Annotated in this window: 57 protein-coding genes (1 of these 57 cut by a window edge); 24 read left to right on the plus strand and 33 right to left on the minus strand. The window is 71.3% G+C overall.

The genetic code is table 11. The annotated features are described in order from the left end of the window. Positions 1-421 precede the first annotated feature (421 nt). Complete coding sequence (locus ACIRR8_RS27365) at positions 422-1066, minus strand: DNA-3-methyladenine glycosylase (RefSeq protein ID WP_404069756.1); 645 nt, start codon at positions 1064-1066, stop codon at positions 422-424. Between the two features lie 87 nt (positions 1067-1153). Between ACIRR8_RS27365 and ACIRR8_RS27370 the strand changes: the two genes are divergently transcribed. The 3 genes from ACIRR8_RS27370 (at position 1154) to ACIRR8_RS27380 (ending at position 3209) form a co-directional block, all read left to right on the plus strand. Then, entirely contained in the window at positions 1154-1936 is a 783-nt protein-coding gene (locus ACIRR8_RS27370; RefSeq protein ID WP_018512274.1) for a sporulation protein, read from the plus strand. Positions 1937-2021: 85 nt separating this feature from the next. Continuing rightward, positions 2022-2558, plus strand: coding sequence for a YbhB/YbcL family Raf kinase inhibitor-like protein (locus ACIRR8_RS27375; RefSeq protein ID WP_404069758.1), 537 nt, complete (start codon positions 2022-2024; stop codon positions 2556-2558). Positions 2559-2696: 138 nt separating this feature from the next. Beyond that, complete coding sequence (locus ACIRR8_RS27380; protein WP_404069760.1) at positions 2697-3209, plus strand: HNH endonuclease; 513 nt, start codon at positions 2697-2699, stop codon at positions 3207-3209. Positions 3210-3284: 75 nt separating this feature from the next. On the opposite strand, the gene ACIRR8_RS27385 is transcribed toward ACIRR8_RS27380, so the two are convergent. The 4 genes from ACIRR8_RS27385 to ACIRR8_RS27400 all read right to left on the minus strand — a co-directional run bounded on the left by ACIRR8_RS27385 (position 3285) and on the right by ACIRR8_RS27400 (position 6592). Continuing rightward, complete coding sequence (locus tag ACIRR8_RS27385) at positions 3285-4058, minus strand: sulfite exporter TauE/SafE family protein (protein ID WP_404069762.1); 774 nt, start codon at positions 4056-4058, stop codon at positions 3285-3287. Positions 4059-4136: 78 nt separating this feature from the next. Next, positions 4137-5156, minus strand: coding sequence for an SPFH domain-containing protein (locus ACIRR8_RS27390; RefSeq protein WP_404069764.1), 1020 nt, complete (start codon positions 5154-5156; stop codon positions 4137-4139). A 99-nt stretch (positions 5157-5255) separates the two neighbouring features. After that, a complete protein-coding gene (locus ACIRR8_RS27395) occupies positions 5256-5684 on the minus strand; it encodes an NfeD family protein (protein WP_404069766.1) in 429 nt (142 codons plus the stop codon). A 110-nt stretch (positions 5685-5794) separates the two neighbouring features. Next, the gene (locus ACIRR8_RS27400) at positions 5795-6592 is read right to left on the minus strand and encodes an ABC transporter ATP-binding protein (protein WP_404069768.1); all 798 of its coding nucleotides are present in this window, start codon (positions 6590-6592) and stop codon (positions 5795-5797) included. Positions 6593-6749: 157 nt separating this feature from the next. Here ACIRR8_RS27400 and ACIRR8_RS27405 point away from each other — a divergent pair, with 157 nt between their 5' ends. Then, on the plus strand, positions 6750-7541 hold the full coding sequence (locus ACIRR8_RS27405) for a hypothetical protein (RefSeq protein WP_404069770.1): 792 nt from the start codon (positions 6750-6752) through the stop codon (positions 7539-7541). Between the two features lie 155 nt (positions 7542-7696). On the opposite strand, the gene ACIRR8_RS27410 is transcribed toward ACIRR8_RS27405, so the two are convergent. From ACIRR8_RS27410 to ACIRR8_RS27420, 3 genes are all read right to left on the minus strand, one after another. Continuing rightward, complete coding sequence (locus ACIRR8_RS27410; RefSeq protein ID WP_404069772.1) at positions 7697-7948, minus strand: chaplin; 252 nt, start codon at positions 7946-7948, stop codon at positions 7697-7699. Between the two features lie 122 nt (positions 7949-8070). Then, positions 8071-8715, minus strand: a complete 645-nt coding sequence (locus ACIRR8_RS27415; protein ID WP_404069774.1) for a response regulator — start codon at positions 8713-8715, stop codon at positions 8071-8073. Beyond that, positions 8708-9853: a GAF domain-containing sensor histidine kinase gene (locus ACIRR8_RS27420; RefSeq protein WP_404069776.1), complete on the minus strand. Its 1146-nt coding sequence runs from the start codon at positions 9851-9853 to the stop codon at positions 8708-8710. Before ACIRR8_RS27420 ends, ACIRR8_RS27415 begins: the two co-directional genes overlap by 8 nt. 245 nt (positions 9854-10098) lie before the next feature. Here ACIRR8_RS27420 and ACIRR8_RS27425 point away from each other — a divergent pair, with 245 nt between their 5' ends. From ACIRR8_RS27425 to ACIRR8_RS27435, 3 genes are all read left to right on the plus strand, one after another. Further along, entirely contained in the window at positions 10099-10824 is a 726-nt protein-coding gene (locus tag ACIRR8_RS27425) for an SDR family NAD(P)-dependent oxidoreductase (protein WP_404069778.1), read from the plus strand. Positions 10825-10868: 44 nt separating this feature from the next. After that, positions 10869-12014, plus strand: a complete 1146-nt coding sequence (locus ACIRR8_RS27430; RefSeq protein ID WP_404070108.1) for an S-adenosylmethionine:tRNA ribosyltransferase-isomerase — start codon at positions 10869-10871, stop codon at positions 12012-12014. A 272-nt stretch (positions 12015-12286) separates the two neighbouring features. After that, positions 12287-13033, plus strand: coding sequence for a transglycosylase SLT domain-containing protein (locus ACIRR8_RS27435; RefSeq protein ID WP_404069780.1), 747 nt, complete (start codon positions 12287-12289; stop codon positions 13031-13033). A 103-nt stretch (positions 13034-13136) separates the two neighbouring features. Here ACIRR8_RS27435 and ACIRR8_RS27440 read toward each other — a convergent pair whose 3' ends face one another. Next, positions 13137-15746: an FHA domain-containing protein gene (locus tag ACIRR8_RS27440; RefSeq protein ID WP_404069782.1), complete on the minus strand. Its 2610-nt coding sequence runs from the start codon at positions 15744-15746 to the stop codon at positions 13137-13139. Positions 15747-16056: 310 nt separating this feature from the next. Between ACIRR8_RS27440 and serB the strand changes: the two genes are divergently transcribed. Beyond that, on the plus strand, positions 16057-17382 hold the full coding sequence (serB, locus tag ACIRR8_RS27445) for a phosphoserine phosphatase SerB (protein ID WP_404069784.1): 1326 nt from the start codon (positions 16057-16059) through the stop codon (positions 17380-17382). Positions 17383-17500: 118 nt separating this feature from the next. Here the strand turns inward: serB and ACIRR8_RS27450 are convergent, their stop codons facing one another. The 4 genes from ACIRR8_RS27450 to ACIRR8_RS27465 form a co-directional block, all read right to left on the minus strand. Continuing rightward, complete coding sequence (locus ACIRR8_RS27450) at positions 17501-18019, minus strand: SixA phosphatase family protein (RefSeq protein WP_404069786.1); 519 nt, start codon at positions 18017-18019, stop codon at positions 17501-17503. 104 nt (positions 18020-18123) lie between these two features. Next, complete coding sequence (locus ACIRR8_RS27455; protein ID WP_404070116.1) at positions 18124-18255, minus strand: hypothetical protein; 132 nt, start codon at positions 18253-18255, stop codon at positions 18124-18126. Positions 18256-18559: 304 nt separating this feature from the next. Next, positions 18560-18676, minus strand: coding sequence for an SGM_5486 family transporter-associated protein (locus tag ACIRR8_RS27460; protein ID WP_256859158.1), 117 nt, complete (start codon positions 18674-18676; stop codon positions 18560-18562). A 17-nt stretch (positions 18677-18693) separates the two neighbouring features. Further along, positions 18694-19992, minus strand: a complete 1299-nt coding sequence (locus ACIRR8_RS27465; protein ID WP_404069788.1) for a CynX/NimT family MFS transporter — start codon at positions 19990-19992, stop codon at positions 18694-18696. 122 nt (positions 19993-20114) lie between these two features. Between ACIRR8_RS27465 and ACIRR8_RS27470 the strand changes: the two genes are divergently transcribed. Continuing rightward, entirely contained in the window at positions 20115-20789 is a 675-nt protein-coding gene (locus tag ACIRR8_RS27470; protein ID WP_404069790.1) for a FadR/GntR family transcriptional regulator, read from the plus strand. A gap of 11 nt (positions 20790-20800) precedes the next feature. Here ACIRR8_RS27470 and ACIRR8_RS27475 read toward each other — a convergent pair whose 3' ends face one another. The 3 genes from ACIRR8_RS27475 to fabG all read right to left on the minus strand — a co-directional run bounded on the left by ACIRR8_RS27475 (position 20801) and on the right by fabG (position 22848). Continuing rightward, positions 20801-21172 (minus strand): hypothetical protein, encoded by a 372-nt coding sequence (locus tag ACIRR8_RS27475; protein ID WP_404069792.1) that lies wholly within the window; start codon positions 21170-21172, stop codon positions 20801-20803. Between the two features lie 183 nt (positions 21173-21355). Beyond that, positions 21356-22123: an enoyl-ACP reductase FabI gene (gene fabI, locus ACIRR8_RS27480; protein ID WP_404069794.1), complete on the minus strand. Its 768-nt coding sequence runs from the start codon at positions 22121-22123 to the stop codon at positions 21356-21358. Between the two features lie 5 nt (positions 22124-22128). Continuing rightward, positions 22129-22848, minus strand: coding sequence for a 3-oxoacyl-[acyl-carrier-protein] reductase (gene fabG / locus ACIRR8_RS27485; RefSeq protein WP_404069796.1), 720 nt, complete (start codon positions 22846-22848; stop codon positions 22129-22131). 237 nt (positions 22849-23085) lie between these two features. On the opposite strand from fabG, the gene ACIRR8_RS27490 reads away from it, so the two are divergent. The 3 genes from ACIRR8_RS27490 to tyrS all read left to right on the plus strand — a co-directional run bounded on the left by ACIRR8_RS27490 (position 23086) and on the right by tyrS (position 27408). Further along, positions 23086-24609 carry a TldD/PmbA family protein gene (locus tag ACIRR8_RS27490; protein ID WP_404069798.1) on the plus strand — a complete coding sequence of 508 codons (1524 nt, stop codon included), beginning with the start codon at positions 23086-23088 and terminating at the stop codon, positions 24607-24609. Between the two features lie 82 nt (positions 24610-24691). Beyond that, positions 24692-26086 (plus strand): metallopeptidase TldD-related protein, encoded by a 1395-nt coding sequence (locus ACIRR8_RS27495; RefSeq protein WP_404069800.1) that lies wholly within the window; start codon positions 24692-24694, stop codon positions 26084-26086. Positions 26087-26136: 50 nt separating this feature from the next. Further along, positions 26137-27408, plus strand: a complete 1272-nt coding sequence (gene tyrS, locus ACIRR8_RS27500) for a tyrosine--tRNA ligase (RefSeq protein ID WP_404069802.1) — start codon at positions 26137-26139, stop codon at positions 27406-27408. A gap of 161 nt (positions 27409-27569) precedes the next feature. Here the strand turns inward: tyrS and ACIRR8_RS27505 are convergent, their stop codons facing one another. After that, on the minus strand, positions 27570-27845 hold the full coding sequence (locus ACIRR8_RS27505) for a GlsB/YeaQ/YmgE family stress response membrane protein (protein WP_404069804.1): 276 nt from the start codon (positions 27843-27845) through the stop codon (positions 27570-27572). A 207-nt stretch (positions 27846-28052) separates the two neighbouring features. Here ACIRR8_RS27505 and ACIRR8_RS27510 point away from each other — a divergent pair, with 207 nt between their 5' ends. Together ACIRR8_RS27510 and ACIRR8_RS27515 are read left to right on the plus strand one after the other, a co-directional pair. Beyond that, the gene (locus ACIRR8_RS27510; protein ID WP_404069806.1) at positions 28053-28430 is read left to right on the plus strand and encodes a DUF3099 domain-containing protein; all 378 of its coding nucleotides are present in this window, start codon (positions 28053-28055) and stop codon (positions 28428-28430) included. Positions 28431-28651: 221 nt separating this feature from the next. Beyond that, complete coding sequence (locus ACIRR8_RS27515; protein WP_404069808.1) at positions 28652-28894, plus strand: hypothetical protein; 243 nt, start codon at positions 28652-28654, stop codon at positions 28892-28894. A gap of 6 nt (positions 28895-28900) precedes the next feature. Here ACIRR8_RS27515 and moaA read toward each other — a convergent pair whose 3' ends face one another. From moaA to ACIRR8_RS27540, 5 genes are all read right to left on the minus strand, one after another. After that, positions 28901-29890, minus strand: a complete 990-nt coding sequence (gene moaA / locus ACIRR8_RS27520; RefSeq protein ID WP_404069810.1) for a GTP 3',8-cyclase MoaA — start codon at positions 29888-29890, stop codon at positions 28901-28903. Positions 29891-30090: 200 nt separating this feature from the next. Further along, a complete protein-coding gene (locus tag ACIRR8_RS27525) occupies positions 30091-31731 on the minus strand; it encodes a cation acetate symporter (RefSeq protein WP_404069812.1) in 1641 nt (546 codons plus the stop codon). After that, positions 31728-32093 (minus strand): DUF485 domain-containing protein, encoded by a 366-nt coding sequence (locus ACIRR8_RS27530; protein WP_404069814.1) that lies wholly within the window; start codon positions 32091-32093, stop codon positions 31728-31730. The genes ACIRR8_RS27525 and ACIRR8_RS27530 overlap by 4 nt, the downstream gene beginning before the upstream one ends. A gap of 298 nt (positions 32094-32391) precedes the next feature. Then, positions 32392-33108 (minus strand): lysoplasmalogenase, encoded by a 717-nt coding sequence (locus tag ACIRR8_RS27535; protein ID WP_404069816.1) that lies wholly within the window; start codon positions 33106-33108, stop codon positions 32392-32394. After that, on the minus strand, positions 33105-34112 hold the full coding sequence (locus ACIRR8_RS27540; protein WP_404069818.1) for a sterol desaturase family protein: 1008 nt from the start codon (positions 34110-34112) through the stop codon (positions 33105-33107). Before ACIRR8_RS27540 ends, ACIRR8_RS27535 begins: the two co-directional genes overlap by 4 nt. A 149-nt stretch (positions 34113-34261) precedes the next feature. On the opposite strand from ACIRR8_RS27540, the gene ACIRR8_RS27545 reads away from it, so the two are divergent. The 6 genes from ACIRR8_RS27545 (at position 34262) to ACIRR8_RS27570 (ending at position 42243) form a co-directional block, all read left to right on the plus strand. After that, positions 34262-37354 (plus strand): NACHT domain-containing protein, encoded by a 3093-nt coding sequence (locus ACIRR8_RS27545; RefSeq protein ID WP_404069820.1) that lies wholly within the window; start codon positions 34262-34264, stop codon positions 37352-37354. A gap of 58 nt (positions 37355-37412) precedes the next feature. Next, positions 37413-38432 (plus strand): DEDDh family exonuclease, encoded by a 1020-nt coding sequence (locus ACIRR8_RS27550; RefSeq protein ID WP_404069822.1) that lies wholly within the window; start codon positions 37413-37415, stop codon positions 38430-38432. Between the two features lie 63 nt (positions 38433-38495). Continuing rightward, positions 38496-38729 carry a hypothetical protein gene (locus ACIRR8_RS27555; RefSeq protein WP_006123591.1) on the plus strand — a complete coding sequence of 78 codons (234 nt, stop codon included), beginning with the start codon at positions 38496-38498 and terminating at the stop codon, positions 38727-38729. A 79-nt stretch (positions 38730-38808) separates the two neighbouring features. Next, positions 38809-39615: an SURF1 family protein gene (locus tag ACIRR8_RS27560; RefSeq protein ID WP_404069824.1), complete on the plus strand. Its 807-nt coding sequence runs from the start codon at positions 38809-38811 to the stop codon at positions 39613-39615. Between the two features lie 74 nt (positions 39616-39689). Next, entirely contained in the window at positions 39690-41483 is a 1794-nt protein-coding gene (locus ACIRR8_RS27565) for a glycoside hydrolase family 15 protein (RefSeq protein WP_404069826.1), read from the plus strand. Positions 41484-41487: 4 nt separating this feature from the next. Next, a complete protein-coding gene (locus tag ACIRR8_RS27570) occupies positions 41488-42243 on the plus strand; it encodes an SDR family oxidoreductase (RefSeq protein WP_404069828.1) in 756 nt (251 codons plus the stop codon). A 34-nt stretch (positions 42244-42277) separates the two neighbouring features. Here the strand turns inward: ACIRR8_RS27570 and amaP are convergent, their stop codons facing one another. The 5 genes from amaP to ACIRR8_RS27595 all read right to left on the minus strand — a co-directional run bounded on the left by amaP (position 42278) and on the right by ACIRR8_RS27595 (position 44625). After that, complete coding sequence (gene amaP / locus ACIRR8_RS27575) at positions 42278-42856, minus strand: alkaline shock response membrane anchor protein AmaP (RefSeq protein ID WP_404070110.1); 579 nt, start codon at positions 42854-42856, stop codon at positions 42278-42280. A 5-nt stretch (positions 42857-42861) separates the two neighbouring features. Further along, complete coding sequence (locus ACIRR8_RS27580) at positions 42862-43530, minus strand: DUF6286 domain-containing protein (protein WP_404069830.1); 669 nt, start codon at positions 43528-43530, stop codon at positions 42862-42864. Continuing rightward, on the minus strand, positions 43527-43874 hold the full coding sequence (locus ACIRR8_RS27585; protein WP_404069832.1) for a hypothetical protein: 348 nt from the start codon (positions 43872-43874) through the stop codon (positions 43527-43529). The genes ACIRR8_RS27580 and ACIRR8_RS27585 overlap by 4 nt, the downstream gene beginning before the upstream one ends. Further along, positions 43871-44062 carry a hypothetical protein gene (locus ACIRR8_RS27590; protein WP_012381448.1) on the minus strand — a complete coding sequence of 64 codons (192 nt, stop codon included), beginning with the start codon at positions 44060-44062 and terminating at the stop codon, positions 43871-43873. Before ACIRR8_RS27590 ends, ACIRR8_RS27585 begins: the two co-directional genes overlap by 4 nt. Positions 44063-44151: 89 nt before the next feature. Then, positions 44152-44625, minus strand: coding sequence for an Asp23/Gls24 family envelope stress response protein (locus ACIRR8_RS27595; RefSeq protein WP_404069834.1), 474 nt, complete (start codon positions 44623-44625; stop codon positions 44152-44154). Positions 44626-44719: 94 nt separating this feature from the next. Between ACIRR8_RS27595 and ACIRR8_RS27600 the strand changes: the two genes are divergently transcribed. After that, positions 44720-45484: a hypothetical protein gene (locus tag ACIRR8_RS27600; RefSeq protein WP_404069836.1), complete on the plus strand. Its 765-nt coding sequence runs from the start codon at positions 44720-44722 to the stop codon at positions 45482-45484. Positions 45485-45570: 86 nt separating this feature from the next. Here the strand turns inward: ACIRR8_RS27600 and ACIRR8_RS27605 are convergent, their stop codons facing one another. From ACIRR8_RS27605 to ACIRR8_RS27615, 3 genes are all read right to left on the minus strand, one after another. Further along, the gene (locus tag ACIRR8_RS27605; RefSeq protein ID WP_404069838.1) at positions 45571-46362 is read right to left on the minus strand and encodes an enoyl-CoA hydratase/isomerase family protein; all 792 of its coding nucleotides are present in this window, start codon (positions 46360-46362) and stop codon (positions 45571-45573) included. Positions 46363-46491: 129 nt separating this feature from the next. After that, on the minus strand, positions 46492-46713 hold the full coding sequence (locus ACIRR8_RS27610) for a helix-turn-helix domain-containing protein (RefSeq protein ID WP_006123601.1): 222 nt from the start codon (positions 46711-46713) through the stop codon (positions 46492-46494). A gap of 354 nt (positions 46714-47067) precedes the next feature. After that, on the minus strand, positions 47068-48666 hold the full coding sequence (locus tag ACIRR8_RS27615; RefSeq protein ID WP_404069840.1) for an ABC-F family ATP-binding cassette domain-containing protein: 1599 nt from the start codon (positions 48664-48666) through the stop codon (positions 47068-47070). 203 nt (positions 48667-48869) lie between these two features. On the opposite strand from ACIRR8_RS27615, the gene ACIRR8_RS27620 reads away from it, so the two are divergent. Both ACIRR8_RS27620 and ACIRR8_RS27625 read left to right on the plus strand, forming a co-directional pair. Further along, on the plus strand, positions 48870-49760 hold the full coding sequence (locus tag ACIRR8_RS27620) for a neutral zinc metallopeptidase (protein ID WP_404069842.1): 891 nt from the start codon (positions 48870-48872) through the stop codon (positions 49758-49760). Positions 49761-49872: 112 nt separating this feature from the next. Then, entirely contained in the window at positions 49873-50286 is a 414-nt protein-coding gene (locus tag ACIRR8_RS27625) for a VOC family protein (RefSeq protein ID WP_404069844.1), read from the plus strand. A gap of 30 nt (positions 50287-50316) precedes the next feature. Here ACIRR8_RS27625 and ACIRR8_RS27630 read toward each other — a convergent pair whose 3' ends face one another. The 3 genes from ACIRR8_RS27630 to ACIRR8_RS27640 form a co-directional block, all read right to left on the minus strand. Then, a complete protein-coding gene (locus tag ACIRR8_RS27630; protein WP_404070112.1) occupies positions 50317-51651 on the minus strand; it encodes a hypothetical protein in 1335 nt (444 codons plus the stop codon). Between the two features lie 184 nt (positions 51652-51835). After that, positions 51836-52963: an alpha/beta hydrolase gene (locus tag ACIRR8_RS27635; RefSeq protein WP_404069846.1), complete on the minus strand. Its 1128-nt coding sequence runs from the start codon at positions 52961-52963 to the stop codon at positions 51836-51838. A gap of 71 nt (positions 52964-53034) precedes the next feature. After that, entirely contained in the window at positions 53035-53694 is a 660-nt protein-coding gene (locus tag ACIRR8_RS27640; protein WP_404069848.1) for a class II aldolase/adducin family protein, read from the minus strand. 277 nt (positions 53695-53971) lie between these two features. Between ACIRR8_RS27640 and ACIRR8_RS27645 the strand changes: the two genes are divergently transcribed. Continuing rightward, positions 53972-54667, plus strand: the 5' portion of a protein-coding gene (locus ACIRR8_RS27645; RefSeq protein ID WP_404069850.1) for an anion permease. 567 nt of this gene lie beyond the right edge of the window; only the first 696 of its 1263 coding nucleotides appear in the window; the start codon lies at positions 53972-53974; its stop codon lies beyond the right edge, outside the window.

Below are 54667 nucleotides of genomic sequence, written 5' to 3' on the forward strand. Positions count from 1 at the left end.
GCGTTTCCGACTCTATCAGACACTTTCCGGTGTCTGACTCCCGGTCGAAGCGGGCCGTGCGGTTTCGCTTTCCAGGTTCTTCGCTTTCGCGTTTTTCCCTTTCCGGCGGTTCCAACTTTACCAGACTCTTTTTCGTTCCGTTTCCGGTCCGAATTCAATTTCCGGTTGGCCTGTGGAGTGGCCTTGCCTTTCGGCGTGTCCGCTACGTTAGCCCATTCCCTTGGCAGCTCATAATCGAGCCTGTCCAGCGAATTACGGGCATGCCGAATTCGCACCCGCCAGGGTGAGTCGTAGGTAGTGGTTTGGCCTCTTTGGGTTGGCCGGTCCGGTCCGATGGGCCGTTCCGACAGCTGTACCCGTGTCAAGTGGCTCGGACTACATTAGGCGTCCGCCCAAGCGCCGTCAAGTCGCTCATGGCCCGTCACTTCGCCCGGCGGCGACGGGGAGCGTGGGCTCGGTAGGGGCTCACCGTGGGGTCGCTGCCGATCCAGAAGCGCCATGGCTGGTGTGCCCCGTCGCCGCCGACTCCGGTGCGAGGGCCGCTCCGTACCTGGTCAGGCGCGGGCGGAGTGCCGTGGAGGACGGAGAGTGCGGCGGTGGGGCCGGCGAACAGGTCGCTGCCGTTCAGCGTGCGGTCGACGTCGAGAGCGGTGGCGAGGCGGGCCGGGCCTTTGGCCAGTTCCTTGTCATTGCGGGCCGAGACCCTTCGTACGCGGGCGAGGCCTGCGCCCACGTTGATCTCGCCGGCCCGGAGCAGCACCCCGCTCGCGTGGCCCTCGGGGCCACAGACCAGGTTGAGGCAGTGCCACATCCCGTACGTGAAGTAGACGTACGTATGGCCGGGCGGGCCGAACATCACGCTGTTGCGGGCCGTGCGGCCCCGGAAGGCGTGCGAGCCGGGGTCGATCTCGCCGGCGTACGCCTCCACCTCGGTGAGGCGGACCTCGATCGTGCCCTCTTCGCTGCGGCGGACGAGGGTGCGGCCCAGCAGGTCGGGGGCGACGTCCAGGACGGAGCGATCGAAGAAGTCGCGGGTGAGCGGTGTGCGGTCGGGGCCCTTGGTCATGCCGTCCGAGGGTACTGGGAGAGCGGGAGCGGGAACCGGCTACGGTCATGGCGCGTATCTAGGGGTCAGGACCAAGAAGGAGTGAACATGGGCTTCAAGCGGCTGCTCGCGAGTCTGGGTGCCGGTGGTGCCTCGGTGGAGACCGAGCTCACCGAGGTGAACGTCGTCCCCGGTGGGGTCGTGCAGGGTGAGGTGCGGATCCAGGGCGGGTCGGTGGCCCAGCAGATCGAGGGGCTCTCCGTCGGTCTGCAAGCGCGGGTCGAGGTCGAGAGCGGTGACCAGGAGACGAAGCAGAACATCGAGTTCGCCAAGGTGCGGCTCGGCGGTGCCTTCGAGGTGCAGGCGGGCGCGGTGCACGTGGTGCCGTTCGGTCTGGAGATCCCGTGGGAGACCCCGGTCACGATGTTCGCCGGTCAGCATCTGCGCGGCATGGACATCGGGGTGACCACCGAGCTGGAGATCGCCCGCGCGCTGGACTCCGGTGACCTGGACCCGATCAACGTGCACCCGCTGCCGGCGCAGCAGGCCATTCTCGACGCCTTCGGACAGCTGGGCTTCCGCTTCCGCAGCGCGGACATGGAGCGCGGACACATCCGCGGGTCGCGTCAGCGGCTGCCCTTCTACCAGGAGATCGAGTTCGTCCCGCCGTCGCAGTACCGCGGGCTCCACCAGGTCGAGCTGACGTTCGTCGCGGACGACCGGGAGATGGACGTGATCCTGGAGATGGACAAGAAGCCGGGGCTGTTCAGCGAGGGCAGCGACTCGTACCGCGCGTTCAAGGTGGGTCTGCACGACTTCCAGCAGACCGACTGGGCCGCGTACCTCAATCAGTGGCTCGCCCAGGTCGGCGGACAGCGCAACTGGCTCTAGGTCTCTAAGGTCGGATGGGGGTAGATCCGTCAGGTGGGGAAACCCGCTGAAGACGAGCCGACGCCGATCAGGAGAGGTGCCAGACGTGACCGAGCCGAAGAGGGCCCCGCTGCCGCACGACTTCCATCCGGAGGTGCACGCGTTCACCGTGACGAGCAAGGATCTCGCTCCGGGTGCCGTGCTGGGGGACGCGCAGGTGCTTGCGTCCGGGAACACCTCGCCGCACCTGCGGTGGGAGGGGTTCCCGGCGGAGGCCAAGAGCTTCGCCGTGACGTGTTTCGACCCGGACGCCCCGACGGGGAGCGGGTTCTGGCACTGGGTGGTCTTCGACATTCCGGTGTCGGTGACCGAGCTGCCGGCCGGCGCGGGCAGCGGTGCGTTCGCGGGGCTGCCCGAGGCCGCGGTCCAGGCCCGTAACGACTACGGGGCGAAGGAGTTCGGCGGGGCCGCGCCGCCGGCCGGGGAGAACCACCGCTATGTGTTCACCGTGTACGCGGTGGACACCGAGAAGCTCGGTATCGACAGCGACTCCTCGCCCGCTGTGGTCGGCTTCAACCTCCGGTTCCACACGCTGGGGCGTGCTCAACTGGTCGGTGAGTACGAGGCTCCCGCCGCCGATTAGTTCGCCTGTTGTTTGCCCTGCTCTGGTCTTGGAGAGATCAGAGCAGGGCATTTTTTATTGCGTTGTCCATCGCGGCCTGCCCAGCCAGAGTTGATCCGGGCCTGCCAGGGGGCGGGCGGCACACGGGAGGTGGGCAGGATGCGTGACACGCTGGTTCTCAACGCGAGCTTCGAGCCGCTGTCGACAGTGACGCTCAACCGTGCGGTGGTCCTGATCCTGACGGACAAGGCCGTCGTCGAGCAGTCGCATCCCGAGCTCCGTATGCGTGGTGCCGCCGTGGACATCCCGGTGCCCCGGGTGATCAGGCTCTGCCGGTACGTGCGGGTGCCGTTCCGAAGACAGGCGCCGTGGTCCAGGAGGGGTGTGCTGGTCCGGGACCAGCACCGGTGCGCGTACTGCGGGAGGCGGGCGTCCACCGTGGACCATGTGGTGCCGCGGGCCCAGGGCGGTCAGGACACCTGGCTGAACACGGTGGCGTCCTGCGCGGAGGACAACCACCGCAAGGCGGCCCGGACGCCGGAGCAGGCGGGGATGCTGTTGCTGAAGCAGCCGTTCGTCCCCTCCCCCGCCGAGGCGATGCTGCTGGCGATGGGTGCCGGTGACCGGGCGGAGCTGCCCGCGTGGCTGGACCGGGCGGCGGCTGCCGCGTAGAGCCATGGCGTAGATGACGTACGGCTGACGCCGTATGCGTGGGCCCGTCCCTGTCCGGGGGCGGGCCCACGTGGGTCAGCGGAGCAGCAGCTGGACGATGGCCGCCGAGCCGACCATCACGATCAGGGCGCGCAGGAAGGTGGGGCTGAGGCGGCGGCCCACCTTGGCGCCTATCTGGCCGCCGATGGCCGAGCCGACCGCGATGAGCACGACCGCTGTCCAGTCGAAGTCGGCGACGAAGAGGAAGAACAGCGCGGCGATGCTGTTGACCACGGCGGCCAGGACGTTCTTGACGGCGTTGAGGCGCTGGAGGGTGTCGTCGACCAGCATGCCCATCAGGGAGAGGTAGATGATCCCCTGGGCCGCCGTGAAGTAGCCGCCGTAGACGCTGGCGAGCGTCAGGCCGGTGAAGAGGAGCGGGCCGCCGTCCGGGCGGGCCGGGGTGCCGGTGCGTTCGCGGCGGCGCTGGACGGCTTTGCTGATGCGTGGTTGCAGGATCACCAGGACGAGGGCCAGGGCGACCAGGACCGGGACGATCGTCTCGAACGCCGTGGAGGGCAGCGCGAGGAGGAGCGTGGCGCCGGTGAGGCCGCCGATGGCGGCTCCTACGGAGAGTTTCAGGATGCGACGGCGCTGGCCGGCCAGCTCCTTGCGGTAGCCGATGGCTCCGCTGATGGAGCCGGGAATCAGGCCGAGTGCGTTGGAGACGGTGGCGGTCACCGGCGGGAGGCCGGTGGCGAGCAGGACGGGGAAGGTGATCAGGGTGCCTGAGCCGACGATCGTGTTGATCGTGCCCGCGCCTACTCCCGCCGCGAAGACGGCGAGTATTTCCCAGATGGACAAGGCCATCTCCTTCGATGGTCAGTGATGCCTCCCCGCCATGAAGGTCGAGGGGCCTCACTGATCATGCACGAAGGGGGTGGGGTGTCAGTGGACCGGGGGTTCTTCGCGGCGTTCGACGGCGGTGCCGCGGGGGTTGATCACGCCGGCACCGCCTCCGTTGCCGCCGTTGCCCCCGTTTCCGCCGTTGCCTCCATTGCCCTCGTTGCCGCCGGTGTTGAAGCCCGGGGCGCCGCCGCCGATGTTGCCGAAGGCTCCGCTGAGGCCCTTGAGGGCGTCGCCGATCTCGCTGGGCACGATCCAGAGCTTGTTGGCGTCGCCCTCGGCGATCTTCGGGAGCATCTGGAGGTACTGGTACGACAGCAGCTTCTGGTCCGGGTCGCCGGCGTGGATGGCCTCGAAGACCGTACGTACCGCCTGGGCCTCGCCCTCGGCTCTGAGGGCCGCTGCCTTCGACTCGCCCTCGGCGCGCAGGATCGCGGACTGCTTCTCACCTTCGGCGGTGAGGATCTGGGACTGCCGGATGCCTTCCGCGGTGAGGATCGCGGCGCGCTTGTCGCGGTCGGCGCGCATCTGCTTCTCCATCGAGTCCTGGATGGAGGTGGGCGGTTCGATGGCCTTGAGCTCGACGCGGTTGACGCGGATGCCCCACTTGCCGGTGGCCTCGTCGAGGACGCCGCGCAGGGCCGCGTTGATCTCCTCGCGGGAGGTCAGGGTGCGCTCCAGGTCCATGCCGCCGATGATGTTGCGGAGGGTGGTGACGGTGAGCTGCTCGATCGCCTGGATGTAGCTGGCGACTTCGTAGGTCGCGGCGCGGGCGTCGGTCACCTGGTAGTAGATGACGGTGTCGATGTTGACGACCAGGTTGTCCTGGGTGATCACCGGCTGCGGCGGGAAGGGCACGACCTGTTCACGGAGGTCGATCCGGTTGCGGATCGAGTCGATGAACGGGACGACGATGTTCAGGCCCGCGTTGAGGGTGCGCGTGTAGCGGCCGAAACGCTCGACGATGGCGGCGCTGGCCTGCGGGATGACCTGGATCGTCTTGATCAGGGCGATGAAGACGAGCACCACCAGAATGATCAGGACGATGATGATCGGTTGCATCGTGTCTCTCGTGCCCTTCGGTTGCCGGCGGATCTCATGATGATCGACATGATCGACTTCGAGTCTCGCAGAACTGCGCCCGCCCCGTGCGTGGTTCGCTCACATGACCACGGCCGTCGCTCCCTCGATGTCCACGACATCGACCTGCCGGCCGGGCTCGTAGACCTGGTCCTCGTCGAGCGAGCGCGCCGACCAGACCTCGCCGGCGAGCTTGATGCGGCCGCCGGCGGCGCTGACCCGTTCCAGCACGACCGCCTGACGGCCTTTCAGCGCGTCGATGCCGCTGGCGTGTCCGGTCTGTCCGGCGCGGTGTCTGGCGGCGATCGGGCGGACGACGACGAGCAGCGCCACCGACACCCCCACGAAGACCAGCACTTGGGCGACGATGCCGCCGCCGAGCGCCGCGACGAGCGACGCTGCCAGCGCCCCGACCGCGAACATTCCCAACTCGGGCATCGCGGTCAGGACGAGGGGGATGCCCAGCCCCACCGCGATGATCAGCCACCACACCCACGCGTCGATGTCCACATGGTCATCGTAGGACTGTCGGTGCGTCACCGACAGGGCGCAGGGGTGGTCAACTGTCGTCAACTGCGGTACGCGCCGCCGGGCTTGTTCCGGGGATCGACGCGGGCCGGTCAGGAGAGGGGCAGGCCGTGGGCGGTGTAGCGGTCGCCGGTGTGCTCGACGATCAGCGGCAGGCCGAAGCAGAGCGAGAGGTTGCGGGAGCTGAGCTCGGTCTCCATGGGTCCGGCCGCGAGGACCTTGCCCTGGCGGATCATCAGGACGTGGGTGAAGCCGGGCGCGATCTCCTCGACATGGTGGGTGACCATGATCATGGAGGGGGCGTACGGGTCGCGGGCGAGGCGGCCGAGGCGGCGGACCAGGTCCTCTCGGCCGCCGAGGTCGAGTCCGGCGGCGGGCTCGTCGAGGAGCAGCAGTTCGGGGTCGGTCATCATCGCGCGGGCGATCAGCGTGCGCTTGCGCTCTCCTTCGGAGAGCGTGCCGAACTTGCGGTCCAGGTACTCGGTCATGCCGAGGCGGTCCAGGAAGGCGCGGGCGCGCTCCTCGTCGACGGCCTCGTAGTTCTCGTGCCAGGTGGCGGTCATGCCGTACGCGGCGGTGAGCACCGTCTGCAGGACCGTCTGCCGCTTGGGCAGCTTGTCGGCCATGGCCACGCCGGCCATGCCGATGCGGGGGCGGAGCTCGAAGACGTCGGTGCCGACGCCGCCCAGCCGCTCGCCGAGGACGGTGGCCGTTCCCTTGCTCGGGAAGAGGTAGCTGGACGCCAGGTTGAGGAGCGTCGTCTTGCCGGCGCCGTTGGGGCCCAGGATGACCCAGCGCTCCCCCTCCTTGACCGACCAGGAGACGTCGTCCACCAGAGCGCGTCCGTCGCGGACCACGGATACGTCCACCAGCTCCAGTACATCGCTCATGAGCGCGTTGTCTCCCCATGCAGTCTCGTCGAGATCGTCGCGTGCCTGTGGGCACAGTCCCAGGAGAAAACCTACGCCACCGCGCGAGCGCTCCGGCCGTGAGGTCCGCTCCCGGTGACGTTCCCGGCCGGTTCGGCAGGTTCCCTAGGCTGTCTCCATGCTTGAGGAACCACGTTCAGGGTTGTTGGCCGCCTGGGGGAACGCGCTTCTGGCGGGACTTGTCTCGCCGGACGACGCGGCTCTCGCGGTTGTCGGGGAGGACGCGGTGCACCGCGTCGAGGGGCTGCCGGGTGAGACGGGGCCGGTCGGGCTCACGCTGGCGCTCGGGCGGCTGCGGGCGCTGGGGGCGACCGGTTTCCGGGTCGCGCTGCCGGTGCCGGGGCATCCGCTGGGGCTGTCCGGTCCGCCGGACTTCAACGCGCGGGCGCTGGAGGCGGAGGAGGCGGTGATCGCGTACGGGGTGCCGTACGGGCTGGTGCCGGAGGTGAGCGAGGCCGGGCCGGCCGGGGATCTGCACGTCGAGGTGGTGTGGCGGGTGCTGCCGGTACGGGATGCGCCGCCGGCGGACGTGCCGTCGCTGGGCGAGGCGGAGCGGGAGCTGGCGGAGGCGTTGCGGGAGGCGACGGCGGCGCTGTCCCGGCTGGACGTCGCCGGTTCCGGGCCGGTGGCGGAGGCGGCGGTGGACGCGTACCGGGCGCGGGCGGAGGGGGGCCGGGGGCGGGATGTGCTGGCGCCCGGTTATCCGCCGCGGGCGGTGCGGGTGCTGGAGCTGGCGCGGCGGGTGGGGCTGCTGGTCTCGGTGGCGTACGGGTCGGGGCACGGGGGCGCGGTGAGCGCGTCGGAGATGGCGGCTCGGGGGGCGGCGTTGCGGCCGGTGGAGCGGGTGGCCCGGCGGGCGGCCGTTGCCGCGTACAACGCGTACGTGGAGGGCGGGGAGGTGGCGCGGTAGCGCGGGCCTTTGTCCTCGGGCGCCGGACGGGCCGGGTTCGCCGGGCTCGGCGGTCCGTTGCCTCGGGGCTCCTGCGCGGGAGGTCCGTCCTCGAACGCCGGACGGGCCGGGACGGGCGCCGGACGGGCCGGGGTGGCCCGTCCGGCTTGGGGGTCTCAGTGGTTCAGGCCGAGGTTGCCGAAGGCCGGGTTGAGCAGGCCGATCACGTTGACCGTGTTGCCCACCACGTTCACCGGGACGTGGACCGGGACCTGGGCCACGTTGCCGCTGGCGACGCCCGGGGAGCCGACGGCAACGCCGTGGGCGCCGGCGCCGCTGTGGCCGGTCGCGGAGGCCGCGCCGGCGCCGGCGGCGATGAGCCCGCCGGCGATCATGGTGACGGCGGCGGTCTTCTTCAGGTTCTTCACTTCAGGATCCTCCTAGAGAGGCTGCGGCAAGCCGCCGCAGCACGCTCTGGAGAACGCCGTACGGCCCGGAAGGATACGCCGTTCGGGTGACATACACCCGACAGTATGAATCTCGGCCCGGGTCAGCCCGCAGCCCCGTTCCGTACCGCCCACAGCGCCGCCTGCGTGCGGTCCGCCAGGTCGAGTTTCATCAGGATGTTCGACACATGGGTCTTGACCGTCTTCTCCGAGAGGACGAGCGCGCGGGCGATCTCCCGGTTGGAGCGGCCGTCGGCGATGAGACCGAGGACCTCGCGCTCGCGCTCGGTGAGGGTGCTCCCCCGGCCCGTACCGCTGCCCGCGTCCTCCTGGGCGAGGAGTGCTCCGGCGACCTCCGGCTGGAGCAGGACGTGTCCGGCGTGGACCGACCGGATGGCACCGGCCAGGGCATCCGGGTCGACGTCCTTGTAGACGTAACCGGAGGCTCCGGCGCGCAGGGCCGGGACCACCGTGCGCTGTTCGGTGAAGCTGGTGACGATGAGGACCTTGGCAGGGTTGTCGAGCCGGCGGAGCCTGCGCAGGGCCTCGATGCCGTCGGTGCCGGGCATCTTGATGTCCATGAGGACGACGTCGGGCCGCAGCTCCTCGGTGCGGGCCACGCCCTCCGCGCCGTCGGACGCCTCGCCGACGACCTCTATGTCCTCCTGGATCTCCAGGAACGTACGCAGTCCACGGCGGACCACCTGGTGGTCGTCGACCAGCAGCACCTTGATGATCTTGTCAGCCACCGGGGACCTCCATCTCGATCGTGGCGCCCTTTCCGGGCTCCGAAACAACGGTGAGGCGGCCGCCGACGCTCTTGGCCCGGTGGCGCATGGAGACCAGCCCGAGGTGCCGGCCCGCCCGCCGGACGGCCATGGGGTCGAAGCCGATGCCGTCGTCGGTGATGAGCAGGACGGTCGCGGCGGCGCGGCGGGTCAGGGTGACGTGCACGCGCTCGGCGCCGGAGTGGCGCAGCGCGTTGTGCAGGGCCTCCTGCGCGACCCGGAGCAGCGCCTCCTCCTGGGCGGCGGGCAGGGCGCGTACACCGCTGCTCCCGAAGGTGACCGCGGCCGCGTGGGCCCGGTCCAGGACCTGGATCTGGGTACGGAGGGTGGCGATCAGGCCGTCCTCGTCGAGCGCGGCCGGGCGCAGCTCCACGACGGCCGCCCGCAGCTCGTCGACCGCTTCGGCGGCGAGGACGGCGACCTGCTGGAGCTCCCCCTTGGCGCGGGCCGGGTCGCGGTCGACGAGTGCGGCGGCGGCCTGGGCGGTGAGCCTCAGCGAGAAGAGCTTCTGACTGACCGCGTCGTGCAGCTCGTGGGCGAGGCGGGAGCGTTCCTCGGCGATGGTCAGCTCGCGGCTGCGCTCGTAGAGGCGCGCGTTGGTGAGGGCGATCGCGGCGTGCTGGGCGAGGATCGAGAGCAGTTCCTCGTCCTCTGCGGTGAAGCCGCAGCCGCCGTCGGGCTTGGGGCACATCTTGTTGGCGAGGAAGAGCGCGCCGATGATCTCGTCGCCGTCCGTGATGGGCAGGCCGAGGAAGTCGGACATGTCGGGGTGCGCGTCGGGCCAGCCCTCGAAGCGGGGGTCCTTGCGGACGTCGGCGAGCCGCTCGGGCTTCGCCTGGTGGAGCATCGCGGCGAGGATGCCGTGCTGGCGGGGCAGCGGGCCGATGGCCTTCCACTGTTCGTCGCTCACGCCGTCGACGACGAACTGGGCGAAGCCGCCGTGGTCGTCCGGGACGCCCAGGGCCGCGTACTGGGCGTCGAGCAGCTCGCGGGCGGAGGCGACGATCGTCTTGAGGACGTCTCCTACTTCGAGGTGCCGGCTCATGGCGAGCAGCGCGGCACTCACCGCGGCGAGGGCCGACGGTGGGCGATGACTCATGGGATCACCGTACCGGCGGGGGTACGGGGCCGTATCGGGCCGAGGACGGCTGCGAGCGGGCCGTGGACCTAGGCCGGTCGCGGGCCCGTAGCCGGTCGCAGGTCCTAGGACCTCCCCGGTCCTAGGACGAAGTGCCGGGTGCGGGTGCGGCTCCTGGGCGAGGCGCTCCGTGATCAGGGCTTCCTAGGTTGGAGTCGCCGGGGTCGGCCCGGTAGACGCCGATGCGCTGTAAGGGGACGGTCACGATGCCGGTTGCGTTGATCACGGGTGGTTCGAAGGGGCTGGGGCGCGCGCTGGCCGCGGCGCTGGCCCGGCAGGGGTGGGATCTGGTGCTGGACGCGCGGACGTCCCGGGTGCTGGAGGCGGCGGCGAAGGAGGTGCGGGAGCGGTACGGGACGCGGGTGGTGGCCGTGCCGGGCGATGTCACGGACGCGGCGCACCGGGCGGAGCTGGTGGCGGCCGCCGGTGAGCTGGGCGGGCTCGATCTGCTGGTGAGCAACGCCAGTGTGCTGGGTGCCGCGCCGCTGGTCCGGCTGGAGGCGCAGCCGCTGGACGGTTTGCAGCAGGCGCTGGAGACCAATGTGGTGGCCGCGCTCGGCCTCGTGCAGGAGGCGCTGCCGTTGCTTCGGGCGTCGGCCTCGGGGGCGGTCGTGGTGGTCAGTTCGGACGCGGCGGCGGAGGCGTACGAGACGTGGGGCGGTTACGGGGCGTCGAAGGCGGCGCTGGACCAGCTGGCGGCGGTGCTGGGCGTGGAGGAGCCGGGGCTGCGGGTGTGGGCGGTCGATCCGGGGGACATGGACACGGACCTGTACGCGGCAGCGGTGCCGGACGACGGCGGGGAGACGCGCCCGTCGCCGGCGAGCGTGGTGCCCGCGTTCCTGCGGCTGGTGCGGGAGCGGCCGGCGAGCGGCCGGTTCGCCGCTCCGGCGCTGCTGGAGGAGGGGCCGGGAGCTTTCGGGAGTGCGCGGTGAGCTCGGTGGAGTCGGCGCGGCGGGACGGGAGCTCGGGTGCTCCGGTGGATGAGGGGTGCCGGGCGCCGTCGCTGGAGGCGCTGCGGGTGCCGGTGGAGCTGTCGGCCCGGGTGCCGGCCGAGCAGCGGGGGTCGGGGCGGGATGACGTACGGCTGCTGGTGACGCGGGGGCCGGCCGTCTCGCACCATGCGTTCCGGGAGTTGCCGGGGCAGCTGCGGGCCGGTGACGTGCTGGTGGTGAACACGTCGGCGACGTTGCCGGCCGCGGTGAACGGGCGGGTGGGCGGCGAGCTGGTCGTCGTGCACTTCTCGACGCGGGGTGAGGACGGGCGGTGGTCGGTGGAGCTGCGGGCGCCCGGTGCCTCGGGGGCGAGCGGGCCGCGTCCGGGCGGGCCGGCCGGTGCCGTCGTACGGCTGCCGGGCGGGCGGGAACTGGTGCTGGAGGAGCCGGTGGGAGGCGGTCTGCCGGGCGGGCGGGACCGGCGCAGCTCCCCGGGCCCCGCCGTGGGCGCGCGACTGTGGTGGGCGCGGGTTCCGCAGCGGGTGCCGGAGCTGTTGCGGCGGTACGGGCGGCCGATCCGGTACGCGTACACGGAGCGGGACCAGCCGCTCTCGGCGTACCAGACGGTTTTCGCGGTCCCGGCGGCCGACGGGAGCGGTTCGGCGGAGATGCCGAGCGCCGCCCGGCCCTTCACCGCCGCCCTGGTGGCGGAGCTGGTGAGCCGCGGGGTCCAGTTCGCGCCGCTGTCGCTGGATACGGGGGTGGCGTCGGCGGAGGCGCACGAACCGCCGTACCCGGAGCGGTTCGCGGTGCCGTCCACCACGGCGTGGCTGGTGAACGCGGCGCGGGCGGCGGGCGGCCGGGTGGTGGCGGTCGGGACGACGGCGGTGCGGGCGCTGGAGTCGGCGGCGGATGCGGAGGGGGTGGTGCGGCCGGCCGCGGGCTGGACGGATCTGGTGGTGACGCCGCGCCGGGGGGTGCGAGTGGTGGACGGGCTGCTGACCGGGCTGCACGAACCGCAGGCCTCGCACCTGCTGATGCTGGAGGCGGTGGCGGGGCGTGAGGCGCTGCGCCGCGGGTACGAGGCGGCGCTGGAGCGGCGCTACCTCTGGCACGAGTTCGGCGACGTCCACCTCATCCTGCCGGATGAGGAACGTAACGCTCTGAATTGCTCCAGCAACGAGTGGTGAGGTCGGCGCGTCGCCGATGTGAGCCCAGGCATAGGGCGCAGGTCACTTACGAACGCCCCTAGTGGACCTAAAAGGGCGTTTTGGGTGGGCATGAGCGGGGGTTATTTCGGACGAACAGGACCCTGTTCCACTATCCAGCTTCGTACGTCACACCTTTGCCACACGATTTTGCTGCCGCTAAGAATTGCTCTCGTCCCCGACGGAGGTGCGCATCGCCGCCTCCGGTCTCGTCCTCCGTGAGGACACCTGAGCATTCGAAGAGGTAGCCCTACATGTCTGCGACTCGCATCCCCAGCCGTGTCCGTCGTCTGAACAAGGTCCAGAAGATCTCCGTGGCCGGTGTGTCGGCCCTGGCCGTCGCCTCCCTGACCTTCTCGCTCGTCCCGTCGAACGCCGAGGCCGAGGTCGCCCCGCAGGCAGCAGGCGCTGCCGCCCCCGTCGCCTTCACCGGTGGCTCCGCACAGGCCAAGACCGTGCAGAACAGCATCATCGAGCAGCACTCCACCGCCGAGCAGCTCGTGAAGGCCGCCGACGCCGCCAAGGCGAAGGCCGCCGCCGAGACCAAGGCGAAGGCCGCGAAGGCCAAGGCCGCGGCGGACGCGAAGGACAAGGCCGAGAAGGCCGCCAAGGCCAAGGCCGACGCGAAGAAGCGCGGCGCCGAGGCCGCCAACCGCTCCACCGCGCGCAAGCCCGTCTACGCCAACAACCTGGACGGCTGGATCCGCGAGGCCATGGCGATCATGAAGAAGGAAGGCATCCCCGGCTCCTACGAGGGGATCCACCGCAACATCATCCGGGAGTCCAGCGGCAACCGCTGGGCGATCAACAACTGGGACATCAACGCCCGCAACGGCATCCCCTCCAAGGGCCTTCTCCAGGTGATCCAGCCGACCTTCGACCGGTACCACGTCAAGGGCACCAAGAAGGACCTGTACGACCCGGTCGCCAACATCGTCGCCGCCTGCAACTACGCGGCCGACCGCTACGGCACCATGGACAACGTCGACAGCGCGTACTGAGCCCAGCCGTACAGCTGAGCCCAGCAGCGGTACACATGCCGGAGGCCGGCACCCCACGGGGTGCCGGCCTCGGCGTCGTACCGTACGAGTCTCCGTACGGGCCTTACTTGCGCATGACCTCCGGCTCGTGGCGGCGCAGCAGCCGGGCGACGGCGAAGGCGCAGAGGAGGCCGAGCACCAGCAGCACGAAGATGTTGATCCCCCACTGGGTCGCCGTGGCCTCCCAGAGCGGGTCCAGGTCGGTCGGGTTCTTCGGGTCCCACGGTGGCATCAGGTTGGCCAGGTCCAGCGTGGTGCCGGCCGCGGCCACGCCCCAGCGGGAGGGCATCAGCCAGGTGAGCTGCTCCAGGCCGGGCGTGCCGTACACCTGGAAGAGAACCCCGGTGAACACCAGCTGGACGATCGCGAACATGACCAGGAGCGGCATGGTCATCTCGGACGTCTTGACCAGCGCGGAGATCATCAGACCGAACATCATCGAGGTGAACCCGAGGGCCACGATGGAGATGCAGATCTCGACGGCCGGAGGCATGAACAGCCCCTCGGCCGGCAACTCACGGGCGGCGAAGCAGATACCGCAGAGGATCACGCTCTGGAAAGCGGTGATCACGCCGAGCACGATGACCTTGGACACCAGATAGGCCGAGCGGGAGAGGCCGGTGGCCCGTTCCCGTTCGTAGATGACGCGTTCCTTGATCAGTTCCCGTACGGAGCTGGCGGAACCTGCCAGGCAGATGCCGACCGCGAGGATCAGCAGGATCATCCCGGCCTTGCCGTTGAACTGCGTCGGCGGCGTGGGCGGGGCCAGCCCGAAGTCGGCCGGGATGACCGCGGCCAGCACTCCGATCACCGCGGGCAGCGCCACCATCAGGCCGAGGAAGGCCTTGTCGGAGGCGATGACCGAGGTGTATCTGCGCACCAGGGTCCACAGCTGCGTCCCCCAGCCCTGCGGCTTCGGGGGCCGCATCTGCTGGGGCGGTGGCATGTGGACGGACTGCGCGGCGACGGCGTCGATGTCGGCGGCGTACATCTGGTAGTGCTGCGAACCGCGCCAGCGGCCCGCCCAGTCGTAGTCGCGGTAGTTCTCGAAGGCGGAGAAGACGTCGGCCCAGGAGCTGTAGCCGAAGAAGTTCAGCGCCTCCTCCGGCGGACCGAAGTACGCGACGGCGCCGCCGGGCGCCATCACGAGCAGCTTGTCGCAGATGGCCAGCTCGGCCACGGAGTGCGTGACGACGAGCACGGTACGGCCGTCGTCGGCGAGGCCGCGCAGCAGCTGCATGACATCGCGGTCCATGCCCGGGTCGAGGCCGGAGGTCGGCTCGTCCAGGAAGATCAGCGACGGCTTGGTCAGCAGCTCCAGGGCGACCGAGACTCGCTTGCGCTGGCCGCCGGAGAGCGAGGTGATCTTCTTGTCCTTGTGGATGTCGAGCTTGAGCTCGGCGAGGACCTCGGTGATCCGGGCCTGGCGCTCGGCCTCGGTGGTGTCCGCGGGGAAGCGGAGCCTGGCCGCGTACTTGAGGGCCTTGGTGACGGTCAGTTCCTTGTGCAGGATGTCGTCCTGCGGGACCAGACCGATGCGCTGGCGCAGCTCGGCGAACTGCTTGTACAGGTTCCGGTTGTCGTAGAGGACGTCGCCCTCGTCGGCGGGCCGGTAGCCGGTGAGCGCCTTGAGCAGGGTGGACTTCCCGGAACCGGAAGGGCCGATGACCGCGACCAGCGACTTCTCCGGAACGCCGAAGGAGACGTCCTTGAGGATCTGCTTGCCGCCGTCGACCGTCACCGTGAGGTGGCGGGCCGAGAAGGAGACCTGGCCGGTGTCGACGAACTCTTCCAGCCGGTCGCCGACCAGGCGGAACGTCGAGTGGCCGACACCGACGATGTCGTTCGGGCCGAGGAGCGCCGAGCCGGACTTCTGGAGCGGCAGACCGTTGACGTACGTGCCGTTGTGCGAGCCGAGGTCACGGATCTCGAACCGGCCGTCGGGCGTCGCGTGGAACTCGGCGTGGTTGCGGGAGACCTGGAGGTCGGAGACGACCAGCTCGTTCTCCAGCGCACGGCCGATGCGCATGACCCGGCCGAGCGCCAGCTGGTGGAACGTGGTCGGGCTGCGGTCGCCGTAGACGGGCGGAGCACCTGCGGCACCGGCGTGGACCGGTCCGCCGCCGTGGGCCGGGGCGGCGGGCTGGGCCGGGCCCTGCTGATGCGGCACCTGCTGCTGGTACGGGGCCTGCTGCTGGTGCTCCGGTGCCTGCTGCTGCCACGCCTGCGGGGGCGGGGCCTGGTGCTGGGCGGCTGCCTGCTGTCCGGGCCAGGCGCCGCCGCCCGCCTGCGCGCGCTGCTGCGGCTGGTGTTGCTGGTGCGCGGGGGCCTGGTGGGCTGCGGCGGCCGGCTGACCGCCGTGGGCACCGGCGCCGGCGGTGAGATTCAGCCGCGGGCCGTCGGTGGCGTTGCCCAGGCGTACGGCGGAGCCGGGCCCGATCTCCGTCCGCTGGATCCGCTGTCCCTGCACATACGTGCCGTTGGTGGAACCGTGGTCCTCGATGAACCAACTCCGGCCGCTCCAGCTGATCGTGGCGTGCCGCCACGAGACTCTGGCGTCGTCGATCGTCAGGTCTCCCTGCGGGTCACGCCCCAGGGTGTACGGCCTGGACGGATCGAGCGTCCAGGTGCTGCCATTCAATTCCAGTACGAGTTCCGGCACTCCGCGCCCCACTAGTTGTCCCCCGTGATACCCCCGTCGCAGGGAGTCTAGGGATGCTGAACATCGTGGGGAACTATTCCAGGAGCAGTCCCTTATCCGAAAGTCGGGCCGGTGAAGTCGGGCCCTATAAGGGAGAAGGCGTCGCGAAAGTTCCCGTACCGTCCGGTGAAGGGCAAGTGGCGCGAACTCGTCACATAAGGGACGGCGGGACGGCGGTGGGCCGACCACCGGGCGGGGCCGCACCGGAACGCCCGTACCTTTCCGTCCGGCACTCGGGACGGACGGCCGGAGGCGGCCGCGGGACCGATACGGTGGGATCACCATGAGCGCATCTCAGCCACCTCAGCCTTCCTCCTCCTCCGAGCCTCCCGTGAATCCGGCGGAACCTGTGAACCCGGCGGACCCCGTGAACTCGGCGGAGCCTGTGAACCCGGCGGAATCTGTGGACCTTGCGGACAGCACGCCCACGCTCCTCGTCAAGATCTTCGGCAAGGACCGCCCCGGCATCACCGCCGGGCTGTTCGACACCCTGGCCGCGTACGCCGTCGACGTCGTGGACATCGAGCAGGTCGTCACCCGGGGCCGCATCGTGCTGTGCGCTCTGGTCACCTCGCCCACCGCGGGCGGGACGACCGAGGGCGATCTGCGGGCGACCGTGCACAGCTGGGCGGGCTCCCTGAAGCTCCAGGCCGAGATCATCTCGGGCACCGGTGACAACCGGCCCCGGGGCAGCGGCCGTTCCCATGTGACCGTGCTGGGCCACCCGCTCACCGCGGAGTCGACCGCCGCCATAGCGGCCGCGATCACCGCGACCGGCGGCAACATCGACCGTATCTTCCGGCTCGCGAAGTACCCGGTCACGGCGGTCGAGTTCGCGGTGTCGGGTACCGGGACGGCGGAGCTGCGGACCGCGCTGGCGACCGAGGCCGCCGAGATCGGCGTGGACGTCGCCGTGGTCTCGGCCGGGCTGAGCCGGCGGGCGCAGCGGCTGGTCGTGATGGACGTGGACTCCACACTGATCCAGGACGAGGTGATCGAGCTCTTCGCGGCCCACGCGGGCTGTGAGGACAAGGTCGCCGAGGTCACCGAGCAGGCGATGCGCGGCGAGCTGGACTTCGAGCAGTCGCTGCACGCCCGGGTCGCGCTGCTGGCGGGGCTGGACGCCTCGGTGGTGGACAAGGTGCGCGCCGAGGTCCGGCTCACACCCGGCGCCCGCACCCTGATCCGTACGCTGAAGCGCCTCGGATACCAGGTGGGCGTCGTCTCGGGCGGTTTCACCCAGGTCACGGACGACCTCAAGGAGCGTCTCGGCCTCGATTTCGCCTCCGCCAACACCCTGGAGGTGGTGGACGGCAAGCTCACCGGGCGGGTCGTCGGCGATGTGGTGGACCGGGCGGGGAAGGCCCGGCTGCTGCGGAGCTTCGCCGAGCAGGCGGGGGTGCCGCTGGACCAGACGGTGGCCATCGGGGACGGGGCGAACGACCTCGACATGCTGAACACGGCGGGGCTCGGGGTCGCCTTCAACGCCAAGCCCGTGGTCCGCGAGGCCGCGCACACAGCGGTGAACGTGCCGTTCCTGGACACCGTGCTCTATCTGCTCGGCATCACCCGTGAAGAGGTCGAGGCGGCGGACGGCGTCGTCGACTGACGGTTTCGGCAGCGTACGGAGTCGCCCGACGGCCTCCGGCAGCATACGGAAGAGGGCCCCGGCACGGGACGCGTGCCGGGGCCCTGCGTGTTCATATGTGCCGGTGAGGTCGGGGCACTCAGTCGTTCGGCGTCCAGTACTCGGTGAGTCTGCCCGCCCCGTGCTCCACGCTCTTCCAGGAGCCGGGGAACTCCACCACGGCGTAGGACGCCGTCGGGAAGCCGTCCCGGGTCATCCGGGCCAGGGTGTCGCCCTCGGCCGATCCGGAGAGGGCGTCGGCGGCGCCGTGCATGCCCGGGTTGTGACCGATGACCAGGAGGTTGTGGACGTCGTCCGGGACCTCGTTGAACAGGGCGATCAGTTCGCCGAGGGAGGCCTCGTACAGCCTCTCCTCGTAAACGGTCCTGGGGCGCTGGGCGAATTCGTGGACCGCCAGCTTCCAGGTCTCCCGGGTCCTGACGGCGCTGGAGCAGAGGGCCAGATCGAAGTCGATGCCGGAGTCGGCGAGCCTGCGGCCGGCCACGGGCGCGTCCTTACGACCGCGCTCGGCCAGCGGGCGCTCATGATCCGAACTCTGCGACCATTCCGCCTTGGCATGCCTGAGAAGGACGATCCTGCGAGGTGTCTCAACGCTCATACACCTCAGCTTCGCATGAAACGCGGCCTCCGGCGCAGGGTGTTGACAGCCTCATCCGGAAGGTGGACGCGCCGGTCCGGGACGGTTTCGCCGCGACGCGTGGATCAAGGAGCGAGCAGGTGGAGTGCGCGCTCGATCAGCTGTCCGAATGCGGGGTCGGCGGTGGCCGCCTGCGCCTGCCCCGGGCTCATGATCATGAGCAGCAGCGCGGCGAACGCGACGGCCGGGAGCGCCACGGCCCACCACGGCAGCCGTATCTCGACACGGTCGGTGGCGGGTCGGCGGGAAGCGGTGACGGGTCGGTGGGAAACAGGGACGGATCGGTGGGAAGCAGCGACGGGTCGCGAGGAGGCGGCTGGTCGAAGGGACCTGGGGTGCGCAGGGACCGTCATGTCCGCCTCCGTGGGGTGTTCGGTTCGTTACCGAAGAACCTACGGAACGGGTCGGCCCGGTCCCATCCGGTGATCCACCCACTTCACCCTGACCCTGTCCCCCTAGGGGACAGGGGGCCAGCCCCACCATGGGCGGGGCCGCCGGACGTCAGGGCGAGGCGATCGAGGCGATCACACCGATGACTACCGTGACGAGAAGCATCGCCCCGAAGACGAGGAGGAGCTTCTTCTGACCGTTCTTGGGCTGCGGATCGAGCACTGGCATGGAGCCAGTCTCGCATCTCAGCATTCGTCCTCGATGGTCCGGTCCCGCCCGGCCAGCACTCCGGCCACCATCTGCGGGATCATCAGGCCCGCCATCAGCGCGATCGGCAGTCCCCAGCCGCCGCTGTGCTGGTAGAGCACGCCGACGAGCAGCGGGCCCGGGATGGACAGCAGGTAGCCGGTGGACTGGGCGAAGGCGGAGAGCCGGACCACGCCCGCCCCGGTCCGCGAGCGCATGCCGATCATGGTGAGGGCGAGCGGGAAGGCGCAGTTGGCCACGCCGAGCAGCACCGCCCAGACCCAGGCGCCAGCGGCCGGGGCCAGGTAGAGGCCGCCGTAACCGATCAGGCCGCACAGGCCGAGGACGACCACGATGGGGCCCTGCTGCTTGAGCCGGCCGGCGACCCTGGGGATGACGAAGGCGAGCGGGACGCCCATCGCCATGGTGACCGCGAGCAGGACACCCGCCGTACCGGCCGAGACCCCGGCGTCGCGGAAGATCTGCGGCATCCAGCCCATGGTGATGTACGCGGCCGTCGCCTGGAGCCCGAAGAAGCAGGCGAGCCCCCACGCGGTCCGGCTGCGGGTGATCCGGAGCGCCGGCGCGTCGGCGGGGCGTGCGGCGGCCGATCCGGGGACGGACGTCCCGGGCGCCGGGGTCCGGTCCCGTACGAGGACGATCCACGGCAGCACCGCGAGGGCCGCGAGCACGGCCCAGACGGCGAGCCCGGACTGCCAGCTCCCGCCCATGGCGCCCGTCAGCGGCACGGTGACGGCGGCGGCGAGGGCCGTACCGAGGGCCAGGGCCATGGAGTAGAGGCCGGTCATCGTGCCGACGCGGTCGGGGAACCAGCGCTTGACGATCACCGGCATCAGGATGTTGCTGACGGCGATGCCCATCAGGGCCAGCGCGCTGGCGGCCAGGAACCCGGCGGTGGAGCCGATGTACGGGCGGATCACCAGGCCCGCCGCGATGGCCGCCATGCCCGCGCAGACGACGGCGCCCGCGCCGAAGCGGCGGGCGAGGCGGGGTGCCATGACCCCGAAGACCGCGAAGCAGAGGGGCGGTACGGAGGTGAGTACGCCCGCCACGCTGCCGCTCATGTGCAGCCCGTCGCGGACCTCTTCGAGGAGGGCGCCGAGGCTGGTGATGGCGGGGCGGAGGTTGAGGGCGGCCAGGACGAGCCCGACGGCGATCAGCCGCAGCAGCCAGGGGGCCGGGGCCTCGGCGGCTCCGGGGAGCCGCAGGGCCCGGGGGCCGGTGGGGGTGCGCGCGGCGGCGCCGCGGTTCAGGGTCTGGGTCTCGTCGTCCGGCATGAGGCCATCATAGAATCATGGGATGATTGGTTGTCCAATCCTCTTTCCGGTGAACCGACCTCCCCGGTCACCCTGAGAGAATCCCCCGGACCCGCCCTCTCAGCTCACGAGCAAGGAGCACCATGGCGCTGACGTCTCCCCGGCGTTCGGCACTCGCCGACCAGGTGATCGCGCAACTGCGGAACCAGATCACCTCGGGCGAGTGGCCGGTCGGCTCGCGGATTCCGACCGAGCCGGAGCTGGTCGAGCAGCTCGGCGTGGCCCGTAACACCGTACGCGAGGCGGTCCGGGCCCTGGCGCACAACGGGCTGCTGGACATCCGGCAGGGCTCGGGCACCTATGTGATCGCCACGAGCGAGCTGGCCGGGGTGATGCACCGCCGCTTCGCCGCCGCCGACCCGCGCCACATCGCGGAGCTGCGCTCGACGCTGGAGTCGTCGGCCGCCCGGCTCGCCGCCGTACGCCGTACCGAGCGCGATCTGCGGCAGCTCGACACCTTGATGGCGCGCCGGGAGGAGGCGTGGGCCTCGGGCGACGCGGAGGCGTTCGTGACGGCCGACGCGACGCTGCACCTGGCGGTGGTCTCCGCCTCGCACAACGACGTACTGACCGGGCTCTACGCGGACCTCGGGGATCTGCTGCGCGACTACCTACGGGGTGACGTGGGACCTGAACTGCGCCCCGAGAACCATATGGATCACGCGCGACTGGTCGAGGCGATCCGCGCCGGGGACGCGGAGACGGCGGCGGCCGAGGCGGCGGGTCACGCACTGAACTGCCTGGCGGACCGCGTGTAGCGCCGGGCCCCTCAGAGCGGCGCCGGCCGGTGGCTGACCCAGGCCGTCGCGATCTCCTTCCAGCAGCGGTCCTCCAGCCGTACGGTCCGGCCCGGCGCCACCGCGACCGCCGCGCCGTCCGCGTCGACGTCCCACCAGCGGACGCACTCGGTGTGGAGCTGGACCAGGTCGGTGGAGGGGTAGGGGTTGTGGCAGTACGCGACTACCCGGGAGCCCTCGATCGTCGTACGGCACTCGGAGCCGGCCGGTTCGGGCTCCACAGGCGCCGCCGCCGTACCGGAGTCGGCGCCTGTGGCCACGTGGACCCCCAGAGGTACGGCGAGCGCGGCGAGGACGACCGAGGCGGCCAGCAGGAGACGGGTGCGGCGACGCGTGGGGCGCACGGCGATCTCCCTCCCGCAGCCTGACAGAAGTCCGGTTCCTCCACATTCTGCGGTGGAACGTCAGACTTTTCGACCGGAGCGGCGGCAGGGAGTCACGGACGGCGACGGCCCCCGGCCGCGTACCGCCTCGAAGAGCCAGGAGGAGGTACGCGGCCGGGGGCCGCCAGCAGAGGCTGCGCGCGGTCAGGCGCCCATCATGTGCACGCCGCTGTCGACGTGGATGATCTCGCCCGTCGTGCGCGGGAAGAAGTCGGAGAGCAGCGCCACGACGCCGCGGCCGGCCGGCTCCGGGTCGGACATGTCCCAGGCGAGCGGTGCGCGGTGGTTCCAGACGTCGGCCAGCTCGGAGAAGCCCGGGATGGACTTGGCGGCCATGGAGCCGATCGGTCCGGCGGAGATCAGGTTGCAGCGCAGCCCGTCCTTGCCCAGGTCGCGGGCGAGGTAGCGGGAGGTGGCCTCCAGCGCGGCCTTGGCCGGGCCCATCCAGTCGTACTGCGGCCAGGCGTACTGCGCGTCGAAGGTGAGGCCGACGATCGAGCCGCCCTCGCTCATCAGCGGCTTGCACGCCATGGCCAGCGACTTCAGGGAGAACGCCGAGACGTGCATCGCGGTGGCGACGGACTCGAACGGCGTGTTGAGGAAGTTGCCGCCGAGCGCGTCCTGCGGGGCGAAGCCGATGGAGTGGACGACGCCGTCCAGCGAGCCGAGCTCCTCGCGGACCAGGCCCGCCAGCCGGTCCAGGTGCTCCTGGTTCGTCACGTCCAGCTCGATGACCTTGGCGGGCTTCGGCAGCTTCTTGGCGATGCGCTCGGTCAGGGTCGGGCGCGGGAAGGCGGTGAGGATGACCTCGGCCCCCTGCTCCTGGGCCACCTTCGCGGTGTGGAACGCGATGGACGACTCCATCAGCACCCCGGTGATGAGGATGCGCTTGCCGTCGAGAATTCCGCTCATGGTGATCAGTGACCCATGCCCAATCCGCCGTCAACGGGGATGACGGCTCCAGTGATGTACGACGCGTCGTCGGAGGCGAGGAAGCGCACGGTTGCGGCGATCTCGTCGGGCTGCGCGTAGCGGCCCAGCGGCACCTGGGACACGATGCCCTTGCGCTGCTCCTCGGTGAGCGCCTGGGTCATGTCGGTGTCGACAAAACCGGGGGCGACGACGTTGAAGGTGATGTTCCGCGAGCCGAGCTCACGGGCCAGCGACCGGGCGAACCCGACGAGTCCGGCCTTGGAGGCCGCGTAGTTGGCCTGGCCCGCCGAGCCGAGGAGGCCGACGACGGAGGAGATCAGGACGACGCGGCCCTTCTTGGCGCGCAGCATGCCGCGGTTGGCGCGCTTGACGACCCGGAAGGTGCCGGTGAGGTTGGTGTCGAGGACGGAGGTGAAGTCCTCCTCGGACATCCGCATCAGCAACTGGTCCTTGGTGATACCGGCGTTGGCGACCAGCACCTCCACGGGACCGTGCTTCTCCTCGATCTCCTTGTAGGCCTGCTCCACCTGCTCGGCGTCGGTGATGTCGCAGCGGACCGCGAGGACACCGGCCTCGGTGAGGGCCTGGGGCGGCTCGCCGGAGCGGTAGGTGATCGCTACCTGGTCGCCGTTGTCGGCGAAGGCGCGGGCGATGGCGAGGCCGATGCCCCGGTTTCCTCCGGTGACGAGAACCGAGCGGCTCAACGGATCACCCTTTCCTTGGCGGTGTGGTGCGCAGTCCATGGCGGGCTGGTACGTCGAAAATCTATCGGTACCGTGGGCCGATCGAGGAATCGGGCCCTGACAGTGGCTTGTCCGGGGTGCTGTGGGGTTCCTACAGTTCGCACGGTTGCGTGCCGGGCACACCTGTCCGCGATATCCCCGGCTGTCCACGCCTTCCGCGTGGTTCACTGCCGTCGTGTATCGAGAAGGGAATTCCCCGTGCCCCACGAGGTAGATCAGTCATTCCTGGCCCTCCCGCTGCGCGCGCTGGCCGACGCGGCGCTCGCGCGGGCGCGCGCGCTGGGCGCCACGCACGCCGACTTCCGGCTGGAGCGGGTGCGCAGCGCCTCCTGGCGGCTGCGGGACGCGCGGCCGGCCGGGGCTTCGGACAGTACGGACCTCGGGTACGCGGTGCGGGTCGTGCACGGTGGCGCCTGGGGGTTCGCCTCGGGTGTCGACCTGACGATGGACGCGGCGGCGAAGGTGGCCTCGCAGGCCGTGGCGATGGCGAAGCTGTCGGCCAAGGTGATCGCGGCCGCCGGGTCCGACGAGCGGGTGGAGTTGGCGGACGAGCCGGTGCACGGCGAACGGACCTGGGTCTCGGCGTACGACGTCGACCCGTTCTCCGTATCGGACGAGGAGAAGGCGGCGCTGCTCGCCGAGTGGAGCGGGCGGCTGCTGGGCGCGGACGGGGTGGCGCATGTGGACGCGTCCCTGATGACCGTCCACGAGAACAAGTTCTACGCGGACACGGCCGGAACGGTCACCACGCAGCAGCGGGTGCGCATCCAGCCGCAGTTGACGGCTGTGGCGGTGGACTCCACGACCGGTGAGTTCGACTCGATGCGGACCATCGCCCCGCCGGCCGGGCGCGGCTGGGAGTATCTGACCGGCACCGGCTGGGACTGGGACGCGGAGTTGGAGCAGATCCCGGGGCTGCTGGCGGAGAAGATGCGGGCGCCGAGCGTCGAGGCGGGGACGTACGACCTGGTCGTCGACCCGTCGAACCTCTGGCTGACCATCCACGAGTCGATCGGCCACGCCACCGAGCTGGACCGGGCGCTCGGTTACGAGGCGGCGTACGCGGGCACGTCGTTCGCCACCTTCGACCAGCTGGGCAAGCTGGCGTACGGCTCCTCCGTCATGAACGTGACCGGTGACCGCACCGCCGAACACGGCCTGGCGACCGTCGGGTACGACGACGAGGGCGTCGAGGCGCAGTCCTGGGACCTGGTCAAGGACGGCACGCTCGTCGGCTACCAGCTCGACCGCCGGATCGCGAAGCTCACCGGGCTCGGCCGCTCCAACGGCTGCGCGTTCGCGGACTCGCCGGGCCATGTCCCCGTACAGCGCATGGCGAACGTGTCGCTCAAGCCGGACCCGGGCGGGCTGTCGACGGAGGACCTGATCGGCGGGGTCGAGCGGGGGATCTACGTGGTCGGTGACCGGTCCTGGTCGATCGACATGCAGCGCTACAACTTCCAGTTCACCGGGCAGCGGTTCTTCCGGATCGAGAACGGCAAGCTCGCCGGGCAGCTGCGCGATGTGGCGTACCAGGCGACGACCACGGACTTCTGGGGCTCGATGGAGAAGGTCGGCGGCCCGCAGACGTACGTGCTCGGCGGCGCGTTCAACTGCGGCAAGGCCCAGCCGGGCCAGGTCGCGGCGGTCTCCCACGGCTGTCCCTCCGCCCTCTTCCGGGGCGTCAACATCCTCAACACGACGCAGGAGGCCGGACGATGAGCCGCGACCACGGAACCGGCTGGGGGTCCGGGGGTCGTCCCCCGGGTAGGCACAGTCTCAACACGACGCAGGAGGCCGGACGATGAGCCGCGTCAGCAAGCCGTACGAGATCGTCGAGCGGGCTCTGGAGCTGTCCACCACGGACGGTCTGGTGGTCATCGCGGACGAGCACTCCTCCGCCAACCTGCGCTGGGCCGGGAACGCCCTCACCACCAACGGCGTCACGCGGGGCCGGACCCTCACCGTCATCGCGACCGTCGACGGCGCCGAGGGCACGGCGTCCGGCGTCGTCTCCCGGTCCGCCGTGACCGCCGACGACCTGGAGCCGCTGGTCCGGGCCGCCGAGGCCGCCGCGCGGGGCGCCGGTCCCGCCGAGGACGCGCAGCCGCTGGTCGGCGGGGTGCCCTCCTCCCCCGGCTTCACGGACGCGCCCGCCGAGACCGGCTCGGAGGTCTTCGCCGATTTCGCCCCGGCCCTCGGTGACGCCTTCGCCCGGGCCCGCTCCGGAGGCCGCGAGCTGTACGGGTTCGCCAACCACGAGCTGACCTCCACCTACCTGGGTACGTCGACGGGGCTGCGGCTCCGCCACGACCAGCCGACCGGGACGCTGGAGCTGAACGCCAAGTCGCCGGACCGGACCCGTTCGGCGTGGGCGGGGAGGTCGACGCGGGACTTCGAGGACGTCGACCCGGCGGCGATGGACGCGGAGCTGGCGCAGCGGCTGCGGTGGGCGGAGCGGCGGATCGACCTGCCCGCCGGGCGGTACGAGACGCTGCTGCCGCCGACCGCCGTGGCGGACCTGCTGATCTACCAGCTCTGGTCGTCCACCGCGCGGGACGCCGTGGAGGGCCGGACGGTGTTCTCCCGGCCGGGCGGCGGAACCCGGCTCGGCGAGACGCTGGCTCCGCTCCCCCTCACCCTGCGCAGCGATCCGCACGCGCCGGGTCTGGAGTCGGCGCCGTTCGTGGTCGCCCACTCCTCCGGCGACGGCGCTTCCGTCTTCGACAACGGGTTGCCGCTCGCACCGACGGACTGGATCCGGGACGGGAAGCTGGAGCGGCTGACGACGACCCGGCACACCGCGGCCCTCACCGGGCTGCCGGTCGCCCCGGCCGTCGACAACCTGGTGCTGGACGGGGGCGGTGAGCGGTCGCTGGAGGAGATGGTGGCCGCGACGACCGGCCGGGCGCTGCTGCTGACCTGCCTCTGGTACATCCGCGAGGTGGACCCGGCGACGCTGCTGCTGACCGGGCTGACCCGGGACGGCGTCTATCTGGTGGAGGACGGCGAGGTGGTCGGCGAGGTGAACAACTTCCGGTTCAACGAGTCGCCGGTGGACCTGCTGTCGCGGGCGTCCGAGGCGGGCCGTACGGAGAAGACGCTGCCGCGCGAGTGGGGCGACTGGTTCACCCGGGCCGCGATGCCCGCGCTGCGCATCCCGGACTTCAACATGAGCTCGGTCAGCCAGGGGGTGTGACCCGCCTAGACTGACCCCAGATCTCTACCTTCGTTAGGAGCACCGGAACCGTGACGGACATCGTCGACGAGCTGAAGTGGCGCGGGCTGTTCGCCCAGTCCACTGACGAGGACGCATTGCGCAAGGCTCTCGCGGACGGTCCCGTCACCTTCTATTGCGGCTTCGACCCGACGGCGGCGAGCCTGCACGTGGGGCACCTCGTGCAGGTCCTCACCGTGCGCCGGCTCCAGCAGGCGGGCCACCGTCCGCTCGCCCTGGTCGGCGGGGCCACCGGTCAGATCGGTGACCCGCGCCCGACCGCGGAGCGCACGCTGAACGACCCGGAGACCATCGCGGCCTGGGTGCAGCGGCTGCGGGAGCAGATCGAGCCCTTCCTCACCTTCGAGGGGCCGAACGCGGCGACGATGGTCAACAACCTGGACTGGACCGCGGGCATGTCCGCGATCGAGTTCCTGCGGGACATCGGCAAGCACTTCCGGGTCAACAAGATGCTCACCAAGGACTCGGTCGCGCGCCGGCTGGAGTCGCAGGAGGGCATCAGCTACACGGAGTTCAGCTACCAGCTGCTCCAGGGGATGGACTTCCTGGAGCTGTACCGCCGCTACGGCTGTGTCCTCCAGCAGGGCGGCAGCGACCAGTGGGGCAACCTCACGGCGGGGATCGACCTGATCCACCGTCTTGAGCCAGGTGCCACCGTGCACGCGCTGGCGACGCCGCTGATGGTGAAGGCGGACGGCACCAAGTTCGGCAAGTCCGAGAGCGGTGCCGTCTGGCTGGACCCGGAGATGACCACGCCGTACGCGTTCTACCAGTTCTGGCTGAACGTGGACGACCGGGACATCTCGCGCTACATGCGCATCCTCAGCTTCAAGAGCCGGGCCGAGCTGGAGGAGCTGGAGCAGCTGACCGAGGAGCGGCCGCAGGCGCGTTCCGCGCAGCGGGCGCTGGCCGAGGAGCTGACCACGCTGGTGCACGGCGGTGCGCAGTGCGCGGCGGTCATCGCGGCGTCGAAGGCGCTGTTCGGTCAGGGTGACCTGGCGGAGCTGGACGAGGCGACGCTGAGCGCGGCCCTCTCCGAGGTGCCGCACGTGCGGGTCGCCGAGCTGGGCCCGCTGGTGGACCTCCTGGTGGAGGTCGGTCTCGCACCGAGCAAGTCGGGGGCCCGGCGCACGGTCAAGGAGGGCGGCGCCTACGTGAACAACGTGAAGGTCGCCGACGGCGAGGTCGCGCCGGATGCCGGGGAGCTGCTGCACGAGCGCTGGCTGGTGCTGCGCCGCGGCAAGAAGAACCTGGCGGCCGTGGAGGTCGTCCCGGCCGGCTGACGTACGCCGTACGCCTGAACAGCGCCGCGGGGGGGCACCCGGTTGCGAGCCGGGGGGGGGCCCCTCGGGGGGGGGGGGCGGGGGGGGGGGCGGGGGGCGGGGGGGGGGGGGGCGCCCGGGGGGGGGGGGGGGGCCCCCCCGCGGCGCTGTGCTGTGCGCGGTCAGGTTCTGCGCTTGTTGCCCCGGATGGACTGCCAGGCCATGTCACCGACGGCGACGACCGCCACGGCACCGGCCAGCTGGAGCAGATGGCGGATCCAGTCGATGCCCTTGGTGTCCCCGACGCCGATCCAGCCGGCCACGGCATTACCGAGGATGGAGCCGAGAATACCGAACACGGCCGTCAGCCAGAGGGGAATGTCCTGTTTGCCCGGCAAGATCGCCCGTGCGATCACACCGAGCACCAGGCCCACGATGATTGCCCACAACCAGCTCATTTCGCCTCCTCGTGCGGCGCGGAGTGCGCGTCCGCCCAGTCTTGGGCGGCTGTCGGCGGGCCGCACGCCGGACGGGGCCGTACGAGTGGGCCGGCCGGCCGGGGACGACGGAGGCGCGCCCCGGTCTTCGGTACGCCGGGGACTCGGCGTACCGTGGACGCGACCCGGTCCCGGAGCGTCCGGCACAGAGATCTGGTGGTGGAACACATGCTGCGGAAGAGCGACGAGGTGGAGGTCTTCCGGATCACTGAGGCCCGTCAGGGGCTGGCCGACGATGTGCGGGGCAGGCAGCGGCGCTATGTGATCTCGATGTCCGTGCGCACGGTGTCGGTGGTGCTGGCCGCGGTGCTGTGGAACGTGGAGCGGCATGTCGCGATCGTGGCGCTCGCTCTGGGCGTGCTGCTGCCGTACGTGGCGGTGGTCATCGCCAACGCGGGCCGGGAGAACGCCCCTTCGCTGCCGTCGACGTATCTCACCGCACCGGTGCGCCCCGCCGTGGAGGCGGCCGGGACCACCGGTCGCGCCGAGTCCGCGGGCCCCGACGGGCGGGCCGGCCGGGTGCCGCCGCCACAGGAGCACGACTGAGCCCGCGTGCCCCGCGAAGCTCAGGAAAAGCTCAGATCAATCATGACGTTCCGGTGCACCGCACCCCGGTGCCCGTGACATACTTCAAAGGCGCTCCGCATCCCCCGTCGGAGCGATGGACCGACGCCGGGCAGCTCCCCCCGTGGCTGCTCGGCGTCGCCGTTTCTCCGGCCGGGGATGCGTCGTTCAGCGTGCGGAGCACCTGACTTAGGCTGGGTCCCGTGATCTTCCCCGAGACGTCCGCCGAGAGCGCCGCAGGTGCCCCGATCTGTTCCGCCAAGGGCTGCCGGGCCGACGCGGTCTGGGTGCTCGCCTGGAACAACCCGAAGCTGCACACGCCCGAGCGGCGCAAGACCTGGCTGGCCTGCGAGGAGCACCGGGAGCACCTGTCGCAGTTCCTGGGCGTACGAGGGTTTCTCAAGGACGTCGTGGCGCTGGCCGACTGGGAGTCCGACGGCTCCTGAGGGGCGTCAGCCGCCGATCGCCGACATCGGGCGGTCGGGCTGGAGGAAGGACGGGTCGTCCAGTCCGGAGCCCGCCTTCTTGCCCCACATGGCGACCTTCCAGAGCTGCGCGATCTCCGCGTCCGGCGCGTCCGAGCGCAGGGCGGCGCGCAGGTCGGTCTCCTCGCGGGCGAAGAGGCAGGTGCGGACCTGGCCGTCGGCGGTGAGCCGGGTGCGGTCGCAGGCGCGGCAGAACGGGCGGGTGACCGAGGCGATCACGCCGACGCGGTGGGGGCCGCCGTCGACGGTCCAGCGCTCGGCGGGGGCGGAGCCCCGTACCGTCTCGTCCTCGGCGGTGAGGGTGAAGCGGGTGCGCAGCGAGGTGAGGATGTCACCTGCGGTGATCATGCCGTCGCGCTTCCAGCCGTGCTGGGCGTCGAGCGGCATCTGCTCGATGAAGCGGAGCTCGTACGCGTTGGCCACGGCCCAGGCCAGCAGCTCGGGGGCCTCGTCCTCGTTGAGCCCAGGCATCAGGACGGCGTTGACCTTCACCGGGGTGAGGCCGGCCTCGCGGGCGGCTTCGAGGCCTTCCAGGACGTCCTGGTGGCGGTCGCGGCGGGTGAGGGTCTTGAAGACGTCCGGGCGCAGGGTGTCCAGCGAGACGTTGACCCGGTCGAGGCCCGCGGCCTTGAGGGCGGCGGCGGTGCGCTTGAGGCCGATGCCGTTGGTCGTGAGAGACATGCGGGGGCGCGGGGTGAGCGCGGCGCACTGCTCGACGATGGAGACGAGGCCGGGGCGGAGCAGCGGCTCGCCGCCGGTGAAGCGGACCTCGGTGATGCCGAGGCCGGTGACCGCGATGCGGATCAGGCGGACGATCTCGTCGTCCGAGAGCAGCTCGCTCTTGCCGAGCCACTGCAGGCCCTCTTCCGGCATGCAGTAGGTGCACCGCAGATTGCACTTGTCGGTCAGTGACACGCGCAGGTCGGTGGCGACCCTGTCAAAGGTGTCGATGAGCATGGTGGCTCTCCTCCCCCGGTGGTGTCGGTGCGGTCGGTCTGGTGCCGGTACGGTCGATCTCTTCCGAGCCTACGTGAGACCGGTGACATCGCAGGGGCCCGTTTGCCACGAGGTGCGGCCGGGCCGCGTCGTAGGACTCTACGACGCGGCCCGGCCGCGGGGGTGGGTGATGAACCGAACGGCTCCGTGAATTCCTTCTCTCAGTGCGCTCCGGTGCCGGTGAGGGACTTGACCTCCAGCTCGGCGTACTTGTCCGCGTCGGCCTTCTCCTTGCCGATCACCGAGCCGAGCCAGCCGAGCAGGAAGCCGAGCGGGATCGAGATCAGGCCAGGGTTCTCCAGCGGGAACCAGGCGAAGTCGACGCTCGGGAACATCGAGGTCGGCTTGGAGGAGACGACCGGCGAGAAGAGCACCAGCAGGACGGAGGAGGAGAGCCCGCCGTAGATGGACCAGAGGGCGCCCTGGGTGGTGAAGCGCTTCCAGAAGAGGCTGTAGAGGATCGTCGGCAGGTTGGCGGAGGCGGCGACCGCGAAGGCGAGGGCCACGAGGCCTGCCACGTTGAGGTCGCGGGCGAGTGCGCCGAGCGCGATGGAGACGATGCCGATGGCGACGGTGGCCCAGCGCGCGGCGCGGACCTCCTCCTTCTCGGTGGCCTTCCCCTTGCGGATCACGTTGGCGTAGATGTCGTGCGCGAAGGACGAGGAGGAGGCGAGGGTGAGTCCGGCGACGACGGCGAGGATGGTCGCGAAGGCGACGGCGGAGATCACCGCGAGGAGGATGGCACCGCCGGTGGAGCCGGAGCCGCCGCCGATCTCCAGGGCGGCGAGTGGCGCCGCCGTGTTGCCCGCCTTGTTCGAGGCGATGATGTCGTCGGGGTTGAGGATCGCGGCGGCGCCGAAGCCGAGCACGATCGTCATCAGGTAGAAGGCGCCGATGATGCCGATCGCCCAGTTCACCGACTTACGGGCGGCCTTGGCGGTGGGCACGGTGTAGAAGCGGATCAGGATGTGCGGCAGGCCCGCGGTGCCGAGGACCAGGGCGAGGCCGAGCGAGATGAAGTCCAGCTTGGAGATGCCGGAGACGCCGTACTTCAGGCCGGGCTCCAGGAAGGCCGCGCCCTTGCCGCTGTTGCTGGCGGCGGTGCCGAGCAGGTCGGAGATGTTGAAGTTGAACTTCAGCAGGATCAGGAAGGTGATGAGCAGGGTGCCGGCGATGAGCAGGACGGCCTTGACCATCTGCACCCAGGTGGTGCCCTTCATGCCGCCGATGGTGACGTACAGGATCATCAGCACGCCGACCAGGGCGACGATGACGATCTTCCCGAAGTCGCTGGTGATGCCGAGCAGCAGCGAGACGAGGACGCCCGCGCCGGCCATCTGGGCCAGCAGGTAGAAGATCGAGACGACGATGGTGGACGTACCGGCGGCGGTGCGGACGGGACGCTGGCGCATCCGGTAGGCGAGGACGTCGCCCATGGTGTAGCGGCCGGAGTTGCGCAGCGGTTCGGCGACCAGGAGCAGGGCGACGAGCCAGGCGACGAGGAAGCCGATGGAGTAGAGGAAGCCGTCGTAGCCGAAGAGGGCGATGGCGCCCGCGATACCGAGGAAGGACGCCGCGGACATGTAGTCGCCGGAGACCGCGAGCCCGTTCTGGAACCCGGTGAACTGGCGGCCGCCCGCGTAGAAGTCGGCGGCGCTCTTGGTCTGGCGGCCGGCCCACACGGTGATGAAGAGGGTCGCGACGACGAAGGCGGCGAAGAGGGTGATGATCAGCGGCCGGTGCTCGCCCGCGCTGTCGGCGGCGAGCTGGACGGTCGGATAGAGGGTGTGGGCGGCGCTCATACGTCGGCCTCCATACGGGACTTGATCGCTTCGGCCTTCGGGTCGAGCTTGGTGGCGGCGTGCCGGGAGTAGAGCACGGCGATGAGGAAGGTGGTGGCGAACTGGGCGAGGCCGAGGACGAGCGCCATGTTGATGTTGCCGACGATCTTGGTGGCCATGAAGTCGCCCGCGTAACTGCAGAGCAGGACGTAGAGCAGGTACCAGGTCACGAAGGCGACGGTGAGCGGAAAGGCGAAGGACCGGAACGAGCGGCGCAGGTCGGCGAACTCGGCACTCGCCTGCACCGCGTTGTACGCCTCGGTGGTGGGCTGGGCCGGGCTGGTGTCGGAACGGCCCTCGGGCGGCGGTGCATCGGTAGCCACGGAATCTCCTCGCGACGCGGGTGCGGTGAACTGGGGGACGGGGGTGTCATGGAGGCCTCGTCCACCGGGGAACAGTGACGTGCCTCCTGGACAACGGCACGGAGGGCGCGACGAAGCGGTTCACCGGATCTTTCGCCTTCTCGGCCGCATCCCGGCGTCCTGAACGCGCTCCTTTGCGGCGAGGCCCACGGCAGCGCCCGGGTCCGAGACAGCGAGAACCGGCGCACCCGTCACCGCGACTTCGAGGAGTCGCGGTGACGGGTGCGCCGGCCCGTCCGCTGAGGAGTCCCTGCCGGTCTCAGTCCCCTCTGCCCCGGTCCCCGTCCACCGCGGTTCGTGCGGCCGTGAGCACCCCGACGGCCAGCAGGAACTGGGCGGCGATGTAGGTGAGCATCACCCAGAAATCGGGGGCGGGCAGCCGGGGCCACTCGGCGATGCCCGTGGCGATGAGGGCGTCGGAGAGCAGGAAGAGCGCCCCGCCGGCCGCCGCGTACCGGCCGAGGACGCCGGCCCGCCACGCCATCGCGGTGAGCAGCAGGCTGTAGCCGGTCAGCGGCGCGCGCAGCCCGGCCGGGAGGTCGGGCCAGATCAGGACGAGGAAGACGACGAGCACGACGGCGTACGCGATACCGGCGGCCAGCGACGCACGGGTCCGGGCGCCTCCCCGCCCTCGCCCGAACAGCGTCAGGTAGCAGACATGGCCGACGGCGAACGATCCCATCCCGAGCAGGAACGCCAGGTCGTTGTCGGCGAGCAGGAACACATCACCGCCCCACCCGAACAGCAGTGCGGCGATCAGCAGCCGCGGCCCGCCCCGCACGGCCGCGTACCCGGCGAGCAGCGGCATCAGCAGCGGCTTGGCGACCAGGTGGAGGGGGTCGAGACCGGCGAGGACCCCGGCCAGGTCGACGGCGGCCGCGAGGAGGAAGGCGATGAGCAGGGGCCGCGCGAACCGCTCGGCCCTTGGTGAGGCGGTGCGCCCCGGGTCGGTGGGACGGGAGGCGGTGGCGCTCATCGGGTGGGCTCCGGGGCGGGGGCGGACACTTCGGCGGGAGCGGGGACCGGAGCGGGGATGGGACCGGCGGCTTCGGCGCGTACGGGAGTGGGTACGGCGGCTTCGGCCCGTACGGGACCGGGATCGGGTACGACGGCTTCGACGGGCGCCTCGGTGAGGGCTCCCGCCTTCGCGGCGGGCTGCCAGCCCGGGCCCCGGAAGACCCGTCCGGCGCGCTCGCTCCAGCTCCCGGCGGCCCGGACGTCCCGGGCGATGGCGGCGTACTCGTGGGTCGCCACGCGGAGCGGGTTGTGGGTGGCGATGTTCTTGGTGAGCCCGTAGACGGGCCGCTCGGTCTCGGCCGCGAAGGACCCGAACATCCGGTCCCAGATGATCAGGATGCCGCCGTAGTTGCGGTCCAGGTAGCTGCCCTGCGAGGCGTGGTGGACGCGGTGGTGGGAGGGCGTGTTCAGGACGTACTCGAAGGGGCGCGGGAGCTTGCCGACGCGCTCGGTGTGCACCCAGAACTGGTAGACGAGGTTGGCCGACTGGCAGAAGGCGAGCGCCGCCGGGTGGACACCGCAGGCGATCAGCGGCAGATAGAAGGGCCAGGAGGTCGCGGAGGTCCAGGGCTGGCGCAGCGCGGTGGTGAGGTTGAACTTGCGGCTGGAGTGGTGGACCACATGGCAGGCCCACAGGATCCGGATGACGTGGTGGCCGCGGTGGGACCAGTAGTAGAAGAAGTCCTGGGCCAGGAGCATCAGCAGGACGGTCCACCACACCACGGGCACCCGCAGCGGCGTCAGTTCGTAGAGGCCCATGTAGATGGCGAGGACGGGGATCTTCCACAGCAGGTCGAACCCGAGGCTGCCGAGCCCCATGGTGACGCTGGTCGCGGCGTCCTTGGTGTCGTAACCGGCGGCGTCCTCGTCCGGATGGAGGCGGTAGCTGACCATCTCGATCACGGTGAGCAGCACGAAGGCCGGTATTGACCACAGCACGACATCGGGCAGGTTCGGCTCCATGCGAGCACCGTAGGGCCGCCGGTCGGTGAGGGCTAGAGGTTGTTACCCACAAGTATGCGAGACCTGCTGTCAGCAGATTTTGGCACCTTCCGCCAAGGGACCGGCCGTAGGATTTGCGGCACTCGTGTCGCCGAGGGGGAGGAACGCACGTGGCGGGTACGGAAGTTGCCCTGTTACGGCTGGCCGCGACGGTGATCGGCGCGGCCACCAGGGCGTTGCTGACCCCCAGGCCGGGGGCGGGCCTGATCCCGGACCCGGTCCGCCCGCTCCCCCGCCCCGCCAAGCCGGACCGGCTGGCGAGGGTGCTGGCGGGACGGATGTCCGAGTCGTACGCGGACCTCCCCGAGCACGAGCGGCTGGCCGCGCTCGCCTCCGTACAGGACACGTTCGCGGCGGGCGTCGTGGATATCGACCGGCTGTTCGCGGTGAAGCTGGACCCTGAGCGACTGCGGGCGGAGCTGTCGGCGCCTGCCACCGGGCTCTCGGGACGCGCCCGCGAGCTGTACGAGGAGTTGCTCCTCCGCTGCTGTGCACACCTGGTGGAGCAGCTCACCGCCCACCCGTCGTTCACGGCCCGGGCGGCGGTGGAGCAGGTCCGGGAGGCGGAGCGGACGCGGGCGCTGGTGAAGGACGTACGGGATCGGGTCGGCCTGCGCACGGACGCGGCGGACCTGGAGTTCGAGGGCCGGTACGCGGAGTTCGTGGCGGCGGCCAACAGCCGGGTGGAGCTGTTCGGGCTGACGCTGGGGCGGTCGGCGGGCGGGTGGCCGCTGGAGACGGCGTACATCGGTTTGGAGGTGAGCGGGGAGTACGGGAGCGCTGACCGGCTCGGTCTGGATCACCCGGTCCGGACGACGGTCAGGATCGAGCAGGCCCTCGGCGAGCGGGACCGGCTCCTGCTGCGGGGTCCTGCCGGTTCGGGCAAGAGCACGCTGGTGCAGTGGCTGGCGCTGAACGCGGCCCGGCAGACGTTCGGGAGTGAGCTGGCGGACTGGAACCGGTGTGTCCCCTTCGTACTGCGCCTACGCGCCTTCACGGCCCTCGATGTGCTGCCGACACCGGAGGAGTTCCTGCGGGCGGCCGGAGTTCCGCTGTGCGGATCGGCCCCGGCCGGCTGGGCTGACCGGATGATGCGGCAGGGCCGGGCGCTGGTGCTGGCCGACGGGGTCGACGAGGTGCCGGAGCGGCTGCGCAAGCGCACGGAGCGCTGGCTGAGGGACCTGATCACCGCCTATCCGCAGGCCAAGTACGTGGTGACGACGCGCCCGTCCGCCGTCCCCGAGACCTGGCTCTCCGCTTCCGGCTTCGAGCCGCACACCCTGCTGCCGATGCGGCAGGAGGACGTACGCGCGTTCATCGGCCACTGGCACCGGGCGGCGCGCTCGGAGTGCGGGTCCGAGGAGGAGGGCGCCGAGCTGGACCGGTACGAGAGCTCCCTGCGCCGGGCCGTCGGCACCCGCCGGGACCTGGGGCTGCTCGCGACGAACCCGCTGATGTGCGCCCTGCTCTGCGCGCTGAACCGGGACCGCCGGATGCAGCTGCCCCGGGCGCGCAAGGAGCTGTACGACGCGGCGCTGGACATGCTCCTGGTCCGGCGCGACACCGAGCGCGAGATCGTCGGGGTGGAGGGCGTCGACCTGACCCGCGAGGAGCAGATGGCGCTGCTGCAGCACCTCGCGTACTGGCTGATCCGGAACGGGCTGGCCGAGGCCCGGCAGGACGAGACGGTGGGCCTGCTCACCGACTGGCTGCGCGCGATGTCCCAGGTCCGGGGCACCCCCGACCAGGTCTTCGCCCACCTCCTCAACCGCAGCGGCCTCCTGCGCGAACCGGCCCTCGGCGCGGTGGGGTTCGTCCACCGCACCTTCCAGGACTACCTGGGCGCGAAGGCCGCGGTGGAGGCCCGCGACTTCGGCGTCCTGGTCCGCCACGCGCACGAGGACCAGTGGGAGGACGTGGTCCAGATGGCGGTGGGGCACGCGCGGCCGGACGAGCGGGCCGCGCTCCTGACGGCCTTGCTGGAGCGAGCGGACGCAGAGCCGAAGCATGAGAACCGGTTGGTTCTCCTGGCCGCGGGGAGCCTGACTCACGCTCCGGAGCTGGATCCGGGGGTGCGGGAGGAAGTGGAGGGATGCACGGAAGGGCTTCTGCCGCCGTACAGCCAGAAGAGCATCGACGAGTTGGCCTCCGTGGGCGAGCTCGCGCTGGAGTTGCTGTCGCCGATGCTGGACGAGCTCACCGAGCGCCAGGCCGCAGCCGTGGTGCGGACGGCCGCGGCGGTGGGCGGCGACGTGGCGTACGGCCTGGTGAAGCAGTTCCGGGACGATGACCGGGGCCAAGTGGTCTACGAACTCTCCTCCGCCTGGGAAGGGTTCGAACCCGATCCGTACGCGCGGGAGATCATGGCGAACCACTCGTGGAACGATGCCAGCGCCTATGTGCGGAACAGCGCACAGCTTTCCGCGCTGCGCCACATCCCCCGCCTGGGCAACGTGCACGTGACGGGCAGCCTTGAGCACCTGGTGCCACTGACGTCGCGGCCCGACGTGGAACAAGTCTTCCTCTGGCTCAACGGGTCGTTGGAAGACCTCCGCCCTCTGGCGCGGATGCCCCGACTGCGCAAGCTCGGCCTGAGCGGTTGCGCCCAGGTTCGCGATATCTCCGCACTCGCCGGACCCGGCCTGGAGTCCCTGTCTCTGGTTCAACTGCACCTGGATCTCGACCCCTCGCCGCTCACCGCGATGCCTGACCTGCGCCACCTGGTGCTCGGCCACCCCTTCCTCCTGGAAGACATCTCCGAGCTGCCTGTGTGCGAAAAGGTGATCGCTCTGGAGCTGCTGATCGAGACGCGGTATCTGAGCCTGGAGGGTCTGGAAGCCTGGAGCGGCCTGCGGGACCTGCGACTGTCCGGCGCCACTCACCTGCGGCAGCTCAACCGAATGCCGTCGCTCCACGGGCTGGAGAGGATGCGTCTGCTCAAGATGGCGAGCGCCGATCTGCGCCTGCTGGAGCCTCTCACCAAGCTACGGGATCTCAAACTCGTCGCCTGCGACCTGGATTCGGATCTCAGCGCCCTCGCGGAGCTGCCTTCTCTCACCTCACTCAGTATCAACAGCGGCGAGGAAGTCCTCGACCTCACCCCTCTGGCCGATGCGGATCACCTGATGATCAGGCTGGCTCACGACACCATGGCCACCGGCCTCGAACTCTTCCCCCCGGAACGCGTCGTCCGCCTCCCCTGAACACCCCACCCCCAGGCACCGCCGAATAGGGCCTTGTCAGTCCCGGCCCGTATTCTCTGTGACCATGCTCGACGACCGCCAGACAGCCGCACCATGGCCGACCGCCTACCCACAGGGGTACGCGGTCGTCGACGTGGAGACCACCGGCCTCGCCCGGGACGACCGGATCATCTCCGCCGCCGTCTACCGGCTCGACGCCCTCGGCGACGTCGAGGACCACTGGTACACGCTGGTGAATCCGGAGCGGGACCCCGGGCCCGTCTGGATCCACGGGCTGACGAGCGATGTGCTGGAAGGCGCGCCGCTCTTCCCGGAGGTGGCCGAGGAGCTGTCGGCGCGGCTCGCGGACCGGGTGCTCGTCGCGCACAACGCGGCGTTCGACTGGTCGATGATCGCCCGGGAGTACGCGCGCGCCTCCGTGGTCGCCCCGGTCGAGCAGCGGCTCTGCACGATCGCGCTCGCCAAGGAGCTGCGGCTGCCGCTGCCCAACCACAAGCTGGCCTCGCTCGCCGCCCACTTCGGCGTCGTACAGCAGCACGCGCACCACGCGCTGGACGACGCCCGGGTGCTGGCCGAGGCGTTCCGGCCGAGTCTGCACGCGGCGGCCCGGGGCGGGGTGCGGCTGCCGTTGCTGGAGTGCCGGCCGCTGACCGAGTGGTCCGACTCCCCCGTGACCCCGCGCGTCGGGTACCGCCCCGCGCGGCAGCCGAACAGCTGGCGGCCCTCGCGGAAGCGGCCGGCCTGCCCGTATCCCAATCCTGGGCGGTACGAGAAGGAGAAGCCGCTCCAGCAGGGGATGCGGGTGGCGTTCTCCGGGGACACCTCGGTCGACCGGGAGCTGCTGGAGGACCGGGCGGTGGAGGCCGGGCTGCATGTGGCGACCAGCGTGTCGCGGCTGACCAGTCTGCTGGTGACCAACGATCCGGACGCGGCGACCTCCAAGACGCAGAAGGCGAAGGCGTTCGGCACGCCGATCCTGGAGGAGAGCGCCTTCACCCATCTGCTGCGCGATGTGGCCCCCGCCGACCAGGGCGCACGGGGGTCGGTGCCGCCGCAGGCGACCCCGCCGCCGGAGTGAACCCGGTGCGACTCGCCCGGTTGCCGCTCGCCCGGTGGAGCCGGGCGTCCCACCCTGTGGCGCATGGCACGTTGTGAGGTTTGCGGAAACGACTACGGCATGTCCTTCGAGGTGCACGCACAAGGTGCGGTGCACGTCTTCGACTGCTTCTCCTGCGCCATCCACCGCATGGCGCCGATCTGCGAGCACTGCCGGGTCCAGGTGATCGGGCAGGGTGTCGAGGCGGACGGGCACTGGTACTGCGGCGCCCACTGCGCCCGCGCCGAGGGAAAGGCGGGCATCGTGGACAAAGTATGAGGAGAACCACCACTGCCGGACAGCCCCGGCACCCACCCCTGAGTGCCGCACCCCATGACCCCGGTTGTACGGTCATGGGGTGTACCGCTTCCTGTTGACCCGGCAGTGGGTGATCCTCACCCTGCTGGCTCTCGTACTGATGCCGACGATGGTCGAGCTGGGTTTCTGGCAGTTCCACCGCCATCAGCACCGGGTCGCGCAGAACGAGCTGATCTCGCGGAACCTCAAGGCCGATCCGGCCCCGGTCACCGATCTCACCTCTCCCGGCCACACCGTCCCGCGCGCCGACTACTGGCGGGCGGTGACCGCGACCGGCACCTTCGACAGCGAGCACGAGGTGGTGGTGCGCCGGCGTACGTCCGAGGACGACAAGATCGGCGTCCATGTGCTGACGCCGCTGGACCTCAGGGACGGCGGAACCGTTCTCGTCAACCGCGGCTGGGTGCCCGCCGCGCCGAACCAGACGGCGTTCCCGGACGTGCCGCCCGCGCCGCGCGGCGAGGTGACCGTCACCGGGCGGCTCAAGGCGGACGAGACGACCGGCAGCAGCGGGATCAGGGACCTGGCGGGGCTGCCGGACCGGCAGGTGATGCTGATCAACAGCGAGCAGCAGGCGCACCTGCTCTCCCGTGAGGTCCTCGGCGGCTACATCGAGCAGACCGCCCCGGAGCCCTCGGCCGGACTGCCCGAGCAGATCCCCTCCCCGGACGACAGTTCGATCGGCGCGCACATGGCGTACGCCGTCCAGTGGTGGCTGTTCGTCGCCGCCGTCCCGATCGGCTGGATCATCCTCGTACGGCGGGAGAAGCGCGACCGCGAGGAGGCCGCCGCGAAGGGTGAGCCAGCCGCTGAGGACACCGAGCAGCCCGCCCCCGCGAGCGCCTGAAGCGCCGGGCTCTGAGAGCTCCGGCACACCGAGAGGCTGGTTGACGAGGGTCCGGTTCGGGAACACGCCAGAGCGTGACCCCACGCATCGAGGACTACGCTCTGATCGGCGATCTCCAGACCGCCGCGCTCGTCGGCAGAAACGGTTCGATCGACTGGCTCTGCCTGCCGCGCTTCGACTCCGGCGCCTGCTTCGCCGCCCTGCTCGGCGAGGAGGAGAACGGCCACTGGCGCATCGCCCCGCAAGGCGCCGGACCCACGGACGTCTGCACCCGGCGCGGCTACGCGGGTGATTCGCTGGTCCTGGAGACGTTCTGGGAGACCCGGACCGGCACGGTCAAGGTCATCGACTTCATGCCGCAGCGCGACAAGGCCCCCGATGTGATGCGGATCGTCGAGGGCGTCAGCGGGACCGTCGACATGAGCTCCGTGCTGCGGCTGCGGTTCGACTTCGGGTCCGTGGTGCCGTGGGTGCGCCGGTCGCAAGGCCACCGGGTCGCGGTCGCCGGGCCCGACTCCGTCTGGCTGCGCAGCGAACCGCCGGTCAAGACGTGGGGCCAGCAGTTCAGCACCTGCTCCTCGTTCACCGTCACCGAGGGCGAGAGCGTGGCGTTCGTCCTCACCTGGCACCCGTCGCACTCGCAGCGGCCGAAGCTGATCGACCCGCACAAGGCGCTGAAGCACACGCTGCACGACTGGGCGAAGTGGACGGAGCGGTGCACGTACGAAGGGCCGTACCGCGAGGCCGTGCTGCGTTCGCTCATCACGCTGAAGGCGCTGACGTACGCCCCGACCGGCGGCATCGTCGCGGCCCCGACCACCTCGTTGCCGGAGGAGATCGGCGGCGTACGGAACTGGGACTACCGCTTCTGCTGGCTGCGGGACGCCACGCTCACCCTCGGCGCCATGGTCTCGGCCGGCTATCTGGAGGAGGCCGCGGCCTGGCGCGACTGGCTGCTGCGGGCCGTCGCCGGGGATCCGGCGGACCTCCAGATCATGTACGGGCTCGCGGGCGAGCGCCGGCTCCCCGAGATGGAGCTGCCCTGGCTCGCCGGGTACGAGAACTCCCGCCCGGTACGCATCGGCAACGCGGCCGTACGCCAGCGCCAGCTGGATGTGTACGGCGAGGTCATCGACGCGCTCCGGCTCGCCAGGGTCGCCGGACTGGACGACAAGCCGCACGCCTGGAACCTCCAGCTCAGCCTGCTCGGATTCCTGGAGTCGTCGTGGCGTGAGCCGGACGAGGGGCTGTGGGAGATCCGCGGTGCGCGGCGCCACTTCGTGCACTCCAAGGTGATGGCCTGGGTCGCCGCCGACCGGGCGGTGTGCTCGCTGGAGGAGAACCCTGAGCTGCCCGGGGACGCGGACCGCTGGCGGGCGATGCGGGACGCCGTCCACGCCGAGGTCTGCGAGAAGGGGTACGACCCCGTCCGGAACACCTTCACCCAGTCCTACGGGTCCGAGGAGCTGGACGCCGCGACGCTGCTCATCGTGCGGACCGGGTTCCTGCCACCGGACGACCCGCGGGTCATCGGCACGGTCGACGCGGTCCGCGCCGAGCTGGGCAGCGACGGGCTGGTGCGCCGCTACAGCACCGAGAGCGCCTCCGTCGACGGGCTGCCCGGCGACGAGGGGGCGTTCCTGGCCTGCTCGTTCTGGCTGGTGGACGCGTTGCAGCGGATCGGCAGGCCGGACGAGGCGCGGGAGCTGTTCGAGCATCTCCTGGGGCTGCGCAGCGACGTGGGGCTGCTGGCCGAGGAGTACGACGTCGCGGCCGGGCGGCAGCTGGGCAACTTCCCGCAGGCGTTCAGCCATATCGGACTGGTCAACTCCGCGGTCGACCTCGCCGGGGTGGAACCGGCAGGATAGGGCCATGGATCTTGGACTGAAGGACCGCGTGTACATCGTCACCGGCGCGACCCGGGGCCTCGGCAACGCCACGGCGCGGGCCCTGGCCACCGACGGCGCGAAGGTGATCATCACCGGCCGGGACGCGAAGGGTGCCGAGGAGGCCGCCGCCGAGCTGGGGCCGGACGCCGTGGGGCTCTCCGCCGACAACGCCGACCCGAGCGCCGCGCAGCGGCTGGTGGACACGGCCCGGGAGCGGTTCGGGCGGCTCGACGGCGTGCTGATCAGCGTCGGCGGGCCCGCGCCCGGCTCCGCCGCCGACAACACCGACGACCAGTGGCAGACGGCGTTCGAGACGGTGTTCCTCGGGGCGGTCCGGCTGGCCCGGACCGCCGCCGCCGCGCTGGGCGAGGGCGGGGTCATCGGGTTCGTCCTGTCCGGATCGGTGCACGAGCCGATCGGCGGGCTGACCATCTCCAACGGGCTGCGTCCCGGTCTCGCCGGTTTCGCCAAGTCGCTCGCCGACGAGCTGGGGCCGCGCGGCATCCGGGTCGTCGGCGTGCTGCCCGCCCGGATCGACACCGACCGGGTCCGCGAGCTGGACGCGCTCTCGGGCGACGCCGAGGCGGCCCGTACGGCGAACGAGGCGCGCATTCCGCTGCGCCGCTACGGGACTCCGGAGGAGTTCGGGAAGACGGCGGCCTTCCTGCTCTCCCCCGCCGCCTCGTATCTGACGGGCATCATGGTGCCGGTCGACGGCGGTTCGCGGCGCGGGTTCTGAGCCTCTGTCCGCTGCCTCGTACGCCTCCGGGCCGTCAGGACACCCGTTCCGCGCGGTGCTTGACGGCCCGCAGCCGTACCTCGGCCGGGAGCTCGTCCAGTCCCGCCGACTCTCGGGCGTGCGCCAGCGCTCCGTCGGCCACCGCGTTCAGCGCCTGCCCGGGTGAGGCGTCCGGCTCCATCAGCAGCCGGATCCGGGCGCGCGGCGCGGTCCGGCGGCCGGTCAGGGCCGCCTGGGCGCGGGCCACTCCGGCCACCTGGCCCGCCTCCTCTGCGAGCACGCCCTCCAGCGCCTTGCCCCGCACCTGCGCGCCCTCGCCGTCGCCGCTGTCGACCAGGACGTCGGCGAGCCGGCCGCGCCGGAGCTGGGCGAGGAGCCACCACAGCGCGAGGACGACCAGCACGGCGAGGATCGCGATCACGGTCGGCCACCACCAGCCCTCGTCGCGCCAGCGGCCCCGGTCGGCGGCGCTGAGCAGCACGTCGTTCTTGCCGTCCCAGGGCCACCAGGTGGGCAGGGAGGCGCCGAGGCCGACGGCGAGCACCGCTCCGCCGACGACGATCAGCACGAGCCCGGCGAGGGCCAGCAGGACCCGGTTGACGGTGGAGCGCATACCGCTCATCCCTTCTTCGCCGGCCGGTGCACCTGGACGGAGAGACCCGGCTCCTTGGCCAGGCCCAGCTCCCCGACGGCCTTGGCCAGCACGGTGTTCAGGTCGTCGCGTACGTCGTCGAGTTCCCGGAAGTGCGAGAGGGCCCGCACCTTCGCCTTGCCACGGCCCATCCGGACCCGTACGGACTGCACGCCGGGCACCTCCACGGCCCGGTCCCGCAGGACCAGCGCGGCGGCGGTGCGGTCGAGTCCGGCGCGTACGGAGGCGCGGTCGCGGCGCATCGGCAGCAGGTCGCGCAGCCCGGGGGTGAGGGCGAGCAGGAGCAGCCAGAGGCCGACGGCCGCCGCGACTCCGGCCCCGACGAGCACGGCGACATCGTCGAGCTGCCGCTCCGCGAGGCCGTCGGCCAGGGAGCGGCGCCACTGCATGGCCGGGTGCCCGGCGCGTACGGCGGCGATGTCGTAGAGCAGCAGCCCTGCCGCGCCCAGGAGGACCAGGGCCAGCAGCGCGGCCGGGATCCGGCGCGCGGACCAGAAGCGGCCCGCCCGGCCGCCGCCCTGCTCAAGTGTGGGGACCCGGTCGTGGGCGGCGGGCGTGCCGGACTCGTCCTGGTCCACCGTGGGCATGCGCCGGGTGGAGCCGGCGGGGTCGCCGTGGCCTCCGGGTTCGGTCATCGGATCCTCCCCTGTGCTCCGCTGGTGGCCGGGTGCAGCCGTTCGACCTGGACGGCCACCTCGGGCACCTCCATGCCCGCCAGCGCCTTGACCCGCTGGGCGACCCTGCTCCGTACGGCACCGCACTGGCGGCCGATGTCACCGGGGTAGCCGAGCTCCAGGCTGATCCGGACGCGGGCGGCGTCGCGGTGGACGGTGACCGTGGCCCGCGGGGAGGCACCGTTCTCGGGCGGATCGTCGACGGCTTCCTTCGCCGCCTGGGCGGCGATCTTGGCGACGACCCGGTCGGCGATGCGGGTCTCGCCCCGGTCGGCGGCGGCGACCCGCCCGGTCACCGCCGTCACCGTCGCCGGTCGCCGCGCTCGCGACTCCGGAAGAAGTCGCCGGGCTCCAGGTCACCGTCCAGGAAGCGGCCGGCGATGAAGCCGACCGCACCCAGGGCGGCCACCAGTACGAAGGCTCCGAAGCCGCCGAAATAACCGGCGAACCCGAGCGCCATGCCGGCCAGCAGACCGGCCACAGCCATGCTCATCGTCTCTCCTCAACTGCCTTGCGGCGTCCATGTCTTTCGGCGACACCTGCCTTGCGGCGGGAACCGTCCTTCGGCGGGGAACCCGGAACCTACTGGACGCGGCTCTGATCGCCGTCGTCCTCGTCGTCGTCCTCGTCGGGCAGCTTGACGTCGCTGACCGCGATGTTGACCTCGACGACTTCGAGCCCGGTCATGCGCTCGACCGCGGCGACGACGTTCTGTCGCACATCGCGGGCCACGTCGGAGATGGCCACGCCGTAGTCGACGACGATCTCCAGGTCGAGGGCGGCCTGGGACTCGCCGACCTCGGCCTTCACCCCTCGGGTGACGGACTTGCCGCCGCCGGGGACACGGTCGCGGACCGCGCCGAAGGTCCGGGACAGGCCGCTGCCCATCGCGTGGACGCCGACCACATCGCGTGCGGCCATTCCGGCGATCTTCTCGACGACGCCGTCGGCGATGGTGGTACGGCCGCGGGTGCCGGGATCGCCTCCGCCGCGCTTGCTCAGAGAGGATTTGCCCGAACCGCTGTCGGGGCTGTTGCGCTGGGGGGTCTCAGTCATCGCCGCTCTTCCCTTCGGGGCGGGGTGGGGACTTCCTTGCCCACGTTAAGTGCGCTTGCCCGGTCCCGCGCCGTGGATACGGCAGGCTGGGGCGATGACGACGGAGCGGGGCCCGCAGAGGGCCGACGGATGGACGGCTGCGGTACGGCAACGGCTGGGCCTCGGCAGACTGCTCCCCCTGGGGGGTGCCGTGGACGGCACCTGGATCGCGGAGACGGCGGCGGCCTCGGTGCTGCGCGGAGCGGTTGTGGAGGGCGCGGTGCTGGGGACGCTGAGGATCGGGCCGGCCCGGGAGGCCTCCGGTGTGGCTACGGGGGCGGAGGCGGGCAGTCCGGCGCGGAAGGGGGGTCCGGCCGCGGTGGTGGCTGTGCCTCCGGCGCCGCCGAGTGGGCTGCCGCCGGGGCCGCTGCGGATCGAGGCGGAGTTCCGGGCGGCGGGCGACCGCCCGCTGCCCGACGCGGCGGCCGCCCTGCGCTCGGCGCTCGTCACGGCGGCCGCCGCCCGGCTCGGCCTGGACGTCGTGGAGGTGGACCTGCGGGTGACGGCATTGTTCGACGACGCTGCGCCCGATCAGGTGACGGACCCGCCCGCGTCCACCCCGGCCCCGGTGGGGAAGGCCGACGGACCTGCGGGAGAGGCCGCTGCGGCGGTCCCCGGTGTCGTCTCGCTGACCCGGGTCCTCGGCAGCCCCGTACACACCGCCGAGGACCACATCCGCATCGAGGTGGCGACGGCCGTGGACCGCCGGGCCCTCGATGTGGCCCGGTCGGTGCGCACGGCGGTGTCGGCGGCCACGGGGACCGGGCTGCCGGTGTCGGTGCTGGTCACCGACGTGGTGGAGACGTCCGACAGGCCCTAGGGGTGCTTCCGGAACGCTGGTGACACACGTGCAGGGGCCCGCGAGCCCGGCGGGACCCGCTGGTCGTTGATGCCCGCCGGGTGGCGCTAGTCGGTGATGCCCGCCAGGTCGCGCAGCCGACGGCCCTGAGCGGCGCGCTCGGCGGTGCGCTGCTCCTCGTAGTCACGCGAAAGGGCGCCGGACAGCAGGGCCTTGGTCTCCACGACGGCGTCGCGCGGGGCGGAGATCAGTGCGGCGGCCAGGTCGCGGGCGGCCGCGTCCAACTGGTCGGCGGGGACCACGAGGTTGGCGAGGCCGGTGCGCTCGGCCTCTTCGGCGTGGACGAACCGGCCGGTGGCGCAGATCTCCAGCGCGCGGGCGTATCCCACGAGGTTGACCAGGGGGTGGGTGCCCGTGAGATCGGGGACGAGGCCGAGGCTGGTCTCGCGCATGGCGAACTGCACGTCATCGGCGACGATCCGCAGATCGCAGGCGAGGGCGAGCTGGAAGCCGGCGCCGATGGCGTGGCCCTGGACGGTCGCGATCGACACGAGGTCGTTGCGGCGCCACCAGGTGAACGCCTCCTGGTACTCGGCGATGGTCGCGTCGAGCTCGGCCTCCGGGCCGCGCGCCATGTCGAGGAAGGACGGCTCGCCGTCGAACCCTTCCGGCGTGAAGGCCTGCCGGTCGAGACCCGCGGAGAAGGACTTGCCCTCGCCGCGGAGCACCACGACGCGGACATCGCCGGGCAGCACCCGTCCGGCCTCGGTCAACGCCCGCCACAGAGCGGGAGACTGGGCGTTGCGCTTGGCCGGGTTGGTGAGCGTCACCGTGGCGACCGCGTCTTCGACGGTGAGCCGTACGCCGTCCTTGTCGAGCACAGGGTCGAGCGAGGTCATGAGGCGCCTCCGGATCGGGTGCAGTCAGCACTCAGAAACTAAGTGACTGAACAGTAACCACCCGGACGACCTCACGGTCAGCCGGGTGGCCACCCCGAATTCCGATGAGCCCGCACGCCTCCGGGGCACTCAGGCCGAAGCGGCCTTCTTGCCTCGTGTGGCTCCGCCGCGTCCTCGCAGCGTCACTCCGGACTCACTGAGCATCCGGTGGACGAACCCGTAGGAGCGGCCGGTTTCCTCGGCCAGCGCCCTGATGCTCGCACCGGAGTCGTACTTCTTCTTCAGGTCTGCCGCGAGCTTGTCACGCGCGGCGCCGGTCACCCGGCTGCCCTTCTTCAGAGTCTCGGCCACCCGTGCCTCCTCTATGGGAAGTGCGCTCTGGACTCTCATGATCACCCCTCCCGCGCTTCCTGGCCACCCATTCGGCAAGGTCGGTGCGACCGGATTCCGGACCACAGGGCGCTCCGATCCATACGGAATGCCCGATTCCGAGCGGCCACAGGGGTGTGCGGCATCCGCCGGCGAAAGAACCGGCAGGTCAGAGCCGTACGGGGAGCAGCGGTCCGGAAAGGGGCGCGTGGCGGGCGGGCGCGGGGCGCACCACCGGGGTACGAGACGTCCTCACGCAGATGGTGGATCACGCGTAGGCCGAATGATCTATCCGGAGGGGGTCCACACCCCCTCCGGAGGAGCCTTCGCGCGGGATCAGGCGAGGGCGACGAGGTCCCGGTAGTCGGCACCCCAGAGGTCCTCGACACCGTCCGGGAGCAGGATGATGCGCTCCGGCTGGAGCGCCTCGACCGCGCCCTCGTCGTGGGTGACGAGAACGACGGCGCCCTTGTACGTGCGCAGCGCGCCGAGGATCTCCTCGCGGCTGGCGGGGTCGAGGTTGTTCGTCGGCTCGTCGAGCAGGAGCACGTTGGCGGAGGAGACGACCAGGGTCGCGAGCGCGAGCCGGGTCTTCTCACCGCCGGAGAGCACTCCGGCCGGCTTGTCGACGTCGTCGCCGGAGAAGAGGAACGAGCCGAGCGTCTTGCGGACCGCGACGAGGTCGAGGTCGGGCGCGGCGGAGCGCATGTTCTCCAGGACCGTGCGCTCGGGGTCGAGGGTCTCGTGCTCCTGGGCGTAGTAGCCGAGCTTGAGGCCATGGCCCTCGATGATCTGGCCGGTGTCGGGCTTCTCGGCGCCGCCGAGCAGCCGCAGCAGCGTCGTCTTGCCGGCGCCGTTGAGGCCGAGGATGACGACGCGGGAGCCCTTGTCGATGGCGAGGTCGACGTCGGTGAAGATCTCCAGCGATCCGTAGGACTTGGAGAGGCCCTCCGCCATCAGCGGGGTCTTGCCGCACGGCGAGGGGTCGGGGAAGCGCAGCTTGGCGACCTTGTCGGAGACCCGTACGGCCTCCAGACCCGAGAGCAGGCGGTCGGCGCGCTTGGCCATGTTCTGGGCGGCGACGGTCTTGGTGGCCTTGGCGCGCATCTTGTCGGCCTGCGCGTTGAGGGTCGCGGCCTTCTTCTCGGCGTTCTGGCGCTCGCGCTTGCGGCGCTTCTCGTCGGCCTCGCGCTGCTGCTGGTAGAGCTTCCACCCCATGTTGTAGACGTCGATCTGGGAGCGGTTCGCGTCCAGGTAGAAGACCTTGTTGACGACGGTCTCCACGAGGTCGACGTCGTGGGAGATCACCACGAAGCCGCCGCGGTAGTTCTTCAGGTAGTCGCGCAGCCAGACGATGGAGTCCGCGTCGAGGTGGTTGGTCGGCTCGTCGAGGAGCAGCGTGTCTGCGTCGGAGAAGAGGATCCGGGCCAGCTCGACGCGGCGGCGCTGACCGCCGGAGAGCGTGTGCAGGGGCTGGCCGAGCACCCGGTCGGGCAGGCTGAGCGCGGCGGCGATGGTGGCGGCCTCGGCCTCGGCGGCGTACCCGCCCTTGGTGAGGAACTCCGTCTCCAGGCGCTCGTACTTCTTCATCGCCTTCTCGCGGGTGGCGCCCTTGCCGTTCGACATCCGCTCCTCGTTCTCGCGCATCTTGCGCAGGATCTCGTCGAGACCACGGGCGGAGAGGATGCGGTCGCGGGCGAGGATGTCGAGGTCGCCGGTGCGCGGGTCCTGCGGGAGGTAGCCGACCTCGCCGGAGCGGCTGATGGTGCCGCCGGCAGGGGTGCCCTCACCGGCGAGGCACTTGGTGAGGGTGGTCTTGCCCGCTCCGTTGCGGCCGACCAGGCCGATGCGGTCGCCCTTGGCGATACGGAAGGAGGCGGACTCGATGAGGATGCGGGCGCCGGCGCGCAGCTCGATGCCGGAGGCGGTGATCACGGAAAAACTCCAGGGCAGTATGGACGGCGGAGGGACGAGGGCGGAGGTCTCTCGACGCCGCTAATGCGCAAGGAGAATGGCCATGGCCCCCATTCTACTGGCGGTGTGCAACTGCTTTTCCGCGTGCCCGCCGGGACGAACCGTCCGATACTCGGCGCAGGGCGGCACCCCGTCGCCCGCCCCGAGCCGAGGGTGGTGCGCCCGTGCAGTTCGACGACGACGCCGATCTGGACACGTCCGAGGTGCAGGATGTGCGCGGCAGCCGGATCCCGGGCGGGCGGGCCACCGTGGGCGGCGGCATCGTGGGCGTGATCGCGCTGATCCTGGGGCTGCTGTTCGGCGTCGGCCCGGACCAGCTGGGCCTCTCGTCCGGTGATACGGAGCCGGGGGCGGCCTCCTCGTCGGCGGCGCGGGTGCAGGAGAGCTGCCTGAAGGGCCAGGACGCCAACAGCCGGGACGACTGCCGGACGGTGGCGGTGGTCAACAGCGTGCAGGACTTCTGGCGTCAGGAGTTCGAGCGGCGGGGCGGGAGTTACGGGGCCGCGCCGACGGTCCTGTTCAGCGAGCGGGTCGGGACCGCGTGCGGGGCGGCGACCTCGGCGGTGGGGCCGTTCTACTGCCCCGGCGACCGAAAGGTCTATCTGGACCTGGGCTTCTTCGACGAACTGCGGACGAAGTTCGGCTCCAGTGGCGGCCCGTTCGCGCAGGCGTATGTGGTGGCGCACGAGTACGGCCACCATGTGCAGAACCAGATGGGCACGCTGGGCCGGTCGCAGGACGGGCGGCAGGGGGCGGACAGCAACGCGGTGAAGGTGGAGCTGCAGGCCGACTGCTATGCCGGGGTCTGGGCGCACCACGCGACGACGACGCCGGACGAGTCGACGGGCCGGCCGCTGATCACGGAGCTGACCCGGGCGGACATCCGGGACGGGCTGGACGCGGCGGCGGCGGTCGGGGACGACCGGATCCAGGAGCGGTTCCAGGGCCGGGTCACGCCGGAGTCCTGGACGCACGGCTCGTCCGCACAGCGCCAGCAGTGGTTCTCGACCGGGTTCCGCAGCGGCGACGTGGGGCGGTGCGACACCTTCGCCTGAGCCGTTCCCCGCCTGAGCGGCTCCCCACCTGAGCTGCGGGGATCTGCTCCAGGAGGGCATTGTCAGTGCCCGGTGGAAGACTGAGACGCAGATCACAGAAGAGGTGAGGGTCATGGCAGGTGTGGCGGAGGGCGTCCCGACGGTCTACCCGACGGTCCTCTACGACGACGCGAAGGCCGCGATCAGGACGCTGACGGAGGGCCTCGGCTTCACCGAGGAGGCGGTCTACGAGGGCGAGAACGGCAGCGTGCTGCACGCCGAGCTGTCCTGCGGCAACGGCAGGGTGATGCTCGGCTCCAAGGGCAGGGACGGGGTCTTCGCCCGGGCGATGGCGGGTGCCGGCCCGGCAGGGGTGTACGTGGTGGTGGACGAGGTCGACGAGCACTGCGCGCGGGCCCGGGAGTTCGGGGTGGAGATCCTGATGGAGCCGACGGACCAGGACTACGGCTCGCGGGACTACATGGCGCGGGACGCAGAAGGCAACGTATGGAGCTTCGGGACGTACGCGCCGGGGGCCGCCGGGTAAGTCCGGCGGCCCTCGGCGGCGGCGCGGGGCTCAGGCTCCGCCGGTGTGGACCTGGAAGGCGGCCCGGCGGACCGCCTTGGCCAGGGCCGGGTCCGGATGGGCGGCGGCCAGGGCGACCAGGACCTGGACCGTGCGCGGGTGGCCGACGGCTCTGACCTCGTCGAGCAGGGCCGGGACCGTGCCCTGGACGGCGGAGTCGAGGTGGCGCACCAGCAGTCCGGTCTCGCCGTGGTCGGCGACGGCGGCGGCGGTGTCGACCCAGAGCCAGGTGGCCTCCTCACGGCTGAGGATCTCCTGCGCGTCGTCCGGGTCGGCCCCCTCGTACTCGGCGAGCCAGAGCAGCGCGTAGGGCCGCAGCGACGGATGGGTGACCACGGCGCGGACCTCGGGCTCGGCCGGGGCTCCGACGACGCGGAGCGCCTCGAAGGCCAGGCCCCGCAGCAGCGCGTCCTCGCCCCGGGCGACGGCGAGCAGCTCGGTGACGGCGCTGCCGACCGTACGGGCGGCGAGCCAGGCCCGGTATTCGGCGCGGGCCGGTCCGGGGGTGAGCCGGGCGCAGCCGAGCAGCATGTCGGCGGCGGACTGCTCGATGTTCCCGGCCGGGCTCTGGGCGGCGACGCAGATCTGTTCCAGCTTGACCCAGACCGCCCAGTTGCCGAGCGGGGTGAGGGTGGCGTGCCCTTGGCCGAGGGTCAGGGCGCCGACGGCGGCGAGGCCTTCGAGGGCCCAGTCGAGCAGCAGGGCGTCGAGGTCGGCGCTGCGGTCGGGGGCGGGTGCCGGGCGGCCGGTGGTGGCGGGAGCGCTCTCAGCGGCCGAGCGGCCGGCCCCGTACGGCACTTCGCAGCGCTCCTCCCGGAGCTCGGCGATGCGCTGGGCGAGGAGGTCCAGGAGGGCGGGTACGGCGACGGGGCCCGCGGAGAGCTGGAGGAGGGAGAGCACCTGGGGCACGGCCTCGACGGCTTCGGCGACCGCTCCGGCCTCGATGCCCTCGGGCGCGGCGTGGACGAGCGACCAGGCGTCGAAGAGCGCGACCCAGCCGCGCAGCACGGCCGAGTCGTCCCGGTCCCAGGCGCGCAGCCGCCAGCCGGGGCGGGCGGTGTCGCCGTGCAGCTCGATGAGGCCGGCCAGCCGGGCCCGGTCCCAGCCCGCACGGACCTGGGCCGGGGAGAGTTCCAGGGCCGTCGCGGCCCGTTCGAGCGCCTGGGTGGCGAGCGGGGCGGAGCTGCCGGGGGCGGGGGCGCCGGCGGCCCAGTGGGCGATGCGCACGGCGTCGGCGAGGACCGACCGGGCCTGGCGGGCCAGTTCGGTGCGGGGCGGGGTGCCCTCGGGGGGCCTGGGGGCCGGCCTGGTGCGCCGGGTGGACACGGCCCTGCGGGCGGTGGCAAGGGGTCGCGGGCGGACAAGTCGCAGCCTGGAGTCGCGCGGGGTACGGGACGTCACGGGAGCAGTCTTGCCTCTGACGGCCAGAAAGCCCAAACGGAAGCCGTTTCCCCGGTCTCCGCGCGTAGTTCGGTGTGCGGGGACCAAAGGGGCCGATCCCGGCATCACCTCACATCAGGGGCGTGAGGAAACGCCTGAGGGTCTCTTCGTAGCGGCCGGGGTCCGCGTTCCACATCGACGCATGCGGAGCCTGCTGTACGGCGTGGAGGCTGACCAGGTCCGGCCGGCGGGCCGCGAGCACCCGCGACGGGCCCCAGGGGGCGATCGTGTCGTCCGGGCCGTGCACGATCAGCGTCGGGGCGGGCAGCGCGTCGGCCAGGGAGGCGTCCAGGAGCGGGGCCGAGGTCATCCCGGTCCTGCCCTGCGCGGCGCGGACGGCCAGCGGCAGCAGGGCGGCGGGAACGCCCCGGGCGGCGGCGAGAGCGCGGAGCGTGGTCGGCCAGTCCAGGACCGGGGAGTCCAGGACGAGGCCGCCGACGCGGTCGCGCAGCGGGGAGTTGACGGCGGCGTGCAGGGCCATGGAGGCGCCGGTGGACCAGCCGTACAGGATCACGTTCCGGGCGCCGTAGCGGACGGCGAAGCGCATCGCGGCGTCCAGGTCGCGCCACTCGGAGGCGCCGAGGTGGCCGAGGCCGTCGGCGGGGCGCGGGGCTCCGGCGTCACCTCGGTAGGCGAGGTCCAGCACGGGGAACTGCTGGTCGCTCAGGAAGCCCATCAGGTTCATGGGGTGCGCGCGGGTGGTGCCGAGGCCGTGCGCGGTGATGATCCAGGTGTCGCGCTTGCCGGGGACCCACCAGGCGGGCAGCCCGCCGAGCTCGCCGGGGATCTCGACCTCCCGGAACTCCAGGCCGAGCGCGCTGCCCGGGTCGCCGCGGTGCAGCTCGGGGGTGAGGCGGACCTTGTCGCCGGGTTCGAGGAGGCCGTGGGTGATCCGCTCCAGGGTGCGGACGACGGTGTCGGCGGTGGATTCGGCCCCTTCCACGACGGGCCCGACCACGGCGTGGACTCCGGGGGCCTCGATCCCGTACGTACCGGGGCGGAGCGCGGTGAGGGAGCGGGTCAGGGTGATCCGCTCGATCGCCGTGGCGTGCACGGTGAGTCTGCGGTCGGCGGGCAGGGGCCGTCCGGGCGCCGCCTTGAGGGCGGCGTCGCTGGCGTACCGGCCGGCCGCGACCGCTGCCGCGCCGGCGCCGAGGATCGTGGAGACGGCCGTTGCCGTCGCAGTTGCCGGGCGCACCGCTTCAGTGTCGTGGGACGGCCGCCGTGGTGCCAGTGGGCGGGGGCCGTCCGGTGCGGCGGCTCTCCGGGTCAGCCGGGCTGGCCGTATCCCCTGAGCGCCTCGGTCACCTCGTCGAGCTGGGCCGGGCTGAGCAGGGACGGGGTGCGGCCGGGCAGCGCGCTCGCGGTGAGCCAGAGGCGGCAGAGCCACTCCAGCTGGGCGGTGCGCTCGTAGGCCTGGCCGAGGGTGGAGCCGTAGGTGACGGTGCCGTGATTGGCCAGCAGGCAGCCGGTGCGGCCGCGCAGCGCGGTGAGCATGGCGTCGGCCAGTTCCGGGGTGCCGTAGCGGGCGTACGGGGCGGTGCGGACGGGGCCGCCTAGGATGGCGGCCGCGTAGTGGACGAGCGGCACCTCGGTGACGAGGGTGGAGACGGCGGTGGCGTGCACGGCGTGGGTGTGGACCATGGCGGCGGCGTCGGTCTCCGCGTAGACCGCGAGGTGGAGCGGGAGTTCGCTGGTGGGCCCGAGCTCCCCCAGCACCTGCCGCCCGGCCAGGTCGACGCCGACCGCGTCCTTAGCTCCGAGCCGGTCGTACGGCACCCCGGTGGGCGTCACCAGGACCAGGTCTCCGACGCGGGCCGACACATTGCCGGAGGTGCCGACGACCAGGCCGTCGGCGGCGCTGCGGCGGGCGGTCGCGACCACGTCCCGCCAGGCCTGGAGGACCGATTCCGGCTGCTGCTCGCTCATGGGGTGAGCGTAGGGGTGGCCGTGGGAAACCGGAACGTGATGTCCCGCGTGACCGGGATCTCTTTCGGGGCCATATGTGACCGTCAAAAACTTCGCCAACGAGGAGTAAAGGGCAGACCAGCCGGTGCCCCACGGGCGTCCCGCAGCCCCTCCCGCACACAAACGGAACCATCGCACTCCGATTCGGGTCACCACAGCGCCCCGCCCAGTTCATCTTCCGTTCACCCAGGTTGCCTACGGTCCACGAGCCACTGACGTCGAACGATTGCCTGGGTAAATGGAACACATCACGCTGCTGCTTGCGATTGTGGTCGTAACAGCTCTCGTGTTCGATTTCACGAACGGTTTCCACGACACCGCCAACGCGATGGCGACCACCATCTCGACCGGCGCGATGAAGCCCAAGACAGCGGTGGCCATGTCCGCCGTTCTCAACCTGATCGGCGCGTTCCTGTCGGTGGAGGTCGCCAAGACGATCTCCGGCGGGATCGTCAACGAAGACGGCATCAGAACCGAGGTCATCTTCGCGGCGCTCGTCGGCGCCATCCTGTGGAATCTCCTGACCTGGCTGGTCGGCCTGCCCTCCAGCTCCTCCCACGCCCTGTTCGGCGGTCTGATCGGTGCCGCCGTGATGTCGGCCGGCTGGTCCTCGATCAACGGCGGCACCGTCGTCACCAAGGTGCTGCTCCCCGCGATCGCCGCCCCGCTGGTCGCCGGTATCGCCGCGATGCTGGCCACCCGGCTGACGTACCGGATCAACCGGAACGTCACCGACCCGAACCAGCAGAAGTCGACCGCCAAGGGCTACCGGGCCGGGCAGATCGCCTCCGCCGGTCTCGTCTCGCTCGCCCACGGCACCAACGACGCGCAGAAGACGATGGGCATCATCACGCTGGCGCTGGTCACCAGCGGTGTCCTGGCCCCGGGCTCCAACCCGCCCATGTGGGTCATCGTCTCGGCCGGTATCGCCATC

Source organism: Streptomyces sp. NPDC101178, assembly GCF_044767965.1.
Lineage (GTDB): Bacteria > Actinomycetota > Actinomycetes > Streptomycetales > Streptomycetaceae > Streptomyces.

Excerpts from the sequence above, each read along its gene's own strand:
- ACIRR8_RS27370 (WP_018512274.1), top strand. The coding sequence starts at position 1,154 with ATGGGCTTCAAGCGGCTGCTCGCGAGTCTGGGTGCCGGTGGTGCCTCG.
- ACIRR8_RS27385 (WP_404069762.1), bottom strand. The coding sequence starts at position 4,058 with ATGGCCTTGTCCATCTGGGAAATACTCGCCGTCTTCGCGGCGGGAGTA.
- ACIRR8_RS27590 (WP_012381448.1), bottom strand. The coding sequence starts at position 44,062 with ATGAGCATGGCTGTGGCCGGTCTGCTGGCCGGCATGGCGCTCGGGTTC.
- ACIRR8_RS27540 (WP_404069818.1), bottom strand. The coding sequence starts at position 34,112 with ATGGAGCCGAACCTGCCCGATGTCGTGCTGTGGTCAATACCGGCCTTC.
- ACIRR8_RS27595 (WP_404069834.1), bottom strand. The coding sequence starts at position 44,625 with ATGACTGAGACCCCCCAGCGCAACAGCCCCGACAGCGGTTCGGGCAAA.
- fabI (WP_404069794.1), bottom strand. The coding sequence starts at position 22,123 with ATGAGCGGAATTCTCGACGGCAAGCGCATCCTCATCACCGGGGTGCTG.
- ACIRR8_RS27460 (WP_256859158.1), bottom strand. The coding sequence starts at position 18,676 with ATGCCAGTGCTCGATCCGCAGCCCAAGAACGGTCAGAAGAAGCTCCTC.
- ACIRR8_RS27510 (WP_404069806.1), top strand. The coding sequence starts at position 28,053 with ATGCTGCGGAAGAGCGACGAGGTGGAGGTCTTCCGGATCACTGAGGCC.
- ACIRR8_RS27555 (WP_006123591.1), top strand. The coding sequence starts at position 38,496 with ATGGCACGTTGTGAGGTTTGCGGAAACGACTACGGCATGTCCTTCGAG.
- ACIRR8_RS27525 (WP_404069812.1), bottom strand. The coding sequence starts at position 31,731 with ATGAGCGCCGCCCACACCCTCTATCCGACCGTCCAGCTCGCCGCCGAC.
- ACIRR8_RS27535 (WP_404069816.1), bottom strand. The coding sequence starts at position 33,108 with ATGAGCGCCACCGCCTCCCGTCCCACCGACCCGGGGCGCACCGCCTCA.
- ACIRR8_RS27605 (WP_404069838.1), bottom strand. The coding sequence starts at position 46,362 with ATGACCTCGCTCGACCCTGTGCTCGACAAGGACGGCGTACGGCTCACC.
- ACIRR8_RS27625 (WP_404069844.1), top strand. The coding sequence starts at position 49,873 with ATGGCAGGTGTGGCGGAGGGCGTCCCGACGGTCTACCCGACGGTCCTC.
- ACIRR8_RS27465 (WP_404069788.1), bottom strand. The coding sequence starts at position 19,992 with ATGCCGGACGACGAGACCCAGACCCTGAACCGCGGCGCCGCCGCGCGC.
- ACIRR8_RS27450 (WP_404069786.1), bottom strand. The coding sequence starts at position 18,019 with ATGAGCGTTGAGACACCTCGCAGGATCGTCCTTCTCAGGCATGCCAAG.
- ACIRR8_RS27495 (WP_404069800.1), top strand. The coding sequence starts at position 24,692 with ATGAGCCGCGTCAGCAAGCCGTACGAGATCGTCGAGCGGGCTCTGGAG.
- ACIRR8_RS27390 (WP_404069764.1), bottom strand. The coding sequence starts at position 5,156 with ATGCAACCGATCATCATCGTCCTGATCATTCTGGTGGTGCTCGTCTTC.
- serB (WP_404069784.1), top strand. The coding sequence starts at position 16,057 with ATGAGCGCATCTCAGCCACCTCAGCCTTCCTCCTCCTCCGAGCCTCCC.
- ACIRR8_RS27425 (WP_404069778.1), top strand. The coding sequence starts at position 10,099 with ATGCCGGTTGCGTTGATCACGGGTGGTTCGAAGGGGCTGGGGCGCGCG.
- ACIRR8_RS27580 (WP_404069830.1), bottom strand. The coding sequence starts at position 43,530 with ATGACCGAACCCGGAGGCCACGGCGACCCCGCCGGCTCCACCCGGCGC.
- ACIRR8_RS27505 (WP_404069804.1), bottom strand. The coding sequence starts at position 27,845 with ATGAGCTGGTTGTGGGCAATCATCGTGGGCCTGGTGCTCGGTGTGATC.
- ACIRR8_RS27570 (WP_404069828.1), top strand. The coding sequence starts at position 41,488 with ATGGATCTTGGACTGAAGGACCGCGTGTACATCGTCACCGGCGCGACC.
- ACIRR8_RS27380 (WP_404069760.1), top strand. The coding sequence starts at position 2,697 with ATGCGTGACACGCTGGTTCTCAACGCGAGCTTCGAGCCGCTGTCGACA.
- ACIRR8_RS27400 (WP_404069768.1), bottom strand. The coding sequence starts at position 6,592 with ATGAGCGATGTACTGGAGCTGGTGGACGTATCCGTGGTCCGCGACGGA.
- ACIRR8_RS27470 (WP_404069790.1), top strand. The coding sequence starts at position 20,115 with ATGGCGCTGACGTCTCCCCGGCGTTCGGCACTCGCCGACCAGGTGATC.
- ACIRR8_RS27405 (WP_404069770.1), top strand. The coding sequence starts at position 6,750 with ATGCTTGAGGAACCACGTTCAGGGTTGTTGGCCGCCTGGGGGAACGCG.
- ACIRR8_RS27435 (WP_404069780.1), top strand. The coding sequence starts at position 12,287 with ATGTCTGCGACTCGCATCCCCAGCCGTGTCCGTCGTCTGAACAAGGTC.
- ACIRR8_RS27640 (WP_404069848.1), bottom strand. The coding sequence starts at position 53,694 with ATGAGCGAGCAGCAGCCGGAATCGGTCCTCCAGGCCTGGCGGGACGTG.
- ACIRR8_RS27365 (WP_404069756.1), bottom strand. The coding sequence starts at position 1,066 with ATGACCAAGGGCCCCGACCGCACACCGCTCACCCGCGACTTCTTCGAT.
- ACIRR8_RS27420 (WP_404069776.1), bottom strand. The coding sequence starts at position 9,853 with ATGAGTCATCGCCCACCGTCGGCCCTCGCCGCGGTGAGTGCCGCGCTG.
- ACIRR8_RS27600 (WP_404069836.1), top strand. The coding sequence starts at position 44,720 with ATGACGACGGAGCGGGGCCCGCAGAGGGCCGACGGATGGACGGCTGCG.
- moaA (WP_404069810.1), bottom strand. The coding sequence starts at position 29,890 with ATGCTCATCGACACCTTTGACAGGGTCGCCACCGACCTGCGCGTGTCA.
- amaP (WP_404070110.1), bottom strand. The coding sequence starts at position 42,856 with ATGCGCTCCACCGTCAACCGGGTCCTGCTGGCCCTCGCCGGGCTCGTG.